Raw genomic sequence first — 57671 nt, forward strand, 5'->3', positions numbered from 1 at the left:
GCCCTTGATTGTGCCCAAAAGGTATCTGAGTTGAAAGAAGAGCAAGCGCAAGAACAAGCGTATCTTGATCAGTTCCAACAATCAGAAAAGCAATTGGCACAGAATATCCAGCAAGCAAAAGCAAACTTACGCCGTTTAGAGCAGCAAGTGGATATGGTGAAAGCCACTGAAAGTGTACAAAAGGCTCAAGTTGCTGTTTCGTCTCGCCACATGGGCGCGAACAGCAAGATGAAAACTGCAACGGAATCGCTTTCACGCATTCAAGATAAGCAGAAGATGCGCAACGCTGAACTTCAAGCGGCGGAAGAACTTGCCACTGAAGAGTCGAGCAGCGATTTAGAAAAGCGCCTTTCTGAAGCCGGTATAAAAGGGGGAAAAACCTCCGCCGATGATGAACTTGCTCGTATTTTAGGCAAATAAATTAATATTTAACGGGAGCTTAGGCTCCCGTTTCGTCTTTTATAGACATATTCCTCGCTTAAAGGCACAGTTAAAGAAAGACAAACAAAGGTTGTTTCTCGCTATGTCGCAATGGATACAGCTGCGCAAAATCATGCTGCAGTATTTCGCCGAATCTCGTTGGTACACGATTTTAGGCGCTACCGCCTTCTATGGTGTGAGTAGTTATTGGCTACTCTATGCCGCCAACGAAAATGCATTAATTGCACAAGCCGATTTTATCTACTGGTTAGCTGTTACCGCATCGACGGTGGGTTATGGCGATTTATCACCCACGACCTCCGCCGGCAAGCTCATCGTAGCACTTTACGTTATTCCCTTAGGACTAAGTATTTTTGCCATGGTAATTGGCCGAATTGCAGCCTGGGTATCTGAACAATGGAAAAAAGGGGTAATGGGCATGACAAGCCTAAATGTTAGTAAACATATATTGGTGATTGGTTGGAATGAGCAACGCACTATGTTGTTGTTAAATTTGTTATTGCAAGAACGCGAAGCCATGACCGAACGGCCCGACATTGTTCTGTGTGTAAAAGCGGATATCACCAACCCCATGCCAGGTATTATAGAATTCGTTAAAGTAGACTCGTTTAACAAAGACGACGATATGGATCGGGCGTGTATTGACGCGGCTCAAACAATTCTCATCGACAATCCACAAGATGATGTCACTATGACCACTGCGCTGTATTGTTCGAAACGAAATCCGCAAGCCCATCAAGTTGCTTATTTCAATGATGATAGCCTAGTAGGCTTGCTACAAGAACACTGCCCAAAAGTGGAATGTACACCTAGTGTTGCCGTTGAAATGCTGGCGAAAGCGGCATTCGATCCCGGTTCCAGTATGCTGCACCACGACTTATTAAGCATTGGCGAAGGGCAAGCGCAGTTCTCAGTGAAAATACCTAAAGACAGTCCTTCTATTTCCGTTGCCAAACTATTTATGAACTTAAAGCGCCGACACGATGCCATATTTATTGGTTATGCCCCACACGGCCAAGTGAAAGACATGGTGGTGAACCCGCCGTTAGACTCAACCCTAGCACCAGGCGATACCTTATTTTACATTGCCGACAGGCGCATTAATGCTATCAATTGGCCATCGTTAGACGCCGAATAGCACAGGAGTGTATTGTGTTTAGTAAATTATTTAAGAAAAAAGCGCCAGAAAAACCCAAAGCGCCTGAAGTGATGGGCTTGTATTTAGGTGGTTCATTCGAGCTAGATAATTTAAAGCTGTCGTTATTAGAGCCTTCCCTTACCATCGAGGGAGCCGCTCGCTCTCAGCTGATTCAAGCCGTGGGTGAAGCACCACTTGATACTGGCGGTACTTTGCTGCGCTTTTACACAGACGATGATGGTTTTTTACAAGTAGTACTTGATGGCGGGCTTACAGAGAATCATATTACCGACGTTAAACTTTGGCATTTTTACAGTACTGAAACCATTGGCAGTGAACAGCAATGGAAATCGTGCGTAAATACCCTGATTAGCCAACCTACTTATACTCTTGATGGCAAAGTATTTAAGCGAGTCTGGGAGGCCGTAGGGGCAGAATCACCGCCCGTAGCAGTGACAGAAACCACCTACGAAGAAGATGAAGATATCAGCACTACCGATCAGTTTATGATGCTCTACGAACGAGAGATAGAAAATGATAGAGTGGAGTCATTACTGGTGGCGGGCGAAGAAAAGATAGTGGGTAGCAATTTCGACCGCTGCCTAGTTATTTCCACGGGGTTTGACGTAGAGCCCGCAGACATTACGATAAACGGTTAATCGACATATAAAGGTAAGGACGTTCTATGAACACTATTATGGACTCATTGGCAGGATTAGATAACTTTGCGGTGTATTTCGGCCTCTCAATTGTTTTCTTATTCGTCTTCAAACTGGTGTATGCCCTAGTGACCCCACATGATGAGTGGAAACTAGTTAAAGAAGAGAAAAACGTAGCAGCTGCAATTGGTTTTGGCGGCGCGATTGTTGGTTTTGCTATTGCACTTGCTAGCGCAGCGACACACTCAGTCGCTATTGTCGATTTCATTATTTGGGCTGTTGTCGCTATTATTGCGCAATCGTTAGCCTTTGCGTTATTACGTTTTACCTTTATGCCTAAAATTGCTCAGCGTATTAACGAAAATGAAGTTTCTGCAGGCGTGATGCTAGCCAGTATGTCTATTGCAGTGGGTTTATTAAATGCGGCATGCATGACCTATTAAGGGGGACCCATGACAAACTCTAATAAATCACACGCAGCACAAGATGCTATGACAGATAATCAGTCAAGTGGTTCTGCCACCAGCCGAAAACGTAGCTCAGGTATTAACCTTTCTCGTATGCGCAAAAGCTACGCGTTAAAGCCTCTCGCTATTGGTATTGCCAGCGTTTTCCTAAGTGCTTGTGGTGAAGAGAAACAAGACGCACAAATTTACACTTCACTGGAAGACTGCAAGCGAGATTTCCCTGATGCAGTAGAGCGCTGTGATGCAGCTTATAAAACCGCGACAGAAGAAGCCATGCGTACTAGCCCTCGCTTTAATAGCGAATACGATTGTGAGTACGAATTTGGTGCCAACCAATGCCGCACGGTGAATACCAATTCAGGCAGTGTATTTATGCCCTTTATGGCAGGCTTCATGGTAAGTCAGTTGTTATCGCCAAATCGCTATTACTCACAGCCTCTCTATACCTCATATTCACCCTACTCTTCATATCGCTCTCGTTGGGTTACGGCTGATGGAAATGTGTTTAGCGGTGATATTCGCAAGCGCAATTACAAAGTGGGCTCAGATACACTGAAACCCAAACCTACGGTAAATCGCACAATGAAGCGCGGCGGTTTTGGTAGCAGTGTAAGGGCAAAATCATCGTGGGGAAGTAGCTCACGCAAGGGCAGTTGGGGCGGATAAGCCATGTTTAGAATGCCATGCCAGCCTCGCAAAGGTTGGCAGCAATTGGCCGGCGAATTTGGGTTTCATTTTCATACCATGTATGGCGAACCCTATTGGGATGAGCGCGCCTATTATCAATTTACGCTTGCTCAGATTGAAAAAGACATTGAAGACCCCACCGCTGAGCTTCATCAAATGTGCTTAGCTGTGGTAGATGATGTGGTTAATAGTGAGCAGTTACTCACCCGCTTTTCTATTCCCGAAGCCCACTGGGGATTAGTTAAAGACAGTTGGCGCAACCGCGACCCTAGTTTGTATTCCCGCTTAGATTTAGTTTATTCCGGCAAAGGCCCCGCAAAACTGCTTGAAAACAATGCAGATACGCCCACCAGCTTGTACGAATCAGGTTTTTGGCAATGGCTATGGTTAGAACAACAAGTGAATGCGGGTGTACTGGCGCGAAATGCTGATCAGTTTAATAGCTTGCAGGAAAAGCTGGTGTTTCGCTTCGGTGAAATAGCCCAGCATTATCAATTAAATCAAATGCACTTCTCTTGCTGCAAAGATACCGAAGAAGACCGAGGGACGGTGCAATACCTTCAAGACTGCGCAAAAGAAGCTGGTATTCAAAGCGACTTCGTTTTTATTGAAGACATTGGTTTGGCAGATACAGGGGTATTTACCGACCTGGCTGATGCCCCCATTACCGATTGTTTCAAGTTATATCCTTGGGAGTTTATCCTGCGCGAAGAGTTTGGTGACTCACTCGCTGATGCAAAGGTAAATTGGTTAGAACCTGCGTGGAAGTCTATTATTTCAAACAAAGCACTACTGCCTTTGTTATGGCAGAAATTTAAAGGCCACCCTAATTTACTCCCTGCCTATTTCGCCGACGATATTCCTCATAATATCCATCATAAAACCCCTCATAATGCCACGCACGGCGGCAAGTGGGTCAAAAAGCCATTATTTTCAAGAGAAGGTGCGAATATTTCATTAATTGAAAATGGAAAGGAATCGGAATTAAGCCCAGGTCCGTATGGAGATGAAGGGTTTATTGTACAAGCTTTTCACCCCCTTCCTGTGTTTGATGGAAACCATACACTCATTGGTAGCTGGTTGGTAGATGACATGCCAGCAGGCATTTCGGTGCGTGAAGACAGCAATGCGATTACGCAAGACTTGTCTCGATATTTACCCCACATCATCTTGTAGTTGATTGTAGCTGAACAACAAAACGCTGTTGTTTAATGAGCATAGCCGCCCAGCAATACTTCCATACTAGGCAAGTGTTATAACGAAGGAATAAAAATTGTTTATGAAGCCACTGTCTTTTCAACTTCGCGTGTTACTTACCTTGGCTGCATTTCTTATCGTCATTGAGATAGTGAACCTGGTAACGGGAAATAGCTTGAATCAGTTTGGCGTATATCCACGCTCCTTGTCTCATTTGCCCTATATCTTCACAGCCCCATTTTTACACGGTACGCCGTCCCACTTAATGGCTAACTTTATCCCCTTATTGCTGTTTATGTGGCTTACTATGCAGTGGGGAAAGCGCACCTTTCTCATCGCCACCGCAAGTACGTTGATTATTGGCGGACTGGGGGTGTGGATTTTTGGTCGTAGTGCTATGCATATTGGCGCAAGTGGTATGGTTTACGGCTACTTCGGCTTCCTAGTATTAGCTGGTTTTAAGAGTAAGAAAGTGAAATACCTGCTTATTTCTATCATTGTTGCCATCCTTTACGGCGGAATGCTGGTAGGTATATTGCCAACCTCTAGATTTATTTCATTTGAATATCATCTATTTGGCTTTTTAGGTGGGTTATTTGCCGCTTGGCACTGGGCACGATGAATGGATGCCGTATAATTGTGCTCAATTAAACAGTGCGGCAAATAAGAGAAAGATAAAGGCGTTATGGCAGAAGTACAATCGCAGCAAAAAAATCAGGGCTTTTTCGGCAACCTTGCTTTCAATATTATTATACCCGTGGTGCTAATGAGCTATGCAAGCTCTGAAGATTATTTAGGCCCCGAATGGAGTATTGTCGCCGCACTCGCTTTCCCCATAGGTTATGGGCTATGGGATTTGAAAGCATCAGGCAAAGTAAACGGGTTTTCTGTTTTAGGTATTATCAGCGTATTGCTAACGGGTGGTTTTAGTTTGTTAAAACTGCCTGCCGAGTATATCGCCATTAAAGAGGCAGCTATTCCTGCGGCTATTGGTTTGGCGGTATTGATAACCCAATATACTGAAAAGCCGCTGGTCAAAATGCTGATCTTAAACGACCAAATTATAAACTGGCCTCACTTGAACCGCGTACTCGATGAACAAAACAAACAGGCTTTGTTTAAACGTAAAGTCGCAGTAAGTTCATACATTGTGGCAAGCTCGTTCTTTTTATCTTCTGCCTTAAACTACATTTTAGCCAAGGTGATTTTGGTTAGCGAGCCAGGCACTACGGCTTATACCGAAGAACTAGGCCGAATGACAGCCTTAAGCTACCCCGTCATTGTCATACCCAGCATGATATTGCTTATTACCGCACTATGGTATTTATTCAGCCAGATTAAGAAGATAACTGGCGAAGAGTTAGATGATTTTATTAATCAGTAGACCGACCAATTAATGCGCTTGCTCAATGACGTAAGCGCAGCTACACCTAAATGAGAGTTCCCCACCGCGTTTAGCGCAGGTGAAAACACACAAATAGAAAAGCGACCAGGTACTACGGCTATTACTCCCCCGCCAACCCCGCTTTTCCCTGGTAAGCCAACCTTAAAAGCAAAACTCCCCGCTTCGTCGTACATACCGCTTGTAGCTAACAACGCATTTACTTGACGATTTTGGTCTGGGCTTAGTACCTGTTCGTCGGCACATTTAGAGTAACCTCTATTTGCTAAGAAGTTTGTGGCTCGCGCTAAATCAACACAACTCATTTCCAAGGCACAGTTGTTAAAATAGCTATGCAATACATCTTCAACTTCGTTCTCGAAGTTATTGTAAGCTTTCATTAAATACGCCATAGCGGCATTTCTAGCCCGATGTTCAAACTCTGAATCGGCAACCACTTTATTAGCAAAGATTTGCTCATTACACGCTAAGCGCCTGACGAAGTCTCGCATACCAATATGAGGCGAGGCGAAACGAGACTGTGTCATGTCACTCACCACTAATGCCCCCGCATTAATAAACGGGTTCCGTGGTATACCGTCTTCGTATTCCAACTGTACTAGCGAGTTAAATGGCAGACCCGACGGTTCGCAACCTACCCGTTCCCACATGCCCTCGCCATAGTGATTCATGGCAAGCACTAAGTTGAAGACTTTAGATATACTTTGAATAGAAAAAGGCACATCAGCGTCACCAATTGACGTAATGTGCCCTTCAATATCACAGATAGCGATGCCAAATTGATGAGGATCGACACTGGCAAGCGCAGGAATATAGTCTGCGACTTTACCCTCCCCTAGCATAGGTTTTACTTCATCAAAAATGGCTTCTAACAATTCCAGCATTAGCGCAGTATTCCTATACGTTTAGTTACAACGCCAATTTTCTTTAAAGTCGCAGCTTGCGTTGGTACCGTCTTTTTTATCCGTTGCTTTTATCAACTCAACGTTTGTTGAAATACCTTGGGTAGTGGTATTGCGATTATCAATGAAGTTAAAAATCTTCTTAGCGATATCCGTATTATCAATTTGGCCCATAAAATCGTCGTGACCAGCGCCAAATGCGAATACTTCTACGTCTACACCAGTATGGCCCGATGTTGTCCAGCCTGTGTTGGTTTTGTTGTCTAAAAATACCTTCAGGGCATTAAAGCGCGCTTTAACATCTTGCTGTGCAATACTATCGAGCGTGGCGATTTCTTCATCGGTAACATCAAAACCAAAAGTCGTGGCAACATAGTCACCAGGATTATCGTGTTCAACCATATTCTTCGCTATGGTACCCAGTGACGCTTTCAGGTTATGTAAATACTCTGGGCTCCAGCTATAGTCACCTCGAGCACCTATGGTTAAACCGCCAGTGCTGTGATCGGCCGTTAGAATAACCAAGGTATCTGGGTGCGCTTGCACGTAGGTCTTTAAGAATTCTATGGTGTAGGCAAGGTCTTGCATTTCAGCCATCGCCGACGCGATATCATTGGCATGCCCCGCCCAGTCTACTTGGCTGGCTTCAACCAGTAAGAAATACCCGTTGTCGTTTTCTAAGTGCTTAATAGCATGTTCTGTTAGGTATTTAAGGCGATTATCACGGCTGTCGTCTAGCATGGCAGGTAAGGCTACAGGTGCAAATAAACCCAGTACGTTGCTGCCTTTAGGCACTGTCGCTAAACGGTTGTAAGTGTCGGTATATTCATAATCGGCATCAATAAATTCACCAATGATGTTACGATCTTCCCGCTCAAAAAAATCAGTACCACCGCCTAACATCACATCGGCGACAAGCTCACCATTTACGCGAACATCGAAAAAATCGTCGGCGATAGCATTGTAGTTCTGGCGACTTTCGTTGTGAGCTATATAAGCCGCTGGCGTAGCGTGAACAATTTGTGAGGTGACCGCTAGGCCTGTTCGCATACCTTTTAATTTGGCGTAATGCATGACAGATTTAACAGGTTGCTTATCTACATCAACCCCAATAGCACCGTTATAAGATTTCACACCAGACGCCAGTGCAGTAGCTGCGGCAGCTGAATCAGTTACGTAACCAGAAACTGGTGCTGGATAAGTAGATGCATTCCCCATCAAAATATCATCGAATACGACCGCATCAACTTCAGGGGTGTTTTTATCATCAACATAATTACGGTACGCCGTAGTGAAAGCAGGCCCCATTCCATCAGCTACTACCATGATAATATTGTTAGGTGCTGAGTTTTGCGCAACAGTCTTTTGCGCACTTTCATTTGAGGTAGAGCCACACCCAGACAGTGCTAAAAGCGAGCCGCATAGCGTAAAGGTGGTTAATAGTTTGCGTTTACTATAAATCATGAAACTTCCCTGAGAACTGAAAAAGCGCCATATCAAAAAAACGTGGGCGCGGACGACCCTCATCCTAAATGGGTCGCATTTAAGAATTGTGTCATTTCACACATTGCACAAAATATTCACCAGATGACGGCGAGAATGTTGAACATGCTTATTATTGAAGGCGTTAGTGTAAGGCAGACCTACCCATTTCTCAAAGCATTAAGGGTAAATAGCATCGTCAGAAGGGTTAGTGACAAGGAAAATTGCTAACTTTCTGAGAGGTACTGTCGAAGTCGCTGTTGAGCAACCTCTACAAGCATGTCGGGTTGGAATTTGGAAATAAAACGGTCGCATCCCACTTTTTCGACCATAGCATCATTGAAACTACCACTTAAAGACGTGTTTAATGTAATGAAGAGGTCGAGCATTCTAGGGTCATTTCGTACTTCTGAAGTCAGCATATAACCGTCCATTTCCGGCATTTCAGCATCGGTAAACATCATCAATATCTCATCGCTGGCTCGCTTTCCAGCATCCGCCCACTCCTTGAGTAACGCTAATGCCTCAGCCCCATTTTTTCTCTCAATGATGGTTATTCCTAATTGCTCTAGCGTGTCTCTGACTTGTTTTCTTGCAGTGCTTGAATCATCGACAATTAATACTTTTTTATCTTTGAAGTGATTAACGATATCTGCATCAAGTACTTCCTCAGATATAGAGATGTCGTAGTCTATGATTTCGGCAAGTACTTTTTCCACATCGATAATTTCAACAATTTCGCTTTTACCTTGCACATCAACTTGCGTAATGGCAGTAAGGTAATTTGTCTTCCCCATTCCACTAGGTGGCGGTTGAATGGTATCCCACGATGTGTTCACGATATTCATTACTTTACCAATAATGAACCCTTGGACGCTTCGGTTATATTCCGTAATGATAACGTTATGCGCATCGCTACCTATTGAGCCGCCTCGCATTTTAATCGCTTGGCGTATATCAATGATAGGAATAGCGCTGCCTCGATAATTCATTACGCCTTTAAGGTTCTGGTGAGAACCAGGCATGCTATTGAATTTAGGAATGTTGATAACTTCTTTAATTTTGAAGACATTCATGGCAAAGATATGACGAGAACCCAACTGAAACATCAGCAATTCAAGCCTGTTTTCACCCACTAGCTTAGTGCGCTGATCAACTGAGGAAAGGACGCCGTTACTCATCGTTACTCACTTTAATTCTCAAAATCAATTACTCGGAAAACCTACTGCCAATTACTGAATTGCAGCGAAGTGTCAAAAGAATTTACACGTCATGCAATCAGAAACCCATTAGCAATTATGCTAATAACCCGCCTAATTTTTACTCTCTTAGGTAAAAGCTAGCCTACAAATCACTTTCTTACGAATATTGATGGAAACTACTACCAGTTTAATCCCTCCTTATTTATTCACATCATGAATGATGGCAATCAAAAATATACGCTTTTATTATTACGACTGCCACACTAGGATGAAATGGAAGCTTAAGAGAACGCACCAATGCGAAATCTCAAAACAACATTGAAACTAATTATAGTAGGGAGAAACGCTCATGTCGCAGTATCAACAAGATATTGATAACTTCGCCACGTTAAAAGCAGCACAAAAAGGTGCTTGGGAAGGCATTAGCCCTGAGTACGCTGCTAGAATGAAAATCCAAAACCGGTTCAAGACTGGTTTAGACATTGCGCGCTACACTGCTGCAATCATGCGAAAAGACATGGCAGATTATGATGCTGACACAGCGCAATACACTCAGTCTTTAGGTTGCTGGCACGGATTTGTCGGTCAGCAAAAAATGTTGGCAGTGAAGAAACACCAAGGTACTACCGATAAAAGCTACTTATACCTTTCAGGCTGGATGGTAGCCGCGCTTCGCTCAGAATTCGGGCCACTTCCAGACCAATCAATGCATGAAAAGACAACCGTTTCTTCACTCATTGAAGAGCTATACACTTTCTTGCGCCAAGCGGACGCTCGTGAATTAGGCGATTTGTTCCATCAGCTAGACGACGCGAAAGCTAAAGGCGGCGACACTGCAGCTATTCAAAGCCGAATTGATAACTACGAAACCCACGTAGTACCTATCATTGCAGATATCGACGCTGGTTTTGGTAACGAAGAAGCGACCTACTTATTAGCTAAGCAAATGATTGAAGCCGGTGCATGTTGTATCCAGATTGAAAACCAAGTTTCTGATGCAAAGCAATGTGGTCACCAAGATGGAAAAGTAACGGTTCCGCATGAAGATTTCCTAGCTAAAATTAATGCGGTTCGTTATGCATTCTTAGAGCTTGGCGTAGATGACGGCGTTATTGTTGCTCGTACCGATTCACTAGGTGCCGGCCTAACACAGAAAATCCCTGTATCAACCTCTGAAAGCGACCTGGCTGCTCAGTACAATGCATACTTAAAAACAACACCTGTTAACGGTGCTGACGATTTATCTGAAGGCGACCTTGTATTGAAGCAAGGTGGACAACTAGTGAAGCCTGAGCGCTTACCAAATGGCTTATTCCGCTTTAAGGATAATTCTGGTTTCGACCGCGTAGTACTAGATTGTATAACATCACTTAAACACGGCGCAGACTTGTTGTGGATTGAAACTGAAAAACCTCACGTTGGTCAGATTGCTGAAATGGTTAACGCCATTCGTAAAGAAGTACCAAACGCGAAGTTAGTTTATAACAACTCTCCATCTTTCAACTGGACACTGAACTTCCGCCAGCAAGTATTTGATACTTGGACTGAAGAAGGCAAAGATGTTTCTGCATACGACCGCGCTAAATTGATGAGCGAAGAGTACGATGCGACTGAGTTAGCCACTACCGCTGATGAAAAAATTAAGAGCTTCCAAGCAGACGCTGCTCGCGAAGCGGGTATTTTCCATCACCTTATTACACTACCCACTTACCATACTACGGCATTGTCTACTGACAACTTGGCCAAAGGGTACTTTGGTGAAGAAGGTATGCTGGCTTATGTTCGCGGTGTTCAGCGCCAAGAAATTCGCCAAGGCCTAGCATGTGTTAAACACCAAGCTATGGCAGGTTCAGATTTAGGTGATACCCACAAAGAGTACTTCTCTGGTGAAGGTGCACTTAAAGCTTCTGGTGATGATAACACCATGAACCAGTTCGACGTTTAAACACAAAGTATCCCAACTTTGTTCAAAGGCACCTTAGGGTGCCTTTTTTTATTATTCAGGGAATTTATCTGAATTTGCTCCATATCCAAATTAACAAATCAATGTGATTATCAGCAATAGAAAACAAATATCCATATTTTTCAGATACTTGAAATTTTCATTCTTTTTAAGAGTAAGACCAAAAGCGTATCTGACAGCGGATAAAAAAGGCTTTATAATAGCCCTGTCTAATTGAGTTTATTAAGAGCATTACAATAATGAATATAGCGAAGGTCGACTTAAATTTACTGGTATATTTAGATGTTTTACTGCGAGAAGGCAGTGTAACAAAAGCGGCCAATCAGCTTAGCATCACGCAACCTGCGATGAGCAATGGGTTAAAACGCCTGCGTGACTTATTTAAAGATCCTTTATTGGTGCGCACCAGCGACGGAATGACGCCTACAAAACGGGCACTTGAACTTCAACCCACTATTCGTGATGTGCTCAGCCGACTTGAAAGTTCAATTCAACCAGAGACCGATTTTGATCCGCTAACCAGCGAACGCACTTTTCGCATCATGACAAGTGACTATGCAGAAAGCACGCTATTACTTGAACTAGTAGGCAGGCTAACTGATCTAGCACCAAACATTACGCTAGATTTAATTACCCCTAGTGACGTTACCTTCCACGATGTAGAGCAAGGCAAGGTCGACATGGCCGTTAACCGCTTTGAAGAACTGCCGCTGTCTTTTCATCAAAAAGTGATTTGGTACGATACCTTTAGTTGTGTAATGAGTTCAGATCACCCGCTTGTTGCTAAGTGTGACTTAGACAGCTACTTAAGCGCTCAACATATTTGGGTGAGTAAAACTGGCTTTGGTGTTGGCGTGGGTATCGACCCAACAGAAGTACAGAAACTTGGTTGGGTAGACGCAGAGCTAACTAAAATAGGCAAGCAACGGGCTATTCGCGTATTTACACGACATTACCACGCGGCATTACAGATAGCTAAAACGCAAAAGCTTATCGCCACCTTGCCAAGCAAAGCGGCAAAGTTATTTAAAGACGACCCAAGCGTTGTAGTGAAAGAACCACCGTTCGATATTCCCCCAATTGCGTTAAAAATGGCATGGAGTGCACTATTGCACCATGATGCGGGGCATATCTGGTTACGTCGCTTAATTAGCGATGTAGCGAACGAAATGAGTGATAGCTAAAGCATCCTGTTGCGTCTCGCCATTAAGATTTCACATATGAATACTGAATGCACACAAACATTCACTGAGAAAATGGCAAAGATAGGAACCATAAATTAAAAAACTGCCTCTATACTCTCTACACTAGAGCTACAGAAAACGTATAGAGGTAGTTATGCAAAATTATATTACACGAGGCCGTTTACAGGTTGCTGAGCAACTCGATGATTTCATCAACCAACAGGCAATGCCAGGCACTGGTGTTCAATCAGACGCTTTTTGGCAAGGTGCAGAAGCCCTCTTTTCAGAATTCGTTCCTCAAAATCGTGCCCTGCTAGAAAAAAGAGAACAACTCCAACTCGCTATCGATGACTATCATAAAGCGGGAAACCCCGCTTTCGGTGAGCAATATATAACTTTCCTAAAAGAAATTGGTTACTTAGTAGAGCAGCCTGAAAAGGTACAAGCCGATACCACAAACGTGGATGCAGAAATTGCTACCATGGCTGGCCCTCAATTAGTTGTACCAATTAACAACGCCCGTTATGCACTGAATGCTGTTAATGCACGCTGGGGGAGTTTGTATGATGCGTTATACGGCACTGATGTTATTAGCAATGAGAACGGAGCAGAACCCGGCAAAAGCTATAACCCTATCCGTGGCGAGAAAGTGGTAGCGAAAGCGAAAAGCTATTTAGATAGTATGCTTCCACTTGCAAAAGGAAGTCACGCAGATGTTGTCGGTTATAAAATAGAAACAGGCAAATTGGCGATTTCCTTAACTGATGGCGACATCACTACACTTGCGAACACCGAGCAATGGCAAGGTTACCAAGGTGATATAAAAGCTCCTACTGCGCTGTTATTCGTTCACAACGGCCTGCATTTTGAAATTCAGATAGATGCCACCAACCCTATCGGTAAAACTGACGCCGCTGGCGTTAAAGATGTGCTGATTGAGGCTGCATTGACTACCATCATGGATTGCGAAGACTCAGTCGCCGCTGTTGATGCCGAAGATAAAACCTTGGTTTATAGCAACTGGTTAGGGCTAATGAAAGGCTCGCTAAGCATTGAAATGAGTAAAGGTGGCAAAACTATCGTTCGGGCTATGCATGAAGATAGAGTGTATTCGCCTTCAAAACATGTAACGAATCAAGAGCAACTATCTTTATCTGCGCGCAGCCTTATGTTTGTACGTAACGTAGGTCATTTAATGACAAACGACGCCATGCTATTCGATGGTGAGCCAGTACCAGAAGGTATTATGGACGGTTTAGTGACTTCGCTTATCGCCAAGCATGACTTACTGAATAACAGTCCATTCCAAAACTCTCGTCATGGCAGCATTTATATTGTTAAACCCAAAATGCATGGCCCTGAAGAAGTGGCTTTTTCTGATGCGCTATTTGCCAAAATAGAAACCGTCATCAATGTGCCTAAAAACACGTTGAAAATGGGTATTATGGATGAAGAACGCCGCACCAGCGTGAATTTAGACGCCTGCATCAATGCTGCGAAGTCTCGCGTTGTATTTATTAATACAGGCTTTTTAGACAGAACAGGCGATGAAATTCATACGTCTATGCTTGCAGGCCCTTTCGCCGAAAAAGCGACCCTTAAGACGATGCCGTGGATTAAAGCCTATGAAACCGCAAATGTAGCCGTCGGCCTTCGATGTGGCCTGTCAGGTAAGGCGCAAATTGGCAAGGGCATGTGGCCAATTCCCGATGAAATGCAAAATATGATGGATGCCAAAATTGGACATCCAAAGTCTGGTGCAAATACCGCATGGGTACCCTCACCTACCGCTGCCACTTTGCATGCGCTGCATTATCATGATGTTAATGTCTTCGACATTCAGAAGGGGCTAGACGAGGGTTTCTCAGGCCTTAACGATATTTTGACTATTCCACTACTAGAAAGTAGACATTCACTATCAGCCGATACGATACAGCGCGAAATAGATAATAATGTACAAGGTATCTTAGGTTACGTGGTTCGTTGGGTACATCAGGGTGTAGGCTGTTCTAAAGTACCTGATATTAATAATGTTGGGCTGATGGAAGACAGAGCGACTTTGCGTATTTCATCGCAGCACATCGCTAACTGGCTTGAGCACGGCATTGTAAGTGCCGCGCAAGTTGATGAATCCCTTCGCAGAATGGCAAAGTTAGTTGATGAGCAAAATGCTGGCGACGCAGAATATATCCCTATGATGCCTGATTTAGATAGCTCAATTGGTTTCTTAGCCGCTAGCGATCTTATCTTTAAAGGGAAAGAACAGCCAAGTGGTTATACCGAGCCTTTATTACACGCCAGACGCCGCGAAATGAAAGGGAAGTTAGCCTCTGTAAAATAGCCCGCCGAGATTAACCTGGCTAAATCAACGGCGTATTCGTTGTTGCTATTTCTATGGCTACGCCAGTCAATAAACGCCATGCCGAGCTTATCTAACTTAGTATTACTAATTAGATAAGTTCGGCATTTTTGCTTCTTTAGCACTGCCAACACTCGTACTTAGTTAATTAATAAGTCACCTACCAGCACGCCAATAAAGTGGCAGGCTCGGCTAACTCTACTACGCTTTTACTATAATCACTGGAGTTAAAAATATGCAGGTAACTTCATCGGTACCCGTTGCTAAGGTACCCGCTACTATCGTGCCTATTTTGTCGGGCGGGGGCACTCGGCTTAGTGCGCATATTGGTATTTTAAAAGCACTTAAAGATTTAAATGTGGAAATTAAAACCCTTGTGGGGGTATCTGGAGGTTCAATCATTGCGGCGATGCACGCCAAAGGCCATAGTATTGAAGATATGCGAAAGTTAGTAATTGCCACCGACTTTAAACAATTTACCGCTTTTTCCGTGTGGCGATTATTGCGAGAAGGCGGGTTGTCGTCGGGAGATCATTTCGAACGCTGGATTGATGATAAGCTTGAAGGAATTACTTTTGCCGAGCTTCCCATCGCACTCACTATATTAGCCACAGATGTAAACGGTGGCGGCCCTGTATTGTTTGGTAAAGACAATACGCCAGGCATGAAGGTTTCAGAAGCTGTACGTTATTCTATGTCTATCCCTCTACTCTTTTCCTTTAAACCTTTCAAAGAGCACTTGTTGGTAGACGGCGCAATATTATCTGAAGATGCCTTGTTTGAAGATTGGCAACATGATGGCACGCCGACGGTATGCTTTCGACTTCAAAGTGCCATTCAAAAACGTAAGGTAATCAAGAAAGGTGGGCTTTTACTGCCGCAGTATCTATCGATGTTAATACGTACCTTTATGACAGCCATATCAAGAGAGTATATTAATGCGAAATACTGGCATAACACTGTAGTTATTGATACGGGGGAAATTTCAGCGGTAGACTTTGCGTTAACCGCTGAAATGAAGAACCATTTATTTGAACTTGGTTACGAAACCACGAAAGAATTTCTTCCTAAAAAATGCGCCGCTTTTCAATCTTTCAAAGTGGCGTCTACTGGCTAGGAGTTCTTTTAGTCTGGCTTTCTAGATGTTGTAAAAGTCTTTGTACCAATCTACAAAATTCTTAACACCAACATCGATAGACGTAGAAGGCTTGTAGCCTGTGTCATTAACCAATGATGATACATCTGCATAGGTATCTGGAACATCACCAGGCTGTAATGGTAAAAGCTCTTTTTTCGCTTCAACACCCAGTGACGCTTCTAAGGTTTCGATAAATTTAAGCAAATGCACTGGTGTTTGTGCACCAATGTTATAAACCTTGTAAGGCGCTTTACTAGAGCTAGGGTCTGGCGCGCTTGCATCCCAGCTTTCGTTTGGCTTCGCCACGTTATCTAATGAGCGAATTACGCCTTCAACGATATCATCAATGTACGTGAAGTCTCGTCTATGGTTACCGAAGTTGTATACCTGAATGGTTTTGCCTTCCAGTATGGCTTTAGTAAATTTAAATAGCGCCATATCAGGGCGACCCCAAGGGCCATAAACCGTAAAGAAACGTAATCCAGTAGTAGGTAAGCTGTATAGATGGCTGTACGTATGCGCCATCAACTCGTTCGCTTTCTTCGACGCTGCGTATAAGCTTACTTGGTGATCGACATTATGCTGTTCTGAGAACGGCATTGTTTCATTGGCACCATAAACAGAACTTGATGATGCATAAACCAAATGACCTACTTTATTATGGCGACATCCCTCAAGGATGTTCATGAAGCCAACTAAGTTAGCATCTACATAAGCATTTGGGTTTTCAATTGAATACCGTACCCCAGCCTGCGCGGCTAAATGCACCACCTTGTCGAACTTTTGGTCTTCGAATAAGGCTGCCATTTCAGGGCGTTCTTCAACACCCATCTTAATAAATGTAAAGCGTTCACCTGCCGCTGAATTTTGAACTTGCTCAAGCCTGGCATGTTTAAGCGCGATATCGTAATAATCGTTAATGTTGTCAATCCCAACAACATCGTCACCGCGATTAATTAAATATTGAGAAACGGCTGCACCAATAAAGCCTGCAGCGCCGGTAACCAGAATTTTCATAAAAGTCCTATTTTCTATTTTTCCATTTCACGCTTTAACAGTGCATGAACGTGCTCAATTGGAATGGCATAAGAAATGCCTGAAGGATGCGATAACGCACTTTCTTTACTGTCTCTAACGTAAACTTTATTAATGACCGCAAACACCTCCCCTGTTTCAACGTTAACAACTGGGCTACCTGAATTACCTGGATAAGCGGTCACATCTAACTGATAAATTAAATCTGGATTCTTGAGTCTATCAAGACTTTTCGCGGTAAGCGATCTCGCATTATTAGAAGGCATATAATCAGGAGTAATGGTAGCAACTATGCCTTTATGTACAGCAGGGAACAACCCTAAAGCTCCCCCTAATGGATAACCAAAAATGGCTAGCTCCGTGCCTGCATCAACCAATGTGTTGCTGGCTAATTTAAACGAGGGGAAAGGATTATTCACCTTTAGCAACGCTAAATCATGCTTGTCATCAATGGCCAGGATTTCTACTTTATCGAAGCGTACTTGTTTGCCATCTGGCAACATTACAACGAAATGTTCGACTATAGTAGGGTCTAGCTCTTCGTCAACAACGTGATAGTTTGTCACAACGTGTTTACCATCGCCGACAATAAAACCTGTCCCTTTAATTTGAGGTGTTGTGTGTTTCAAAGGGCTATGGAGTGCAATAGCCACTGTAGATTTTACCGAGCTTTTCGTCAGCTCAACGAGGTTTTTTGCTAGCGCTTGTGTCGATAAAATACAAGCAATTGTGAGTACGCATAGCATTAAGCCTCTACTTTTCGAGTCTGTTTTCACGATGCACCTTTGGGTTAATCGATATCAATGTAGACATCGGGAAAGATATAACTAACAGTTTCACTTATATTTACTAATAAATACAACTACAAAAATAATACGTTCATAATATTAGGAATACAATCTATACTGCTTAGATGTTGCACTGCTTAGGTTGCAGATACCTTTATAGCCTTTCTGGATGTATGGTCTTTATAAATAGGTACGAATAAACATGCAAAAAAGGAAATTACTTTCTACGATCCAAACTATCTTTGGGAAAAAAAGTAGAATATCAAAAGCATTAAGTGGATATCAAAAATTACAAGAGGTCAGAGAAATTTCTTCGCACTTTTCTGCGTATTTGACACCACTTGTTGCAAACAATAAGGATTTAAAGGAACACTCTTACGGCATTAGACATCAAGTTTACTGCGTAGAAGAAGGCTTTGAACCGGAAAGAGAATCAAAACTAGAAATTGATGAGTTTGATGCTTACTCTACGGCTTGCATGATTGAACATAAAAAGACACATCGTTTTGCTGGTACGGTTCGACTCGTTCGTCCGCAAAAAGAAGATGAGTTATTACCTATTGAAAAATATTGTCCCTCTTCGATAACTCACCCTGAGCTTAACCCAGCAAATTTTAAGCGCCACGAAATTTGTGAAGTATCTAGATTAGCGGTACCGGAAGAATTTCGCCGTCGTAAAAGCGATAAGTTTGATGGTGCATCTACAGGTGTAATCAATACCTCGACGTACTCGGAAACTGAACTTCGATGCTTCCCCTTTATTGCTATCGGGTTGTATTTGGCAGCTGCATCTATTTCAATCAATTCGGGGATTAAGCATACCTACGTAATGATGGAGCCGCGACTAGCTCGTTCAATGCGTTTCATTGGGATAAAATTCGAACAAATTGGTCCAGTAGTTGATTATCATGGAAAGCGTGCCGCTTATTATATAACACCAGAGATGTTACATAAGAACCTACCTAAAGGCTTTGCGGCTATGTTTAAGCATATTCAAGCCTCACTTGGACATGATGTTGCGAATAATGACCTATCGGCTAGGAACACAGATAGAATTGTCGAGTTTATTTACAGATCTTTTTCGACAAAACTTATTACCCAACAAAATCAACAGCTTAAATAGTGGCATGCTAACTGCTTTGTAGAAATGCAATATTTAGATCGCTGCATACTTACGGAGAGCAGAAATGAAAAAGTTACTACTTACAACGATTACAGCTGCGGGTTTAGTGCTTAGTGGACAAGCCGCAGCTACCCCTTTTTATATTGACCTTACTGACGATGGTTTAATCAATCCTTTAGGGGCGATTGACCAATTAGACCTTTCTTATACTTCTAATACCGAAGTAAATGAAGTGACGGGCGAACTCGTTACCCGCGCTGGTTTGAGCCTAATCGGCTATACATTTGGTGGAACCCCTGCTGCGTACACCGATCTTGAAGATCTTGTGACTGAAAGTGGTGGTGAAACAAATACATTCACCTCGACGCCAAACTTCCCTACTGCCGGTTTGGACATAAGTGGACCTTCATTCACTAAGCTTACCTTTGACTTATATTTGGAAGGCACGTTAACCCCAACAGTGGGTGTTAATTATACCTCAGGTTACTTAGATATTTATTCATACGATGCTTTTGACTTTGCTGCTGGTGCGACTCAATTAATGACGACTCAACTTTCTTCTGGCGGTATATTTCCTGGAGAGCAGGTTGTTCAGAGCTTAGTTACCAACACAAGTATAACCCCCGCTGGACAAGACATTTTCTTTTTCGGTGATGGCGTAACGTTCCAATCGTTCGAAGATTATATCACTGCTACCTTAATGGATATTGTTTTGGAAGCGTCTCAAACGGTAAGTGTTGCTGAACTTGAAGCGAATATTGCTGCTTCAACAATTTCCGAAGGCGATACCGTGTTAGTATCGGATGATCACAATGCTGGTGTTGAGTTCCAAGTTCCTGCTCCTGCATCGATTGCTTTGTTTGGTTTAGGTCTTCTTGGGCTTGCTGGTGCAACACGTAAGCGCCGTAGCTAATTAAGCTAAGTGTGTTATTTAAGCCCTGATTTATATCGGGGCTTTTTTGTATGTGCTTTGCTGTAAAGTATTTTATCTGATGGCATTCTTATCTTGTAAATAGGTGCAGTTACGATATTTTAGATGGTAGTGTGAATAAAAGGACATTATTGTGACTTCGACTAAATTAAGCATCTTCGTTTTTAGTGCCATTTTACTTTCCGCCTGTGGCGAAAAAAGTAGTGAAGAATATATTAATATGGCATCCCAGCACGAAAGTGATGGAAATTATCAAGCAGCGTCAATTGCATTAAAAAATGCGATAAAACAAGACAGCAACAACGCTGAAGCGCGAGAAATGTTGGGCATCATTTACCTTCAGCAAGGCCTGTACTCAGCTGCAGAGAAAGAGCTATCCAGAGCGACTTCTAACTCATCGAAAATAGGACTTGCAGAAGCACTTTTATGGCAAGAGAAATATGCTGAAATTCGCGAATTAACTATCTCTGAGTCACCAGAAAAATCAGCATCATCGGATGAATTGGAGATTTACAAAGCTATCGCCTTGTTTCGAGAAGGCAATAGACTTAAGGCGCTTGAAAAATTCGCTTATTTAGCGGATAACGCTGAACAACCTGAAGTTTCACACTTAGCCCAAGCGTATTTAGCAGGATTGAACAACAATATAGAAAGAGCATCAGGGGCAGTAAACAAAAGCTTAGCATCTCGAACTAACTACGTACCTGCCTTGCAATTAAAATCCAAAATAGAAATACAACAACACCTTTGGACAGATGCTATTAGTACGCTTAATTCTTTACTGACACTCAGAGAAGCTGATTATAAAGTTAAACTTCAGTTAGCTGATACGTATATCAATAATGGTGATTACCTTCAAGCAGAGCCTCTAGTAAACCAACTACTAAAAATATCTCAAGAACAGCCATATTTTAATCAACTAAAAGGGACTATCGAATTTTCAAAAGCGAATTTTCAGCAAGCGCTAGTGCATTTAGATAAAGCGATAAAAAATGGCAGATCAAATACATCAACACGTTTATTAGCAGCATTAACAAACTATAACTTAGGGCAAATAGAGCAAGCGTATCAAAACCTTTCTGTTGTTATCGATGACGTCCCAAAAAAACATTTTGTTTACAAGCTTTTCACCGTTATCCAACTTCAGTTAGGTTACGCTGGTGAAGCGTCTGAGACTCTAGGGTCAATATCAGATTTAAGTAAAAGCGATGCCAACTTTATTATTCAAGCATCAGATAGTCTGTTAAAAAGTGGGGATTCCACTTCTGCTAAATTACTTCTTAACCAAATTGACTCTACACAGGTAGAAAATAGTAAGGCGTTAAGAGCGTTAGGCTCTCTAAAAATATTAGCTGATGATCAAAGCGGCGTGGCTGATTTAGAAAGAAGCTATTCAATAGAACCAGATTCCAGTGAAGCGTTATTTATACTTGCATCTGCTTATTTAGACGCTGAAGACTTTGAAAAAACACTTGAACTCACTAATGAATGGCTAAAGAAAAAACCTAATGATGTAAAGGTGATGAACTTAAAAGCTCGCACCTATACTTACATGCAAGAACCGATAATGGCAGAGGAAATTTACAAGCAGTCCTTGGCATTAGATAAAGCCAACCCCGCAGCGCTTCTTTTTCTCATAGAACAAAATATCAAGCGCGATAATATTGATGATGCTCTTCAATATCTCGAAAAACTCGTAACCGAAAACCCTTTAAACATTAATGCACTAGTAAAGTATTTCCAGGTTCATGAGTTACTAGGCCATCACGAAAACGCTTTAGTTCCAATGGAAAACGCTGTCAATGCTTCTGACGATATACTCTACGACTTAATTTATGTAGGGTCTTTGGCTTCTCAGCAAAAGATTGATGAGCAAATAACCCATTTACTCTCCATAGAGAGTATAGGGAAAAACGAACCCAAATATTGGATGCTTTTAGGTGACGCCTATTGGGCGAAAGGAGAAACCAAAAAAGGCGCCGAAGCTTATTCTAATTGGCTGAACATTGAAAAGAGTTTTAACGCATACGTAAAAAATATTCGGGTTGCAGAAATAACTGGCGATTTACCTCAAGCAAAATTACTTGTTGAACAAGCTATCAGTGCCTTTCCTCATCAGCGAGAACTAGATTTAATACTGGTACATATCTTGTTAATGAATAAGAATTTCGACCGCGCACAGCGAGCACTTAGCGCTACGCCCGCCGAAATTAAAACAACAGCTTCAGGACTCTCCCTGCAAGGTAGACTCTGGTTAGTTAAAAAAGAGTACAAAAAAGCTGAAGAGACTTTATATCAGTCCTACAATATGTCACCGAACACCCACACCGCTCGTTTTTTACATACTGCATTGATTAAGCAAGATGATTTTGATAACGGGGTCAAATTTGCTGAGAACCACCTCAAGGAAAACCCTGACGATACCGTTATAAGATTAATGCTGGCTAATCAATTACTAGAGCGTCAACTGCCTAGTGCCATTGAACACTTCGAATATCTTGCATTAAATACATTCCCCTCTAGCCCGCTGGTACTTAATAACCTGGCTTGGCTACTGGTCGAAAACAATCGAGAAAAAGAAGCCATACCCTATGTAAAAGAAGCACTAGAGATACTCCCAGATAACCCTACAATTTTAGCCACTGCAGGAAACACTTACACCAGTTTGGGAGAGTATGACCAAGCCATCGTGATGTTAAAATCGGCATTCGATAAAGCTCCCTCCTCATTCGAAATAGGACTAGACTATGTAAAAGCTTTGCATAAGTCAGGTAACAATGATTATGCCAAAATTATATTCGAAAAATTAGCGCCAACAACAAGTGACCAACAGCAAGACGCTAGTGCACTATATAAACAACTAGAAGAATAATGGCGTTGGTATAAGGTGAAATTCTATGTTCAATTATAACGAAGCGTTCTCGAGAAATATCGGCTGGGTAACAGAAGCTGAGCAGGAAAAGATTAAGAATACAAAAGTAGCCATCGGCGGACTAGGTGGTGTTGGAGGCGATCACGCCATTGTATGTGCTCGAATGGGCATTTCAAACTTTCACATTTCTGATTTAGACGAATATGATTACGCCAACTTCAATCGTCAGGCCGGTGCTTTTGTATCTACAATTGGTGAAGAAAAATCAGTTGTGATGGAAAAAACGTTACGAGACATTAATCCCGACGCTCATATTAAGAATTTTGATAGAGGGATTTCGCCCGAAAACCTTGAGGCCTTCCTAGATGGTGTTGATGTATACATAGACAGTTTGGATATCTTCGCTTTAGAAATAAGAAGGCAAGTCTTCCGCCGCTGCTATGAATTAGGAATACCAACCATTACTGCCGCCCCAATGGGGATGGGGACCGCAATGTTATGTTTCAAACCCGGCGGTATGTCGTTTGACGAATACTTTGCCATGGTTGACGCCCCCCATGATGCTGACGAAACGACTAAGGAAAACTACTTCGAAGATAACATCGTTCGTTTTGTAATAGGCGTTTCTCCATCAGTACAGCAAAGGCATTATCTCGTTCAAAATTCATCCGTGAACTTTATGAAAAAGAAGGTGCCTTCAACGTGTATGGGTATTTCGTTAGCTGCTGGGGTTTTGTGTACCAATGTACTGAAACTACTATTAGATAGAGGTGAGGTTGTCTGCGCTCCACGAGGTCTTCACTTTGATGCATACCGAAATAACTTGATAAAGACATGGAGACCTTGGGGAAACAGAAACCCTCTGCAAAAGTACATGTTTAAGAAAGTAAAACAGATCTTAGAAGAAAGTAAAGACACGTAATCATGCCATCTACATTGCAACTCATAAAATCCGACTTAAAAAGAAAACAGGAAATTTTTCATCAAGATGGCGCTGAAATTTCATTATTTAGGACGTGTCTTACTGATGGAACTAGTGCTAATATCCTTTTCCGCTTGGCTGCAAGGTGCGCACAGACGAAATTTTTGGCACCTGTCGCGTTGATAATTCAACATATAAATAGAGTTTATAATGGCTGTGTTATCGGCGTAAATGCAGATTTCGGCGAAGGTTTTGTCATTATGCATCCTATCGGCGTAGTCATAAATTCTAAAGTAAAGGGTGGTATCAATATTACTTTAGAAAGCGGTGTAGTAATGGGTGATGAAAAAGGAAAGTCTCCCACTCTTGGAAGCCATATATTTATTGGTGCTGGCGCTAAAGTTTTTGGCCCAATCACTGTGGGTAATAATGTAAAAGTAGGCGCTAATGCAGTAGTAGTAAAAGACGTAGAGTCTAACAAGACTGCACTTGGCATTCCCGCGAAATCAAAGTAAGCATAAATGAAGTATATTGAAATTTTATTCTGGGTTGTCTCTTTGGCTATTATCTATAGCTATGTTATCTATCCTTTTATATTAATTTTGGTCAGCGCCTTGGTTCAATGTGTTAGAGACACACGCTACACGCTGATTAAAAAAGAACGCCGTATTGACGTATCTGACAACTCTTCAGTTACCATCGTTATATCTGCATTCAATGAAGAATTATGTATAAAAGAACGAGTAGAAAACTTACTCTCACTGGATTACCCAGCAGAAAAAATCAATATATTCATTGCATCTGACGGAAGTACGGACAATACCAATTCCATATTGGCATCTTTTGACGATCCACGGCTGAGTACTTTTTTCTTCGATGAGAACAGAGGCAAAATTAACGTATTAAATGATTTGATGGAACGGGTTACATCAGAAGTAACTATTTTTTCAGATGCGAATACCGCCTTTGAAAAAGACGCGGTAACTCAACTTGTTATGTCTATAAACCAAAGAGGGGTTGGTGCGGTGTGTGGAGAGTTGGTACTCGTTGATGCACATTCAGGAGACAATAAAGATAATCTTTATTGGAAGTATGAACAAGTGCTTAAATTCCATGAATCAAGATTAGATGCTCTACTGGGAGCGAATGGCGGTATCTATGCCATCAAAACTAAATTTTATATTCCACTGCCAAGTAACACGATTATCGATGACTTTTGTATTGTTATGAATGTCGCACGCCAAAACCAATCCGTGGTTTACACGCCAGAAGCAAAAGCGATAGAAGAGATAGCCCCGAGCATGCAGGAAGAAGCGAATCGTCGTATACGTATTGGTGCAGGCAATTACCAAGCTTTTGCCAGACTTACTTGGTTACTCAACCCTAAATATAAATGGCGATGGTTTTCTTATATAAGCCATAAAGTCATGCGTTGGTTTGTACCGCACTTTATGATCATCTCTTTATCTACAAATTTCGCTTTGCTTTGGCATAGCCATTCGATTTACACTTACCTTTTTAGCGCCCAGGTTGCATTCTATTGCCTATGGCTACTTGGAAGCCTTAAGCTTTTAAAAAACATACCTATTGTTAGTGGTTTAGTATCATTAATAACGTTTTTTGTATCCATGAATATTTCGCTATTTCGCGGCTACATTAGATATCTAACAAGCAATTTATCTGCTACTTGGCAAAGGACATCTCGATGATTGCAGTTGTTGCAATAATTTTACTCACACTCTTCATAGCCGCTTTTATTTTCATTGTTAGAAAGAAAAAAATGCAAAGTTGGCTATGGAACTATACCAAGAGCCAATTTTCGACAGCCCCAGAACATTCTGGTACGAAGCATATCATGTTTTGCTTCGTGGACCATTATGAACCTCAATGGCTTAACAAAGATAATATTGAATTAGAGAGAAAACGTGTCGACCGTTGGATGTCAGATTATCCATTAATGGCGACGAAGTTTACTGATTCAGATGGCTGTCATCCCAAACATAGTTTTTTCTACCCAGAAGAAGAATATAGAAAAGAGCATCTCGACAAAATTTCAGACCTTTGTGCTAAGGGGTTCGGCGAAATTGAAATTCACTTACACCATGAGAATGATACCAGTGACAATTTAAGGAAAACCCTATCGGGATTTGCGCAATGCCTTCATGAAGAACACAACGCATTAAGTATTGATCCCCAAACAGGAAAACCCACCTACGCATTCATCCACGGTAACTGGGTACTGGACAACTCACACCCTGAAGGTCATTGGTGTGGTGTCAATGACGAACTAATTGTACTAAATGAAACAGGTTGCTACGCGGATTTTACTTTCCCTTCTCCCGATACATCTCAGCCTGCCATGCTCAATACTATTTATTACGCAAAAGATGACCCTGAAAAACCGAAATCGTACGAAACCGGCAAGCCAATTGAAAAAGGCGGACGAGCGTGGGGCGACCTACTTCTTATCCAAGGCATTTTAGGACTGAATTGGAAGGTTAGAAAAAAAGGGATTTTCCCACAAATTGAAAATTCTGATGTCAGACATACCTTCCCCCCGACCCCGAACCGCGTCGATTTGTGGGTTGACGAAGGTATACATGTAAAAGGGAAGCCTGAGTGGGTATTTATAAAAATTCACACTCACGGTGCGCAAGATGGGGATATGGATACGCTGTTAGGGAAGCCTGTCGAGGCAATGCATCGTCACCTTAATGAGAAATACAATGATGGCGAAAACTACTTACTTCATTATGTTTCGGCTCGAGAAATGTACAATATAATCAAAGCTGCAGAAGCAGGCGAAGAGGGGACCCCCAATGCTTATAGAGATTATATTTTACCCTCCCCATCATTTAAGCGGCTTTAAGTTTGACGATGTCTCGTATTAAGAAAAAATTCGGAAACTTGTTAGGGCTGAACAAGTATTTTTGGTCATCTAGACCAAATGGCTTATACAGTGTTAATTTCCATCGAATTGGAGACAGTGCAGATACGCAATTCGACCCTTGTGTTTACTCTTGTTCCACGAAGGAGTTAGAGCAGCATCTCGCATTTTTTAAGAAACACTTTAGAATAATTAGTTTGAGCGCCCTTCGCGAGTACCTTCGTATCAACGAAACCATCAATGAAAGAGTGATGTGCATTACGTTTGACGATGGTTATGTAGATAATTACAGCAATGCTCTCCCAATTCTCAAAAGCCTTAATGTCACTGCTAGCTTTTTCATAGCAACAGGATTAATAGGAAATACCGTTGCTCCTTGGTGGGACAAAGCTGCGTATTTACTTAAAACCTATGACCCAAAAGCAATCAAACTCTCTGGGTGGTCTGAAAAGGTCATTAACCAGCATGATGGTGATCACTTTATCCGTGCTGTGTTGGCATCTATTAAGCACTGTAAAAGCACCGCGGAAGAACAAATCAAGGAATTAGAAGCATATCTCAACCATTCAGGTTTGTACCCTGCCGCTGAGTTTATGGACTGGAGTCACTTACAAGCACTTATAGATAATGGTATGGAACTAGGTGCTCACTCCCACAACCATGATATTCTTACCAAGCTAACCACTGATGAGCTATTTTACGAACTTAGTCATTCAAAAGCGCTTTTAGAATCCAATTTACAATGCAAGATTTCAGCGTTTTCATACCCCGTAGGAAACCGCTCTACGTATGATGATAATGTTGTAGACGGCCTTAAAAACAATGGTTATGAATTAGCTTTTAATTTTCAACCAGGCATAAATCAACTCCCTTCTTCTTCACCTTATGATTTACATCGTTTCCCAATTGCACCTGGAATGAGTGAAGCCGATTTGATGCAGATGTTCGGTTATGCCAGGAAATTTTAAAAATGAGAATTATCCATTGCGTAAGTAGTCTGCAAGTTGGCGGTGCTGAAAAATGCGTGAAAAATTTAGTGTCGAGACAAAAAGATAAAGGGCTAGACGTTTCAGTATTATCATTTGGAAACAAAGATGATGCATTCCAGCAAAGTATCGAATCGGAAAACGTTGATGTGATCAATGTGAATGGGAATATCATCCTACGTCTATTCAAACTGATAATCGTTTTATTAAAATACTCATCAATACATATACATTCACCTGCTGTTATTAAAGCATTCGCCCCCATTTTTCCCTTACTACTTTTTAAAAATACTATTTACACTATTCATGGGGAGGTCGAACCCCCTATAAGCTTTTTACGTGGTTCTCACAAAATTGCATCTATATATCTAGATAAAATATTTGCGGTTTCTGAGCCTATAAAGGCTGGGATTTTTCAACGCTACGGCTGGCACTCAAGCATTGTCGAGGTTGTTAAAAATGGTGTAGAAGTGGCAGAAGCCCCTCATAGGGTAGGACACGGTGAAAAACTTAATCTTTGTACTGTTTCTCGCCTAGTGCCATTAAAAAACATTGAACAACTTATCGTGAACTTTGCTGCCAAAAAAGCACACGAATTTAGCCACTTACATGTCTACGGAAATGGTCCAGAGCTTGAAAAGCTAACCACACTTACAGAGAGGTTGGCAATGTCGCCGTTTGTGACATTCCATGGCGCAGTCTTGGACGAAAAATCAATTTACGAAGATAAGGACTTATTGCTAATTAACTCCACTACAGAAGGTCTCCCCATGTCCTTACTCGAGGCAATGGCTAGAGGGATACCCGCGTTATCTACCGATGTAGGTGATATTGGTGCTGTTATTAATAGTGGAGAGAATGGATATATTTATGACAGGAATGATATGAACACCTGGCTTAAACATTTGAACAATTTAAATGGTGAACGAAAAGAACTGAAAGAAATGGGCGAAAAAGCTTACCGTTTTATCGCAAATAACTACTCGATTGACAGTGTATCTATGCTATATGAGAGCTACTACTCATGAGCAAAAAGAAACCTCTACTGTTCTTCACCAATTTGCACCCTCTCCCTTGGCAAGAGACAAGAGCAACTTACAACCTGGAAGAAACTAAACATCTAAGCGAGCATTACAACATAAAAAAACTCATTCCTGTACCTTGGTTTATATGGTTAAAGCAAGTATTGGTTAATGGATATCGCACTGATAAAAACACATGCTTATTCCCCTTTTTTTACGTTCCAAAGGTGATGACCTCGCTACACCCCCTCTTTCTTGGAATCTCCATAGTTATCTCTGTTAAGCCATTACTTTGGTTATTAAGTGCTAATCGAGTGATAGCAAGTTGGGCTTATGCCGAAGGTGTTTGTGCGGCTTTCTTTAAAGGCTTGGTAGGTAATAAACTTATCATTGAGAGTTTAGGGAGCGACATTAATGCGTTAATGACGAAACCGCTTCATAAACGTCAGATGAAATGGGCGTTTAAAAAAGCCACCTTTGTAACGGGTAAAAGCCAGGCTTTGGTCACCGCCATTCACAGCCATACATCGCGAGTAAACGCAGAAGTCGTCTACAATGGCGTCGATTTCGAGTCATTTACCTTAAGATCCTCTCCCGTCTTCACATCAGCTGAAATTAAACTCGTATTTATAGGTTCAGTCATAAAGACAAAAGGCATTTTTGAATTGATTGACGCCATCGCATTATTGAAAAAACAGAACTGCACCATAAATTTGAACTTATTGGGCGCCGGCGCACAGATGAAGGATCTTGAAGAAAGAATAAGCCAGTTAGGTGTTGCCGACAGCGTAAACCTAGTCGGTCCTATACCCCACGATAGCTTAATGAATTTCATTCATGATTCAGACGCTTTAATTCTGCCAAGCTACCGAGAAGGTGTCCCGAATGTCGTCATGGAGTCACTATCAACTGGAACGCCTGTGATTGTTACCAAGGTGGGAGGAATACCAGAGGTAGTACAAGAAAACACGAACGGAGTATTCATTAACGCCCTCAGTGGTGAAGGGGTTATGGAAGCCATCTTGAAGGCAAAGAATACCGAATGGCAGTGCAATGCAATACGCGCTTCCATTTCTCACCTTACTTGGGCGAACACAGCGCAACATATCCAATCTTTATTAGAAATTAAACAATGACAGTATACAACTCTTTGGTTCAAGTACCTTACTCTGACTTTGAATTTGCGGTTAACGAAGCTTTCGAAAGCAAGCAACCTTTCAGCTTTATTCGTCTCGGTGATGGAGAAGGTGCTTTATTAGATTTTGATGAGCAGTGCTCATTGGAAGATATGGAATATTTGTCAGAACACGTAGGCAAAAAGGCGACTATCAAACAGCTTTCCACATTGAAAAATAACTTGGAAAAAGCCATCGATAATACGAATATAGTTGGTATTAGAGATGATGTACTGGGCGTCTCATTTGACGAAGGTTTACTTAAACAAAACGATGAGCAGATTTTCTTAGCGGCGTTTAAACAAGCCTTTACGCTGCGCGCCACCGAGTTAAATATTTGCTATTCGGATGCTAGGCGTATTGCCAAACTTTATAAAGCTATTAAAAACAATAATGCTTATTCTCGGCAGAAGTTATGTACACAGTGGATCCCTTTTGACTATTTTCTTTCAGGAGCTCTGACCAATTTGCTTGAACGAGCAGGTGAGATTGGAGTGATTACTGCTCGTGTAAATATTCCTGACAAACTCAGAAAAGCATTAAACATCAACGTTATTGAACACATCACCCCCGATAAAACAGCTAGGCAAATAGGAACTCTCATTCCACATTACCCAGTTCACTTCAATAGAATAAAAAGTGAGATAAACGTAAAATATCCTGGAATGCCCTATCTAGTTGCAGCAGGTTTAATTGGAAAAAGTTATTGTGCCGAAATACAAAGGCAAGGTGGTATTGCTTTGGATATCGGCGCACTGATAGACTGCTGGGATGGCCTATATAGCAGACCCAAAGTCATAGAATCAAAATTCGATGTTAAAAAGAGCTTAATGGGCAAGAAAAAGCTGCCGGAAGAGCTCAAAATGACAATTGAAAATGCTAAACGGCTACGCGAACTATTTCGCAAGACCAGATGCTAATTCACACCGAACTGAATTTAAATCGATAGGTACTGATTACATTGAGTAAAAAACGTCTTCTTTCCTCTGGCTTATTTTCACTTATTGAAAAAATAGTCACTGTTTCCGCCATGCTAATACTGACCCCTAGTATTATCACCAGTATTGGCAGCGACGGCTATGGCTTATGGCTGTTAATACTTTCTTTAATGGCTTTTTTTAACATTATTGAACTTGGCTTTCCCGCAGCGGTTCAACGATTTGTTACGTTATACTTAGAGAAAGGTGACAAAGAAACGGCAAACGTCTTTCTTACCACGTCTTTGTTGCTGTTTCTCAGTTTGGGAACCGTATCAGCACTGTCGGCTATTTGTGTGTTTAATTACCCCCTTTTATTAGGGTTAGGTAATGACTATCAAGATACTTTGATGCAAGTCGCTTTAATTTTCGCGCTGAAGATTGTAATGGACTTTAGCATGAACCCAGTCCATGCGATCTATTCTGCACATTTAAGGGTGGATGCGGATGCGGCCCTGTCGACGCTAAATGTCATTGTGAAGTCATTGCTCATATTTTATATAGGAAGACAGCATGGTGTTGTAGCAATGGCTTATTGTGCCGTTTTAACGGATGTATCGATTAACCTTTTGAAGATTGGCGTGGCGAGAAAAATTTATCCTTATTGGAGTTTAAATGTTAGTAATATTAGCCTCAGTCGCGTATTAGAGCTCTTTAACTTTTCCAAATATATTATCATTATGGCTTTTGCTCGGATGGTAAATCAGCGCTCTGCCCCTATACTCATTAGCAATATTATGTCCGTTAAGGCCGTCGCCATATTTGGTGTCGCTCAAAACCTAATAAATCATGCTGATTCACTCAACAGTTCAATTTTTCAAGCCTTTTCGGCTTTTTTCACAAAATTGGTTGCTAGAGGTGATGACCTAAATGAATATGTAATTAAAACTGCTAGACTTTGCTTTTTGGTATGTTTAGTTTTAACTTTAAATTTAATTATCTTTAGCAAACCGTTTATTAGTATTTGGCTAGGAAAAGGATTCAATCAAGCCTCTGAAATTATTGTCATTCTATCATTCGCATTATTAAATCGACCTTATTCTGTAATTTTCAGAAACATATTAATCGCTCAAGCGAATCACAAAAATCTCATGTATGTTTCTATAATTGGCTCAATTAGCACGATATCTTTAACTTTATTATTGGGTAGAGCTTTTGGATTAATTGGTGTAGCGTTTGCCTTTACATTTATTTCATACATTACACAATTCTTGCTAAATCGTATGATCTTTGTGAGATTCAATAGAATTTCGCTTTTGAAAGCAGACGCGTTCTTTATTTTTTCCGTTACCATATGTATCTTGGCAAGCTTTTATTCAGAGCTTATTTCAAATCCAATTCAAAATTGGTCATCTTTAGTCTTATCAGCATTTTTATTCAACCTAATAGCAATACCTTCATTGAGCTTGCTATTACTTCCGCGAGAGTTTTTGAAATCATTAATTGTTAGAATCAAAGTATAGCAAATTATAATTTATGATATGGATAGCCAAAATGTTTAATGCAATTAGATATAATGAAGCGACATACCGCCTAATGAAATGGTGGTATGGTTTAGGAAACCGTTCAGTTAAAGCATATGTTTTTGTTTGTTCGACAGGAAGATGTGGTACGAATACGATATCTGATGTTTTCGCAAATTCAAATGAAGTTTCAAGTTTGCATGAACCCTACCCAACTATGTACTCGAACCATAGCGATTTGCCCCTTGTACAGCAGAGGCAGCTTAGCTTACTAAAGCGTAAGTATTTAAATATTTTAAAAGCTGCTAATTACAAACTGGCATATGTCGAAAGTAATCATATGTTTATTAAAACATTTTTTCAGATCGCTTCTGAATTTCTTCCCTCTGATAAAGTAAAGATTATTCATGTCAAAAGAGATCCTTTCAGTGTTGCATCATCGTTTTATGCGATCAATAGTATTCCTGGGAAACCTCCCACTGGTGATAGATTTCTACTTGACCCCTTCGCGGATGGGAATCTATTGGACCTCCGCCAAGAGCTTACAAGTGAGAATTTTAGACATGATTTTTATAAATGCCTCTGGTATTGGTATGAAACTGAGCAAAGAATTGCAAAAGCAAAACTGCTCACAGCCGATAAAATAGATTGGCTATTTTTAGAAACTAAAGATTTGAATTCTCCAACTAAAATACAAGAACTCATATCTTTCGTGGGTCTAACTGACGTCATGCCTAACATCCAAGATCTCGTGGGTATGCGCTCAAATCAAAAAAAAGTACAAAAATCACATTTTTCAAAAATCGACTTCAAAATATATGAGGAAAGATTTAATCAACTTTTGCTATCTAAAGGCTTTATGCCTCACACTGAGTGTTGAATAGATGTGTAACGATTCAAAAAAAAATAATCCGTTAGTATCGATTATAATTCCTGCATATAACTGCGAAAAATTCATTGAAGAAACTGTAAATTCGTGTTTAAAGCAAACCTATCAGAATATAGAAATTATTTGTATCGATGACTGCTCTTCTGATGATACATTTAATGTATTAAAGTCTCTCTCAATAAGCTGCCAAAAGCTTACCGTCGCTCAAATGCCGTTCAACTCGAAACCTGCAGCAGTTAGAAATTTAGCTATTAAGATGTCCAATGGTTCTTTTATTCTCCCTTTAGATGGTGATGACTTAATCTCGCCATCTTACATTGCGAGAGCGATAACCGTATTTATTGAAAACCCCTCCATTTCCGTTGTTTATTGTAAAGCAAATTACTTTGGTGAAAAAACAGGAGGGTGGCAACTACCTCCATTCGATGAACTAGAGATTATCGAAAAAAATATGGTTCACTGTTCAGCACTATACCGTAAAAACGATTGGCTAAAGCTTGGAGGCTATTGCGAAAATCTGATACACGGTCGAGAGGACTGGGATTTCTGGCTTCAATTTGTAAAACGAAAAATGTTTTTTTACCGCATACCAGAAGTTCTCTTCTTCTACCGACAACTACCTAAGTCAAGATCAAGTTTTCTTACTGACACAGAGAAAGTTAAAAATACATCTAAGTTAATCTACCGTAGGAATGTAATTCTACATATAAGAAAAATGAAGAGAGAAGGAAGTATCAATTCAATTAAAATGTGCAAAATGATACTTTCATCATTTTATTGGCGTTATTTTCCACCTAAGTGAGTTATCGTAATTGAAGGCGAGCCGTTGTTTCGACAGTACTTTATTCATCAATTTGGTTGAGTGATTTTGAGCGTAACTATTATGAACGCGTATTTTTCTTTGACTACTCCGCGAAAAATACAGTTATAGATTTGTTGCGCGGAAATACCTAGCTCTGCGGCTACTGATTGTTGGAGTTACCTTTTTTATCTGCTCTGCGAACAGCCTCCTTACGAAACTCTTCAGTGTATGCATGAACCTTCTTTTTACTAGCCATAAGCCACCTCTTATCTAACTATAGGTGATGTCCACTTTGTTTGGGTAAGTCCTTTATATAACGCCCAATAATCGCGTATTCAATCTAGACCTTTATAAGGGTCACCGAATCTTAACTTCTGGTAGAGCCAAACTATTTTTCTTCTATAGTGCTGGCTTACACTACTAACGTTTTCTAACCACCTCGAAAATAGCATGGTCTTATAATGTAAAAATAGCTCTTCAACTTCGCTACCATCAGATCTTACCCTTGATGCTCTTAAAGGAATAAAAGACACATCAAAAGCGGATGTGGAATATTTCACTAACCTTTCGCTGTGGATTGGACTATTAGTTTCCTCACAAAATTTAAGCATCTTATTAAATCGTTTCCCATAGGCAACTATGGCCTCTTCACCAGTGACCACAGCAAACCTGTCGTTATAACCACCACAATGCTGCCAATTAGGTAGGGCAAGAGAGTTTTTATGAATTCGTTTACTTGCTTGCTCGATGATGGTCCTGAAGTCATCGTGGTAATGCAAATCGGGACGTAAAAACAATACAATATCAGGCTGCCATTTAAGGCATTTATCAGTCACTGAGGCCATTGAATAAAGCTGATGGTATAGATTTTTAATAGACTTGTTCTCATCTTCCCAGAAGTCACCAAACTTTATTACATTCTTGTAAGTAGAATCAGCTAGAAATAGCTCTGGCGGCTCAAAGTATATATCATCAGGAGAAAGTAAATAAGCATCGTTAGGGTCGATAGTGCCCTTCTCTCCGCTTCTATTGTTTTCAACACGTGTTTGCTCAAAGAAGTGCGCAAACACTTTATGTTCAAAATTGAGCGCCGCTATAGAAGAATATATATTCGCTTCAATGTTTCTATATGTAGTAGAAACACCTCTAGTTATTCCAAAAAAACAAATTGCTACTTTTACTGTCATGACTATCTCAAATTCTAAAGTACGCGCTCAAAACATTTAATTAAAAGGGCATCTGGTCTCAAATTAGACTCATAGTAGCGGTGATTCTCTTTCATCATAGAAAACCTAGTGTCTGTACTTTCATCTAACCTAATAGCTTGGTCTACGCACTCTTGTGCTGTTGTAAACGCCAGGTAGTGACTTCCTTCAGCTAAATCAGGAACATAATTTAAGTTTTTTCTGTAACAATCGATTTAGACATAGCATTATACTCACCAAACTTCCATCCTATAAAGCCGTGAAGCCCCGTTGACGCAATATAAATATCATGAGACTTCACAGTGTTCTGTTAATTACTTTTTGTCGTTAGACCAGCGCTATCAACCACTAATTGAGGGTGTTGGTTGACTGCGAAATCAGTCGCAATTAACCCTCAGGGAAATCGACTCCCAAATTCATCTTTTAAAAGCTCAATACACTTAGCACGCTGGACATTGATTTCTTCTCTTTGCGTTTTTTGCTGGTCGCTAATTTGGAAATAACTATCGCTCTCAGTGTCCCAGAGGCGAGCTAAAAAAAGTACTTTAGCCTGTTCTCTTAAAACAGGGGTAGAACTAATATTAGAAACTGATGCTTTAAAATGTAGTTTCCCTAGAAAGTCTACTTGTTTTATTAACTCTTTTTTCCACTCTTTGGTGCTGTAAAAAAGCGCACAACGTTTAAAATAATGATCAGTCAGTGCGTACGCTTCAAGGTCAATTGCCGCACTATCAGACGTATCAAAGCACAACTTCTTACCCGCAAGCTCGATATGCAGGATGTTGGGCTGAACGCTGAACGGCACAGTACTTTTACGTGCTTCTTTCCCAACTCGCATGGATACCTTGAACCTACCCTAGCGATGCAGCATAGTTAAGCCCGTATAGATTTGCTGCAAATGATTTGAGTTATTATCAGCATAGACAGTACATTTCAGCTTATTCACTTTCGACTCCCTTCAATACTACAACCCCGAGAATTGGTAAATGGTCACTACCCATATCTTCTCCCACCTCGGAATGAATAGGCATGAATGCTTTATTTACAAGTAGGTGATCTATGCGCGGGCTTAACAATCTATTTTTACGCGTTAAGCCATATCCATTACCGCCAACGGCGAAAAGGTTGTATAGGTCACCCCAATACTGTTCATATTGGTAGTTTCTATCAGTGATGTTAAAGTCCCCAGCGATGATCACTGCGTCGTTATCGGTCCATTTATCTAATAAAGCGCGAGCTAGACCAAATTCAACAGCCTTTGTATCCTTAAACAAGGATACTTTTGATTCAAATCCTTTCAACGTGTTGAACCTATACCCAAAATTAGATATCGAGGCAAAATGAACATTGGCTAACAGGACTGAATCCCCCCTGATTTTTGCACTGTGCAATGAAACAAACCGACCCCATCCGCCCAAGGGTTTTCTATCCAGACTATCCAATTCCTCAAGTTCAAAGCGCGATAAGATACATAGGCGCTGAACGCAATTAGTATAAACGCTGTCATCTTCACCTACTTTGAACTGACCTAGGCGCGATGCCTCTTGGATAAACAGAATATCTAAATCTTGTTCTATGAACCAATTGTATAGTTCTGCTTTTTCGATACGTTGAGCGACATTGTAAGATGCGATTGAGAGCTGATTTTCATGCTCCGTCGCTGCGGTAACTTTTTTACTGAAAAAAGAGAGGTTAAAAGGTGAAGCAAAAAATATGGCAAGTAATGCTAAGGGGACCAAGTATCGTTTTGACTTTCCGAGAAATATTAACGCAGGAACACACAGTAGAAGCAAAACATAGTCTGGTAGAAAGTCGAGAAAATAAAAAATATCAAATAGCTCTATATTAAGGATAAAAGCTCCACTGACCACGAATACTATACAAAGTAGGAGTATGCTAACTACGCGACATAAAGCAAGAATCATTATTTTCGGTCCCGATATATTTTTAGTGGCTATTTTTAATGGTGTTTGGGCTTAATAGCTAGTCGCGTAACGACGCAGTACACGGGTCATTTTCCATGAATCTTTTTATATTCTTCGTGCTTAACGCCAAATAGCCCCATAAAGGTACCAACGCCAGAACACACCCTGAACAACCCATCAACAAGCGTACCTTTACTGCGCAAAAATAACGCTTTAACTATTAGCAAAACACCGCGTATCACGCGGACAATAGACAAAATACTGCTCTTTAACACAGCTTTTAAAAGCGATTCCTCAAAAATATGCGAACGTGTAAAGCCGATCCCCGAACGAAATCCGCGACGACAAAACCACTTTATATTTTTTCTGCTTGAAGGCATTTCTTCAACAACTGGGGCATCGGTGTAGATACACCTAAACCCAGCATGGGTACATTTAAGCGCAAAATGATAATCACTTGCCCCAGTCATCGCGAAACGTTCATCAAAACAGGGTGACATCTTAGCCAGTACGTGTTTACTCAACAGTAAGTTATTGGTGTAGAAAACACTTAACTCCTGTCCTTCGCTTTGAACGGGTGCTGGGTAAAGAATTTCAGTAGCCCAGTTCTGTTTTCCAGCTTCGTCAACCGAGATAACATGGCTAGTGACGATATCTGCAGCGTACTTTTTGGCACTTAAAACCAAATCCGAAGCCCAAGTTTTCTCTTTAGGCCATTCGTCGTCGTCAATGAATATTAAATAATCGCTATTCATGGATGTTGTAATAGAAACGCATTTATTACGGGCGTATACAATGCCCGCCTGTCCTTCAACGTCATAATGGATTGGTATACGGCCAGAACGACGCTTATCTACAATGTCCTTTGTTTCTTTATCACATGCGTTATCGACAACTAAAATAGAAAGCGTTAGATCTTCTGAAAATACCTGCTCCTGTAGAGCGTCGAGTAACCGAGCTAACCAAATAGGCCTTTTACAAGTGATAATAGCAATAGTGACTTTTTCCATGGCTGGCTTTCTCAATATTTGGTTCTTAAAAACGATTCAATTCTTTTGAGCGGCCAACTTAGCTTCCACCAAATAGATTCATAGGCATCTAAAAAGTGACGTTTGAAATAAACCTCTTCTGTTTTGACCGCATTCAAATGCTCGGAAAGCACACCCGACAAAGACGCTAAATAAACTTTATATTCATTAACTGACTCGGCTAGGCGGGCTTCATCCACCACGTCACTACTGAGTATTTCAAAGACTTCCATTGCAAGGTGAACAAGAGGCTCATTAGGTACCTCTACTGCCTTTTGATTCTTTAACTTTTTATCTATAAAACTTTGCTTTGGGGTATTTTTCCCAGTAGATATTTCGAAATGTTCAAATATTTTTCTTGCTGAATCATCTGGAGTATTTAACAAATCTTGATACTTCAGGATGAAAGGGTTCAGCCCTTTAGCTCCGATGTAACCAGAAAGCGTATAATTTAGCCAAAGGTGCATCGATTTATTAATAGAAAATCCATCTCGCTTTTTAAGCGAACCATGAACTTCCATTGGTGAACGTAACATCAAAACAAAATTAATTTTGATTCCTTTACTGTCGAGTACCTCTCTCCAGAAAGGCAATAGCAAGGTAGTTCTTGGGTCTTTCATACCCCAAAGGTTTTTTTTTGCATAATCTTTATCTAAAAGATGTTGAGCTTGAGCTTTATAACCTGCCAAAGAATCCGCGACTTCAGGGGTGATGCAAAGCGCTAACGGGTGATCCCAAGATAATAATTGCTCGTCCAAAAGCCTGTCATTAAGATCCACAAGTAAGGAGTTTTCGAAGAAGCCTTTTTCGTTGACCCCTTTTTGGGGTGCAAACAAAGAACTTCCCATAAAAACACCCAGTTCGGAAAGAAGACCCGAAACGGCAGAAGTCCCGCTTCTGTGCATACCGACCACTACAATCGCATTTGGCTTCATGCCACCTCCCCTTTGATTCTTTTTCTCATTTTCTTAATAGACACCAATAATGAGCGAGGCGTCACTTTTAGAATCAAGGATGTGATTAATAAATCTATTCGGTATCTTTTGAGCATCCATGCATTTGAATAGCAAGAGGAACATTCTTTAAGCTCATTGATATAGAAAAAGTTGCTCGCATAGTGACGATAAACCCGGTACTTAGCTTCTTTACACCATGCTCTTTCTTGTTCAGTTAAACCGCTAATTGAGGATATTTTACTTATGCAAATTAAATCTGCTGTAAGCATTTTTGCCTCATTGAGTGAGTAGTTGGCACCATGGATTACGTAAGTTGCCAAGGGTTCACTCACTACGCCGAAGCGCGTAATTCTTGCTAACCGAAGCCACACATGCCGATCGTCAACACCATGCAATTCTCGACTTTCGTCGAAGCCTCCTATTTCTAGAAGTAAATTTCGCCTCGCCATTCCAGTACAACATGAAATAAAATTTTGCATTAATAAGGCTTTAAAACATTCACCCTCAAAGCGCGGCTTACTAATACTAAAATCACCGTTTCTATCAACTTCAATCCAACTGTAAACAACGCCAACATCAGGGTGCTGCTCAAACGCTTCCATTTGCTTTTCAAGCTTGTTTGGCTTCCACAAATCGTCTTGATCACAAAAGCCAACGATATCCCCTTCCGCGTACTCAATGCCTACATTTCTCGCGGCTGCTACTCCGCCATTCTCTTTGAAGACATATCGAACTTTAGGGCTATCAAGGTATTTTTCTACAACATGTTTGGATGAGTCTGTGGAGCCATCGTCCACTATAATAATTTCATAGTTTTCATAGGCTTGAGCTAAGATACTGTTAAGCGTCTTTTCTACCGTTGCCTCACCGTTGTACATAGCAACAATGATACTAGCTTTTAGTTGATTCAATTGATTGTTCTCATCTATGTTTACAGTGATAGTAATATTCTTATGGCAAAGTAAAGCGCCCCTAAACTTAGGACTGCTAACCCACCAATTTTTCTTATTATGCCGCCGTTAAGTGAAAGTGGCGTAATTTTTCCGACTCGGTAATACATCGCCGCTACCATTGCGACAAAAATGTACACGACCATTATATAACTGCGGCTGATGAAAAATGCAGTAACAGCGTACCCAATTAAAGCAACCAACAAGTACTGGCTTAAGACCTGCTCTTTTTTAAGCGCCTCTTCATGTCCAGGGCTAACATCATTGCATTTCATAACACTCAAAAGCATATAAAGGGCTGTAATCATAAACATAGCCCACATGACATATCCGAATATTCCAAGCTCCGCCATTACCGTGACATAGGTATTATGTGCAACCTTCGAATGATATTCTAAAAAGCGTTCTTTACCGAAGCCAAATAAGGGTCGATGTTTAAGCATTTGTATACCTTCGTACCATGCGGTTAAACGTTGACTTGCGCTCTCGTCATCCTTACTGATTTTCCGAAAAGTCCCCATCGCAACGAGTACACCTGGAATACTTATTGACGCTAAAATTATGGCTTTAACTTTACCGAATTTTATGTAAAACAAACAAAAGAAAACACTCAAGAGCCCTAGAAGTGAGCCCCTACTGCCACTCCAATATACTCCCATACATAGCATTAAGACTGAGGCCAGCGCCCCCACTTTAGTCACCACGCCTTTGCCAGTTAAGAGGAAGTACACAGCGACAGGCATATTCATGACAAGAAACATTCCCATATCATTGGGGTCGTTAAAAGTACCAACAAACCGGGCCTGAACCGACTCCCCACCACCATCATAACGGTAAACCACTGACTCAGCCCATCCTTGGCCTGTCGGGCTTTGTATTTGGCTGTAGGCGTGCTGAACCATAATTAATGACGAGCTTAAAAATATGAAAAAAATCACATTCTGGCGTTTGACCGTGCTCAGTAAACTGAAGTAGAGAATAAACGGAATAATGTTGGCGTTAACCCATTCTATTAACTTACTCAGGTCGCTAAAATAGCGAAAAGCACGAATTTCTGATAGCAACATAGAGAAAAGCAGTAGAATTAATAACGTACATTGGACATTCCAAATCTTCGGCCTGAAGCTCACTAAATAGGAGAAAAACGTCAGTATCAGAAACGTTCTCAATAATGGAAATTCAATATCAAATATCGGCCATTCGTGAGGACGAGCGAGCAGTAAAAAAGTATAAATCGCAAGTAGGAAGAACCCGAAAGAGGCATGATTGGCAGAATTACTATTCATTTGCATACTTTTGTTATTTACCATGACACTCTCCCTAAGATTCGAACTCTTAGGTAACTTAATGCTTTCATAATAGCGGTTCGCCAACACTCGAAGAAAAATGTAGTGCTGTACTTATGAAAAGTGAAGCTGTAAATGGGTTGTTTATATTCCGTAATGTCTTCTTTGTAGCTAGGAGGCATTGATAGTAAAAAGTCATAATTATTTAGGTTTAATATGCGGGCCTGTCGAAGTTGAGCGCAATGCAGAAGCATACCTGGAGAAATATTGGGTTTAAAAGAGGTGTCTACTCCACTTTGGTAAAACACTAGGTCATCACCGGATATCATTGAATAATTAACCGCTATCGTTTGTTCATTTTTTTTTATAGCGATTAAAGACAACTTTTCAACTGCTAAAAGCTTTTGCAAAACACTATTGTGAAAGGCGTCAAATAACGGGTGGTCAAAAATAGAAGGGTGTCCAGGTCGACGCCATTTTGTATTGTGAAGACGCTTCAATTCATCAAAGGCAAGCTCTAAATCCGAAACATTTTCTACAACATGATAGGTAATACCACGCTTTTCAGCAGCCTTAAGATAGCGGAAAGTTCTTTTTTCGAGCTTGGTTTTACTATCTCCGGTATTAATAAAATACCGATTCCCTTTGAACTCCTTAAGGTTTTTATACCCTAAATATTCAAACATCATGCTAACTTGATTTTTTTCTGTTGAGTTTGAAACAACTAATTTCTTAAGGCCAATAGTGTCAATCGCCTTTTTGAGTAGTTGGTTAATCTCGGTACTAATTAACCGAGCTGACAGCATATCCAGGCCTTCACTACATACTTCTGCAGCTTCTGGTTCTCCGCTACCTACAAACCAGAATACGCCAGCGCGGTCCCCTGCTCGTTTATAAAGAGGCAATAAGCATACTAGCTCATCAAGATCCCAGACTGTCACTACCGCCAATACCGACACACAGTTTTTAAATACACTTATCCATGTCGTTATCCATTCATAACTAAGAAAAACATTGCTGTTACTTGCACTAGCATAAAGCTTCTGCCAAGACTCCTTGCTCTCTACTATTTGTTGTTCTGAGTCTAAAATGCGCACTTCCATCACTTAAAAACCGGCATGTGGGGAGTTCTTTGAGGATGTAGCGCTCGATGAAGAGCAATCATCGGGGCATTTAGTCACGGTCACCACCAAACGATGAGTATTAACCCCTTTCAATGCGCTTTTAATTCGAGCAAGTTTAAAATTCCGTACAGAAGAAAACGTTTGGCCGTCAATGATATAAACATACTTAATAAGCCAAAAATCCCCCACCTTGTCACGACTTACTACCTGATTTTCCCCGTCAGAAATCACTTTCGATATTGACGTGTGGTCGCTAGGTATAATGGTATTTAAGTAGAATGATGCTTTGTTATCTAATTCTTCGGCATTGAAATAAAAGACACGCTTTTGCTCGTTATTAACATCACTGGCAACGCTGCAGACAAAAGAGTAATTGAGTACGTCTAAATTGATATGATTTCGGGTATCAAACTCAGCCTCACAATTTTCAGGTAGGACGGTACTATTTTGAATAGACATTTGCGCTGCATATGATGAAAAACAGAGAATCATTACTGTTGCTATTACTACTGTTGCCGTTAGTGGCGAATTTTTTTCTGCTGCTTCAGGTGATACCTCGGTGACGGGATTGATTACACGCATTCTTTCGTCTGCCTGTTCTAATTTTCCCCCCAGATAAAACTGAATTAGTGCCACGGGAACATAGATATACCAACCAAAGTTGTTGTGGTCAGTCATTAGAGAGCTTTCCATATTGGTATAATCTCCAATAAGAATAAGGAAAACTATTCTTAGCCAGTTAGTTACTAATGCGCCTACGATTGCAAACAATATGAAGATAAAAGCGCTTTTAAATGTTCTAAGGTAAAGAAATACGTAAAGTGAACTTATCGCAAGCGATACGATGATATACCGCAAACCACTACACCCCCTTGCGATTTCAAATACACCTGCTGGAATAGTAACAAATTCATTTTCTACAAAAACGGGAATATCCGTAAATGACATGATAAATGTCACCATAAATACAGAAAGTTCTTGAAAAAAGCCGGCGAATGCCCCCCAAAAGGGATAGATGAAAATTAAGTACGAGAGGGGAAATATGAGCGACCAACTCAATCTAAAAATTTGTAAACTCAAAAGAATAAGCAGCGAAAGGGACAATGACCAATACAGAAGGCTAATTTGAGACCAGACACTTATCCAAAATAAACCACCAATAACAATGCCTGCAGCTAACCATCCATAACTAATTTTTGTTCTAAAAATCAGTTTTTGCTGTTCAGCTGCAGTGTATATCAGATATAAAATAATAACGGGTATTAAGTAAGCGTGAGAGTACGTGCCGTCGTCAAAGCCGTTATCCCACAATGTCTTCATAACGGGAAAGTTTAATAACGCCCAACCCAATATGACCGTAGCCATTGTAACAAACGCAATTAGGCCATTCCTTGCTAGCATACTCTTAATCCCTATTTGAATATTTGAAGGCTATCTGCCTTTTCCAAATAACACCACTTCAACAGTTCTGATAAGTATAAGAATATCTAGTAGAAGACTTTGATGCTTAACGTAATAAAGGTCGAACTTAAGCTTTTCCATGGAGTCTTCCACACTTGCCCCATAGGGGTAATTGAGTTGCGCCCAACCAGCCAACCCGGGTTTAACATTATGGCGCTGGTTATAATAAGGTACTTCTTTTACTAACTGCTCAACAAACTGAGGCCTTTCAGGGCGAGGACCAATGAAAGACATTTCACCTTTAAACACATTAAGTAATTGAGGTAGTTCGTCGATACGATACTTTCTAATGAAATGCCCAATTCGCGTTACTCGATCGTCATTTTTACTTGCCCATTTAGCACCGTCTTTTTCGGCATCAGGTCGCATGCTTCGAAACTTCAGTATTTTGAACAGCTGCCCATTTAAACCAACTCGCTCTTGAGCATAAAACACCGATACCCCGGTGCGTCGACCGTCATCAAGATAGATGATGAGTGCAGTAGTGAGCATGATTGGCCATACAAATATAAACACAAAAAGTGCCAGTAAAGCGTTAAGGCTGTAGTCAAGCGCATCTCTGAGGTAATTTTGGCTCTGGAAACCATTTGAGTAGATAACCCAACTTGGATACATCAAGTTTACTACAATTTGCCCCGTCTCCCTTTCCATGAAGTCGAGTAATTCGGTAACCTCAATACCACGCAGGCGACATTCAAAAAGGACTTCAACGGGCAAGGTGCCACGACGTTGATCACACGCAATGACAATTTCTTCAATATCATTGTCGTTTATAAACTGCTGAAAGTTCTCATCCACCTTTATGTGAACGATTTTTTCTCTGCGAATACCGTCTTCTCGGTTATCACCAGGGATAGGCACAAACCCAACCATTTCGAATCCGATTCTATCCACATCGCGACGCATCCGCTTTTCAATAATTGATGCTCTTTCACCCGCCCCTAGCACCACTATACGAACTTTACCTAAACCTAAAAGCCCTAAGCGGTTCGTAAAGTAGCGAAAAATGACCAGTGTGATGATAATCGAAAATACGGCAGCCGGCAGGAAATAGGCATCCATCACCAGATTATCGAACAACGCCCTACTGACGATTTCAACAAGGAAGTAACTTAGCCCCACACTGACAAAAATCCGTCTTATAATGCCGCGAAAAGTTTCCCTAAGTTTTGCTTCATACAGACCCACAGACAGTGAGCAAAGAAGAATCGATACAGTAAGTAAACCTACGTTAATGATCAGCTTTTCCGGTGGAACTTTCGAAACAAGCCCAACCTGTGTGAGGATAAAGTACGTAATGTATCCCATATAAGCTATAAGTAGCGCTTCTGTTACTACAAGAATATTAGAGCGCTTATTTTGATTTCGCTTATTTACTGCCACCCCTGGCCCCTTAATACTACGAACTAATCCCCATCATAGAGGGATTTATTCTAATAGACTAGAATTGTTATTGGCATTATAGTGAGATTTGCCGTAGGGTAAACACCGAAAGCTACAATTTAACCATAATGAGTGTAGGATGATCTCTTATGTTTCGTTTAAAAAACATGCATTTAAGCTTTGCATTTTTACTAGTTTCAATACTTGTTGGGTGCTCGAATACTTCAACTCTCCCCCAAGCTACCACCAGAGCATCATTAACAACCGATGTAAATGAATATCAATACCTAATCGGCCCTGGCGACTCGCTAACCATTTTCGTTTGGCGAAACCCTGAAGTATCCGGTCAGTTTATTGTTAGACCTGATGGGAAAGTAACCACGTCATTGGTCGAAGATATCGATGTGGCAGGACGCACGCCCTCTATGCTGGCTCGCGAAATTGAAGAACAGTTATCAATTTATATTAATAACCCTCGCGTTACCGTGAGTGTTAATAACTTTTCTGGCCCGTTAAGTGAGCAAGTAAGAGTTATTGGGGAAGCCACTAACCCAAGCGCGGTCAGTTATACTGAACACATGACATTACTCGATTTAATGATAGCTGTTGGCGGATTAACTGAGTTTGCCGACGGTAATAACGCAAAATTAGTACGCGTGATCAATGGTCAGCAATCCACATTTTCCTTAAGTATTGACGACTTAATTCGAAGCGGCGACATTCAACAAAATGTAGACATTCTCCCTGGCGATATAATTATTATTCCAGAAGCTTGGTTTTAGTTCTAAGTAGTAAACGGAACATTTAAATGCAGGATTTACAACAAACCTTACTCCAATTTTTAGATTTACTAAAAGGGATTTGGATTAAGAAACGTCATGTCATTATTATGTCATGGATGATTTGCCCGATTGGCTTCTTCATGGTTGCCAACTTGCCCGATCAATACACCTCTACAGCAAAGGTTTACGTTGATACCCGTTCGGTGCTCCAGCCACTTTTGAAAGGTCTTGCTATTCAGTCCAACCCCGATCAAGAAGTCAAAATGATGGCTAGGACGCTTTTAAGCAGAACCAATGTTGAAACGATTGCCAGAGAGAGTGATTTAGATATCACCACTAATTCAGAACGAGAGTTTGAAGACTTAGTAACCCAACTATCTTCATCAATTGTTTTGCGTTCAGCTGGCAGGGACAATATCTATAACATCTCATTTGCTAATGCTAACGCGATTACAGCTCAGCGGGTTGTGCAAGAAACGTTAGACCTTTTTGTAGAAGGCTCGTTAGGAAACAACCGCCGAGACACTGATACTGCGGGGCGTTTCTTAGAAGAACAAATAGCTGAATATGAAAGCCGACTAAGTGAAGCTGAACAGCGACTCGCCCAATTCAAACGGCAGTACAACAATATACTTCCCCTTTCTGGTACATATTATAGCAGTCTTCAAAGCCTCAATGCAGAACTTGAGCTTACTCGCTTGAATATAAAACAGACTAAGCAACAGGTAGATTCTCTTAGATCACAAATCAAGAAAACATCTGCAACGGATAGCTTTGCTGTATCTAACCAAGAAAATTCAGGCTTAAAAACACGGTATGATGACCGTATCCGAAAACTGGAGGAAGAATTAGACCGCCTTCAATTAAGATTTACTGAAAAACATCCCGATGTGGTTGAAGCTAACTTGCTTTTATCTAGTCTGGAAAAATCCCGCCAACGAGAAATTGATGCATTCCTTTCAAGTGTTGACGAAGAAGACCAATTACCCCTTAATGATCTAACTCAGGAAATCCGGCTTGAAATGAGTAAACTTCAAAGCGAGGTTGCTTCATTAGAGGTAAAAGAGACAGATTTACAAAATAAAATTGCTGAGCTTGAATCTAAAGTCGACTTAATCCCACAGATTGAAGCCGAGTCTTCAGCGCTAAATAGAGACTATGGAATAACGAAGAAGAAATACGAAGAATTATTGTCACGCCGAGAAGCCGCTGGGCTTTCAAGACGGGCAGAGGTTTCTGCTGAAGAACTCCAGTTTCGTATTATAGAGCCGCCTCTTGCCGCCAGTTCGCCGTCAGGCCCAAATAGACTCATCCTATACACCGCAGTATTACTTGCTGGTTTTGGCTCTGGTGTAGGCGTAGCGTTTCTAGTGAGTCAACTTTCCCCTATATTAATTAGACCTAAACAATTAAACAGCCTATCTGATTATCCAATTTGGGGAACGGTCAGCCATTTGAATATTGTGAACATTCAGAAAAAAAACAAATTTAGATTATTAATCTTCGCCTTGTCCTGCGGGATGATTCTGCTGCAATATGGTATATTAGTGGCCGCAGAGATGATGAATATTAATTTAATCGAGAGGTTTTTCTAATGTCTAATACAATTGAAAAAGCATTGTTAAAACAAAAACAGAAAAACGCTTTAGCAAATAACTCGAATGAGGAAAGCGCAAGTAATAACGTTCCCGAACCTCAACTTGAAGCCACTGACGCTGCTAAGCCAGAGACTACATCCCCCAAAAGTAGTTTTAAAATTAATCTCCAGAGGCTAAGCGGTAATGGTCACATCTCTCTTTCTGGTGAGCGTAGGCAAATTAACGAAGAGTACCGAGAAATTAAGCGAAAGTTACTCGCTAACGCTTTTGGCCCACTCGCTAAAACCCTTCATAACCCTAATATAATAATGGTTACAAGCAGTCGCCCTTCTGAAGGTAAAACATTCACTGCGACAAACCTCGCATTGAGTATTGCAGCAGAACAAGATAAAACCGTCCTGTTAGTTGACGCAGACGTTCTTAAACCTAATGTGCTAAACACATTAGGTTTGGAAAGGCGCAAAGGGTTAATGGAGTATCTTGTCGGTGAGGTCGACGATATTTCTGAGGTACTTTACTCTACCAATATCGACAAATTGAAAATTATTCCTGCTGGTCGCTCGCATCACCTTTCTACGGAGATGCTTGCTAGTCATAAAATGCATGAAACAGTTGATGAATTTGCTAACCGATACCCTGATCGAATCGTTATTTTCGACACGCCTCCTCTTATCGGTATTAATGAAAGCGCTATTTTAGCTAATTTCGCAGGTCAAGCAGTGGTTGTAGTAGAGGAAGGTAAAGCGAAACTTAGTGACGTTAAAATGTCTGTAGAACGATTGAACCCTGATATGGCAATTGGATTTGTAGTTAACAAATCAGTGCATTATGACACCGATGGAAGCGGATATTATGGATACTATTATTCTGAGCGGGAAGATTAGAGCACATTTGGCTATATCTCTTACAAGGAACCTTAAACCAATAGCCGCTATCTTTTCGGCACTTTTTAGCTGCTCACTTTACGCTAATGTTGAATTGAGCGGCTCTACAAATGCGGATTATATTCATCAAAACGTTAGCTCTGAGTCTCTGGGTAATTTTTCAATTGATACACTTAAAATAGTCCCAACATTAAACGCTACTTATCAGTCACCTACTCTTTCAGGAGCTTGGTCTAGTAAATTGACGTACTTACAGCGTAGTAATGACATATCGGATGGAGAGCAAAGCTATACGGAGTATTCCTATGGGGGACAATGGGCACCGCTAGAACGTTTACTTGTCATCTCGGCGTCAGGTGCTCTTGCTTATAGGAATACCAGCTCTGCAAACTATCTAGTATCTGATTTTCTAAGTAATTCTGATTCTCTTAGCAAAACACGCTCGAATAGAGTTTTAGCACAATTAAATATTCAACAAGGCGATTGGGTTGCATTAAACGGTGTGGCCAGCTACTCCGACGTGGCTTCAGAGCGCTCATCATTGGTCGATGGCCAGGCTTTGGATAATGATACGATAAGCCTCTCAGGAAGCGCATCAAATGGCGATAAAGTCAAAAGCGTAGTGTGGAATGTAGAAGGTGCCTACCAAAATACCGACCGTGCGCAGAATAGCTCTGGTAGTTTTATAACTCGCGAGGGTGACGCCTTTTTAGATGCACTTCTGTACAACGATTTTGGATTAAGATTTGCTGCCCAACATGAAGCAAACCAAATTTCTAATAGAGATGATACGTCTAGCACAGTCCGTGAGTATACAAGCTATGGTGCAGGCCTAGTCTATCGACAAAGTGAAACTCGATACATTGCCGTCACGTTTAATCGGAGTAACTCGAGCATAGAAGAAGACGATGAGGACTTTGTTGGTGCAGAATTTTCTTGGGCACTCAGCTCCAGAACTTCGATAGGCGCGACGTTCGGAAGACGATTTTACGGTGACTCAGCTTCTGCCAATATCGATTATAACTCTAAACACTTTAGATCATCATTTGCTTATTCAGAAGAAGTGACGAATACGTCACGTTTGCTTTCAGATCCGGAAAGTCTAGGCGTTTTTGTCTGTCCTATATCATCAGCGTCTATTTCAGAATGCTTTCAGCCTAACAGCTTGAGCTATAGTCCAACTGCGTCTGAACAGCTTGTAGAAATCACTTCCCAAAATTTGGAATTCGACGACAGCATAATTCTTCGCAAAGGGGCAAATGCTCAGGCTGGTTATAGCTTTTCTAGGCTAACGTTAGGATTGTCTTGGCGGTATGCTGAAGATGATTACCTTGACCAAGACAGATTAAGAAGAACATATTCATTTGGTACTAGCCTAGCTTATAGCCTTGGCAGCTACACAACATTAAGCACAAATATAACCTTTGCCAATATCGAACAACGTTCGGGAGATATAAGCGCCAGAGGAGAAACAGACAATTGGAACAGTAGTGTTAGCATACAAAGAGAGTTGGGGCGGCACCTAGTTACAAGCTTGCAAGTGACGGTTCTGGACCAATCAGGTGATTTGAACTCTGGCATTGCCCAGTTCGGAAATAACTATAAAGATAGAAGAATTACAGCATCTTTAACTTATACCTTCGACTAATCCTTATCGACAATGAGTGGAAACGCATTTTTCTAGCACCTCTACTCACTTTTATCAGTACTCTTCAGTCTTACGTACGTTTTAAACTTCTTCTTCATTAGTTTATCTACATACTGCGTCATTTTAACCTTATGCGATATTGCATCGTCTAACGCATCTACTAACTCCGCCAACATATCAAGATAGTACTTACTATCTCGTATGATATTCCCACCGGGAGTCATAATCGTTTTGTTTTCAGGGTGCTCTGCAAAGTCATGAGTTTGGGACGTTGAATGGCCCAACCCACTCTCAGGCTCAAACATTTCAGCTTTAACTTCATCTATTACCTCACTTACCGCCTCTTCATCAAAGCTTTTAAGCTCCTCTAAAAAGCCAAACAGCATGATACGATCCATCAGCGTGTTTATTTTGCGGGGCACACCGCGGGTAAACTGATAAATACGCTCATAGGCCCCTTCTGAAAATAAATCTTCGCCGTTCCAGCCAGCATGATGTAAGCGATATTCAATATACTCTTTGCACTCATCTAACGTGAGCGGCGCTAAATGGCATGAAGCCACTATACGCTGCCTGAACTGCTCCATATTGGGTGCTCGTAAAATAGGTTGCAGCTCTTCTTGCCCTAATAAAAAACTTTGTATCAATGGCTTACCATTAAGCTGAAAGTTAGACAGCATACGAAGCTCTTCAATAGACTCTAAGGGTAAGTTCTGCGCTTCATCAACAAGCAGTAATGCGCGGCGCCCTTGGGTGCTTAGGTCGTATAAGAACACCTCAAGCATCTTTAAAATTTCAGCTTTGCTTCTTCCGTCAGTGTTGATATCAAACTTTGACGCCACCATTTTTACCAACTCATCAGGCGACAGTTTCGGGGTGACTATTTGAGCCGCAAAAATATCGTCTTGAATTTCAGCCAGCAAACTATTTGCGACGGTGGTTTTCCCTGTACCAATATCACCTGTGATAACAATAAACCCTTCCGCCTGCGATAACCCATACTGAAGGTATGACATGGCGCGTTTGTGCCACTTACTGGCAAAAAAGAAGCCTGGGTCTGGTGTTAACTGAAAAGGTTTAGCGTTAAGTCCGTAGTAACTTTCGTACATGCTGGTATCCGTTTGAAAAAACTGCTCGCTTTGCTAGCCTACCGATTAACTCATAGGGCTAGCAAACGACTACATTTTACATTTACTGAAATAAAAATTGAGGTAACCACAAAAATGCTAGGTTAACTTGTTTCGTGTTATACGCTCAATGATTCCGGTGGTAGAAACGCCATCCTCAAACGTTAACACTTGCACCTCGCCGCCGTTGGCAATCACTTCTTTTCCACCAGCAATTTCTTCAATTTGATAATCACCACCTTTCACCAATATATCTGGTAATAACGAGGCAATTAATCGCTGTGGTGTATCTTCAGTGAAGGGCACAACCCAATCAACCGCACTTAAGCCAGCTAGTACTGCCATACGGCGATTAGTGTTGTTCACAGGCCTTCCAGGGCCTTTAAGCTTCGTCACCGATGCATCGGTGTTTACTGCTACAATAAGCCGGTCACCTAACTGCGCGGCTTCTTCTAAATAAGCCACATGCCCAGAATGTAGAATATCGAAACAGCCGTTCGTCATTACAATACGTTCGCCTCGCGCTTTCGCAGCAGCCATTGCCATTTCTAGTTGCTCTTCGGTCATCACGCCGCCGTCGAGATGCACAGATTGTTCACCTAAAGCTAGCGCTAATTCGGTATTGGTAACGGTAGACGTACCTAATTTCCCAACCACCACACTGGCCGCTAAGTTGGCCAATACACAAGCAGCTTGCAGAGGTAGTTTGCTTGCTAGCGCCACGGCTAGCGTTGATACCACAGTATCGCCGGCACCAGTAACGTCATAAACTTCTTTGGCTTTTGCAGGTAAATGAAACTCTGCATTGTTTCCTTCGAACAAGGTCATCCCCTGTTCAGAACGCGTTAGCAGTAACGCATCCAAATTAAGGTCAGTTTTAACCTGCTGCGCATTTGCTACTAATGATTTCTCAGAAGTAGACTCACCTACCACATGGTTTAGCTCTTCCATGTTAGGTGTAATAAGCATAGCGTTAGCGTACTTTTTAAAGTCACTGCCTTTAGGGTCGACAATAACGCGCTTACCTTTTGCTTTAGCTGCTTGAATTAGTGCTTGGGGGTGGCTTAAGCATCCTTTGGCGTAGTCAGATAATATAACAATATCAACATCATCAAGGGCGCTATCGAACGCGCTTTCTAGTTCAAATTTATCTGAATCAGCAAAGCTCTTTTCAAAATCTAACCGAAGCAATTGCTGATTACGGCTCATCACCCGAAGCTTGGTTATTGTGTCTTGACCTTCGACGGCGAAAAACTGGCAATCAATATCAAACGACTCTAAGCGCTCACGCAGTAGTCTGGCATTTTCATCGTTACCGCACATGCCTAGTAAGCTGACTTTAGCCCCAAGAGTAGCCACGTTCACGGCCACATTTGCAGCGCCGCCTGGGCGATCTTCAGATGACTGAACATTCACTACAGGTACAGGGGCTTCAGGGGAAATACGACCTGTTCCACCGCTCCAATAGCGGTCTAGCATTAGGTCACCTACAATAAGCACTTTTGCTTTACTAAAATCTGGTAAAATCATTGATGAGACAACTTTATCGATGTATTTCAAATTGCCAATGAGTATAACAGCCAACAACGTGAATACCCACCAGCAGCCTTCAACTTGGTACCTTTATCTTATCGAAAATAAACTGGGTCAATTGTACACGGGTATCACTACCTCCCCTGAACGCAGAATTTCCCAGCACAGAGGAGATATTGCAGGTGGAGCGCGGGCATTAAAGGGAAAAGGCCCACTTCAATTTAGGGCCATTTTCTTAATTGGAGATAGGTCGACAGCCTCGCAAATTGAATACAAGGTAAAGCAACTTTCAAAAGAGAAAAAACGGGCTATCGTTAAACAGAAGGTTTTGCCTGAAAACCTATGCAAAAACAGCCAGTATATTTCTCCTTCCGATTATCAGTAATATTAATTGTGATCGCAGCTTTCTACGTTACGCCATGCGTACTTGCGGCTACAGAGCAAACGCCTCAAGGTTTTAAACAATATACTTGTCTGCTTACAAGCTACTTTAACCACCGAGTACGCCATTAATCACCATGGCAGTACCTATGCTTAACGTAAAGCCTAGTGAAGCTACACCAACGTTGTGTTGTTGATCGACTTCTTGCCTAAAGTTCATACCAAACAGAATCACTTTTTTATTGATAAGCACTAATATATGCAGTGCGATAGCTAACGCTACACTTACCACCAACCAGCCGGTTACGTTACTTACATAACCTGACGGGTTATAGATAAGTAGGTTTTTCGCCGCCGAAACAATCATAGCGGTGCCCAGTAAATTACCCGAATGTTCTATGGCTAACGCTAACTGACCTTTTCGAAGCGCCCCCTGAAATGAGTCGTTTTGGTTATCTTTTGCATAGCGCACTTCTAAAATACGGGTCATCACCAATAACATGGTGAGCACGACAGAGAATCCTGTCACGATAGCAATAATGGCATTCATATCACTGCCATTCACCCACACCATAATATTTCTCAACACGATGGCACTTGCCACTAAGCTTGCAGCATCTACCAGTGCAATACTTACACTGCGCTCTGAAATCATGGCGTGAGTATCTACGCGATTGAGTACCAGCTTGTCATGGGCGAATCGACCAAACTTCACCAACAGAATACCGACAATACCGAACGTCACCATGCCAGTAGCCGCTTCACTGTAGCCCTGCCCGATATGACGACCTACCACCGAACTCAGCACGATACAAAGCGACAACATGCCACCGGCTATACTAATACCAAAAGCAAAATTGTCTTTAATACCAAGCTCTTCGGTCACTGAGTTCTTTCTCATCAGCCCAGTCAACCACTTCATAACCACCAACAGTGCTAGGGCGATACTTACATCGATAGCAAGGTAAATCCATAAGTCAGAACCTAGCGGCACGAGTTTTATTAAAGCATCCACGTATTGTTACTCCTTTTACCTAAACACAACCTTAGGGTGGTTACGCCCCAAAAACTGTGACAGACTCTTTTTATCTCAACGTTTTGAAATATTTATTATTGTCGAAGCCAGTATTATGCCAACAGACAACACAATTACCATGAGCAATGCACCACAAGCCAACGAAACCTGGGAAAAACTTTCAGATAGTGATCGCGTTAATAGTGATTTAGCGCATCATCGAAATGATCTCACTACCCTATTCGGCCAATCGCTATTTTTTGCAGAGACTTGCCTTCAGCACCCTGAGTGGGTTGGCGCTATGCTGGTTGAATCGATTCCTGACGAGCCCCAAAGCTTTTACAATCATGCTGTTACGCAAAAGCTGGAAAATGTTAAATCCGAAGACGAGCTGCTTAGCGCACTTCGCCAATCCCGCCATTTTCATATGGCTGCTATCACCGCGCGTGACGGACTTAACAAACAGACTATTACACAATCGTTAACGCAGGTTTCGGCGTTAGCCGATGTGTTAATTACATCCGCTTACCAATGGCTTTACACTATGCTGAGTGACAAACATGGTGTGCCTTGTGGTGAAAATGGCTCTATTCACATGTACATTTTGGGCATGGGGAAATTAGGCGGCCGCGAACTTAACTTTTCATCAGATATCGATTTGATTTTTGCCTACCCCGAAAAAGGCATGACAAATGGTGAAAAGAAACCTATTGAAAATCAGCAATTTTTTACCCGCTTAGCGCAAAAATTGATACAAGCGCTCAACAAGGTTACTCCGGATGGTCAAGTCTATCGTGTAGACATGAGACTGCGGCCATTCGGTGAGTCGGGGCCTTTGGTGATGCACTTCGACGCCATGGAAGATTATTATCAAGAGCAAGGTCGTCACTGGGAACGTTTTGCAATGGTGAAAGCGCGGGTGATTAATAATGATGATTCTACTGATGTAGCTTCGCTAAACGGTATACTTAAGCCCTTTACCTTCAGGCGCTACCTAGACTTCACCACTATTGATGCCCTTAGAGGCATGAAGCACCTTATTGCTACGGAAATTAGACGTAGGCGTTTGAGCAATAATATTAAGCTTGGTGCTGGTGGCATTCGTGAGGTTGAATTTTTCGCACAAAGCTTTCAGCTTATTCATGGTGGTAGAGAGCCTGAGTTACAAAGTAAGTCACTACTTACTACCCTGGATAATCTTGCTGAATTTGAAATGGTTGAAACCGATGTGACTGAACAATTACGGACAGACTATTTATTCCTTCGTAAAATTGAGCATACGCTTCAGCAATGCCAAGACCGACAAACCCAAACACTGCCAGATAGTGAGTGGGAGAAAAATGCACTTATTTCGGTTTTAGGGTTCTCGTCATACCACGCATTTACGCTAGCACTGCATGAAACCATGTCTAGAATACATGGGCATTTCAATGAATTAGTTGAAGAAGCACAAGATACTCACAACAGCGAAGATACCTTATTTGAAGCATGCCGTGATGCCTGGCAACTTTCCCTTGATAAAGAAGAGTTTAGCACCACACTAACCCCTTTTATTAGTTTAGAGGAAGCGCAAGGGATTTGTACCCAGCTACAAGAATTTAAAACGAATCAGCGCGGGTATCGAATGGGTCAAAAAGGCGAGGATACGCTTAATAAACTGATCCCGGAAATACTGTATGTACTGATTAAATTCGACCCCAGTAAAGCAAACAATGTACTAAAACGAATCTTCGGCGTGATAGATGCGATTACCGGCAGAACAACCTATTTAGATTTATTGCTGGAAAACCCCAATGTTCTGCAACAGTTGGTAAAGCTGTGTGACAGGAGTGAGTGGATAGCGAATGAAATTAAGCGCTTCCCGCTGCTGTTAGATGAACTGCTTACCCCGCTCTATTTGCAGCAGCAAAATTCAGATATCACCACTAGTAAATATGAATACGCGCAAGAGTTGCGACAAACCATGCTGCGCGTTGAACACGACGATGTTGAGCTTGCTATGGACACATGGCGACAGTTTAAGCTTTGTCAGCAGCTGCGCATTGCAGCCAGCGATATTAGTGGCTCGCTACCCATAGCGAATGTAAGCGATAAACTTACCGTATTAGCGGAAGTCTTGCTCGAGCACGTTATTGAAGCAGCGTGGCACCAAGTTTCAGCTCGCTTTGGCGTGCCGAGTCATTTGAACGATGGCGAGCTCGGGTTTGCAGTTATTGGCTATGGCAAGCTTGGTGGCTACGAGCTCGGTTATGGCTCTGATCTTGACCTTGTGTTTTTGCACAACGCGCCTCGCCAGTCAGCTACCAATGGGGCTAAGTCTATTGAAGCCCAGCAGTTTTACATCAAACTTGCTCAGCGTATTATGCACTTACTGAATACCAAAACCTTGTTTGGTCAGTTGTATGAAACCGACTTACGCTTGCGGCCATCTGGTAACGCGGGCTTGCTTTGTTGCCATATAGACGGATTTGAGCGCTATCAACAAGAAGAGGCGTGGACATGGGAACATCAAGCGCTAGTGAGAGCCCGCGGTATCTGTGGTGATATATCGCTGCTAAGTGCGTTTAATACTGTGCGTCACAACATTCTATCTATTCAGAGAGACCAGGCTACACTATCTACTGAAGTGAGCGAAATGCGCGTAAAAATGCGCAAACATTTGCTCTCTACGAGTAATCAAAAAGTCGATTTGAAACAATGTGTGGGAGGCATAGCAGATATTGAATTTATGACTCAATATTGGGTATTAGCACATGCGAATAAGATTGAGAGCTTGACTGAATTTTCAGATAATTTGCGTTTACTAGATGCAACCCGTAACGCAGGCATTATTGATGAAAAACAATCTCACGCGCTACAACAAGCTTATCTTGCGCTAAGAGAACAATATCATCACCTGACCCTTGCAGACACGAAATATGCAGAACAAACCGAGCATTTGAGCCAAATGAGAGAAACGGTAAGTGAATATTGGCAGGCGTTATTTGATAGTACTGCTGGTCATGCTGCCGATAGTAGTACCGACATTGATGGCAGTAGTATTAATGATAACGAAGGTGAGCAGTAGCTCACCTTTGCTTTAACTGATGATCAACGAACGAGGGTACATCGGGTAGATAAAAACTCGGTCTCTTCAGCAGTCACTACCAGAGAGCGTTGCTCGGGGCATAGATAGGCGTTTACCCGCCCTTCAAAGCTACTGTCGATAGCGCTGGCAATTTTAGCCAATGAACCGGCTACCGTATTATCTAACTGAAACTGATGTTTGATAATGAAGTCTTGCTCTAAATTC

The 57671-nt window shown here is 41.4% G+C and carries 51 protein-coding genes (2 of these 51 cut by a window edge); 32 read left to right on the plus strand and 19 right to left on the minus strand.

Going from position 1 to position 57671, the window contains the following annotated elements:
• The 8 genes from AAC006_RS07070 to AAC006_RS07105 all read left to right on the plus strand — a co-directional run.
• Nucleotides 1–420 carry the 3' portion of a PspA/IM30 family protein gene (locus tag AAC006_RS07070; protein ID WP_013783248.1) on the plus strand. Its footprint begins 261 nt before the window's first position, so only the last 420 of its 681 coding nucleotides appear in the window; its start codon lies beyond the left edge, outside the window; its stop codon occupies nt 418–420.
• Between the two features lie 103 nt (nt 421–523).
• Nucleotides 524–1579, plus strand: coding sequence for a potassium channel family protein (locus AAC006_RS07075; RefSeq protein WP_185864127.1), 1056 nt, complete (start codon nt 524–526; stop codon nt 1577–1579).
• A 14-nt stretch (nt 1580–1593) separates the two neighbouring features.
• A complete protein-coding gene (locus AAC006_RS07080; protein ID WP_013783246.1) occupies nt 1594–2238 on the plus strand; it encodes a YjfK family protein in 645 nt (214 codons plus the stop codon).
• 26 nt (nt 2239–2264) lie between these two features.
• Nucleotides 2265–2681, plus strand: coding sequence for a DUF350 domain-containing protein (locus AAC006_RS07085; protein ID WP_126871688.1), 417 nt, complete (start codon nt 2265–2267; stop codon nt 2679–2681).
• Between the two features lie 48 nt (nt 2682–2729).
• A complete protein-coding gene (locus tag AAC006_RS07090; RefSeq protein WP_041452750.1) occupies nt 2730–3371 on the plus strand; it encodes a DUF1190 family protein in 642 nt (213 codons plus the stop codon).
• A gap of 3 nt (nt 3372–3374) precedes the next feature.
• Entirely contained in the window at nt 3375–4568 is a 1194-nt protein-coding gene (locus AAC006_RS07095; protein ID WP_126871687.1) for a glutathionylspermidine synthase family protein, read from the plus strand.
• A 103-nt stretch (nt 4569–4671) separates the two neighbouring features.
• The gene (locus AAC006_RS07100; protein WP_126871686.1) at nt 4672–5211 is read left to right on the plus strand and encodes a rhomboid family intramembrane serine protease; all 540 of its coding nucleotides are present in this window, start codon (nt 4672–4674) and stop codon (nt 5209–5211) included.
• Nucleotides 5212–5274: 63 nt separating this feature from the next.
• Nucleotides 5275–5973, plus strand: coding sequence for a VC0807 family protein (locus AAC006_RS07105; protein ID WP_126871685.1), 699 nt, complete (start codon nt 5275–5277; stop codon nt 5971–5973).
• Here AAC006_RS07105 and glsB read toward each other — a convergent pair.
• The 3 genes from glsB to AAC006_RS07120 form a co-directional block, all read right to left on the minus strand.
• Nucleotides 5967–6875: a glutaminase B gene (glsB, locus tag AAC006_RS07110; RefSeq protein ID WP_126871684.1), complete on the minus strand. Its 909-nt coding sequence runs from the start codon at nt 6873–6875 to the stop codon at nt 5967–5969. The two genes, AAC006_RS07105 and glsB, sit on opposite strands and share 7 nt — an antisense overlap.
• Nucleotides 6876–6896: 21 nt before the next feature.
• A complete protein-coding gene (locus AAC006_RS07115) occupies nt 6897–8357 on the minus strand; it encodes an alkaline phosphatase (RefSeq protein WP_339890997.1) in 1461 nt (486 codons plus the stop codon).
• 245 nt (nt 8358–8602) lie between these two features.
• Nucleotides 8603–9556, minus strand: coding sequence for a chemotaxis protein CheV (locus tag AAC006_RS07120; RefSeq protein ID WP_208805689.1), 954 nt, complete (start codon nt 9554–9556; stop codon nt 8603–8605).
• Between the two features lie 370 nt (nt 9557–9926).
• Between AAC006_RS07120 and AAC006_RS07125 the strand changes: the two genes are divergently transcribed.
• The 4 genes from AAC006_RS07125 (at nt 9927) to AAC006_RS07140 (ending at nt 16200) form a co-directional block, all read left to right on the plus strand.
• Nucleotides 9927–11522: an isocitrate lyase gene (locus tag AAC006_RS07125; RefSeq protein ID WP_208805690.1), complete on the plus strand. Its 1596-nt coding sequence runs from the start codon at nt 9927–9929 to the stop codon at nt 11520–11522.
• Nucleotides 11523–11779: 257 nt separating this feature from the next.
• The gene (locus AAC006_RS07130; protein WP_208805691.1) at nt 11780–12724 is read left to right on the plus strand and encodes a LysR family transcriptional regulator; all 945 of its coding nucleotides are present in this window, start codon (nt 11780–11782) and stop codon (nt 12722–12724) included.
• Between the two features lie 154 nt (nt 12725–12878).
• Nucleotides 12879–15065 carry a malate synthase G gene (locus AAC006_RS07135; protein ID WP_208805692.1) on the plus strand — a complete coding sequence of 729 codons (2187 nt, stop codon included), beginning with the start codon at nt 12879–12881 and terminating at the stop codon, nt 15063–15065.
• A 253-nt stretch (nt 15066–15318) separates the two neighbouring features.
• Nucleotides 15319–16200, plus strand: coding sequence for a patatin-like phospholipase family protein (locus AAC006_RS07140; RefSeq protein WP_339891000.1), 882 nt, complete (start codon nt 15319–15321; stop codon nt 16198–16200).
• 21 nt (nt 16201–16221) lie between these two features.
• On the opposite strand, the gene AAC006_RS07145 is transcribed toward AAC006_RS07140, so the two are convergent.
• A complete protein-coding gene (locus AAC006_RS07145; protein ID WP_208805694.1) occupies nt 16222–17238 on the minus strand; it encodes an NAD-dependent epimerase in 1017 nt (338 codons plus the stop codon).
• Between the two features lie 14 nt (nt 17239–17252).
• On the minus strand, nt 17253–18032 hold the full coding sequence (locus AAC006_RS07150) for a serine protease (protein WP_339891002.1): 780 nt from the start codon (nt 18030–18032) through the stop codon (nt 17253–17255).
• 214 nt (nt 18033–18246) lie between these two features.
• Between AAC006_RS07150 and AAC006_RS07155 the strand changes: the two genes are divergently transcribed.
• From AAC006_RS07155 to AAC006_RS07220, 14 genes are all read left to right on the plus strand, one after another.
• A complete protein-coding gene (locus AAC006_RS07155; protein ID WP_218395986.1) occupies nt 18247–19167 on the plus strand; it encodes a PEP-CTERM/exosortase system-associated acyltransferase in 921 nt (306 codons plus the stop codon).
• A 64-nt stretch (nt 19168–19231) separates the two neighbouring features.
• Nucleotides 19232–20080 carry a PEP-CTERM sorting domain-containing protein gene (locus AAC006_RS07160; protein WP_339891004.1) on the plus strand — a complete coding sequence of 283 codons (849 nt, stop codon included), beginning with the start codon at nt 19232–19234 and terminating at the stop codon, nt 20078–20080.
• A gap of 151 nt (nt 20081–20231) precedes the next feature.
• Nucleotides 20232–22970 (plus strand): XrtA/PEP-CTERM system TPR-repeat protein PrsT, encoded by a 2739-nt coding sequence (gene prsT, locus AAC006_RS07165; protein ID WP_339891006.1) that lies wholly within the window; start codon nt 20232–20234, stop codon nt 22968–22970.
• 25 nt (nt 22971–22995) lie between these two features.
• Nucleotides 22996–23892 carry a ThiF family adenylyltransferase gene (locus AAC006_RS07170; RefSeq protein ID WP_218395984.1) on the plus strand — a complete coding sequence of 299 codons (897 nt, stop codon included), beginning with the start codon at nt 22996–22998 and terminating at the stop codon, nt 23890–23892.
• Nucleotides 23893–23894: 2 nt separating this feature from the next.
• The gene (locus AAC006_RS07175) at nt 23895–24407 is read left to right on the plus strand and encodes a serine acetyltransferase (protein WP_159532237.1); all 513 of its coding nucleotides are present in this window, start codon (nt 23895–23897) and stop codon (nt 24405–24407) included.
• A gap of 6 nt (nt 24408–24413) precedes the next feature.
• On the plus strand, nt 24414–25601 hold the full coding sequence (locus tag AAC006_RS07180; RefSeq protein ID WP_339891008.1) for a glycosyltransferase family 2 protein: 1188 nt from the start codon (nt 24414–24416) through the stop codon (nt 25599–25601).
• Nucleotides 25598–26761 (plus strand): hypothetical protein, encoded by a 1164-nt coding sequence (locus AAC006_RS07185; RefSeq protein WP_339891009.1) that lies wholly within the window; start codon nt 25598–25600, stop codon nt 26759–26761. The genes AAC006_RS07180 and AAC006_RS07185 overlap by 4 nt, the downstream gene beginning before the upstream one ends.
• An 8-nt stretch (nt 26762–26769) precedes the next feature.
• Nucleotides 26770–27747, plus strand: a complete 978-nt coding sequence (locus tag AAC006_RS07190; protein ID WP_339891011.1) for a polysaccharide deacetylase family protein — start codon at nt 26770–26772, stop codon at nt 27745–27747.
• 2 nt (nt 27748–27749) lie between these two features.
• Nucleotides 27750–28793 carry a glycosyltransferase family 4 protein gene (locus AAC006_RS07195; protein WP_126871671.1) on the plus strand — a complete coding sequence of 348 codons (1044 nt, stop codon included), beginning with the start codon at nt 27750–27752 and terminating at the stop codon, nt 28791–28793.
• The gene (locus AAC006_RS07200) at nt 28790–29923 is read left to right on the plus strand and encodes a glycosyltransferase (RefSeq protein WP_126871670.1); all 1134 of its coding nucleotides are present in this window, start codon (nt 28790–28792) and stop codon (nt 29921–29923) included. Before AAC006_RS07195 ends, AAC006_RS07200 begins: the two co-directional genes overlap by 4 nt.
• Complete coding sequence (locus AAC006_RS07205) at nt 29920–30882, plus strand: hypothetical protein (protein WP_339891014.1); 963 nt, start codon at nt 29920–29922, stop codon at nt 30880–30882. The genes AAC006_RS07200 and AAC006_RS07205 overlap by 4 nt, the downstream gene beginning before the upstream one ends.
• Nucleotides 30883–30923: 41 nt before the next feature.
• Entirely contained in the window at nt 30924–32402 is a 1479-nt protein-coding gene (locus AAC006_RS07210) for an oligosaccharide flippase family protein (protein WP_126871668.1), read from the plus strand.
• Between the two features lie 31 nt (nt 32403–32433).
• Nucleotides 32434–33282 (plus strand): sulfotransferase domain-containing protein, encoded by an 849-nt coding sequence (locus tag AAC006_RS07215; protein ID WP_185864125.1) that lies wholly within the window; start codon nt 32434–32436, stop codon nt 33280–33282.
• 4 nt (nt 33283–33286) lie between these two features.
• Nucleotides 33287–34093, plus strand: coding sequence for a glycosyltransferase family A protein (locus tag AAC006_RS07220; protein ID WP_126871666.1), 807 nt, complete (start codon nt 33287–33289; stop codon nt 34091–34093).
• A gap of 335 nt (nt 34094–34428) precedes the next feature.
• Here the strand turns inward: AAC006_RS07220 and AAC006_RS07225 are convergent, their stop codons facing one another.
• The 10 genes from AAC006_RS07225 to AAC006_RS07270 form a co-directional block, all read right to left on the minus strand.
• Entirely contained in the window at nt 34429–35280 is an 852-nt protein-coding gene (locus AAC006_RS07225; RefSeq protein ID WP_126871665.1) for a hypothetical protein, read from the minus strand.
• 412 nt (nt 35281–35692) lie between these two features.
• Nucleotides 35693–36136 carry a hypothetical protein gene (locus AAC006_RS07230; RefSeq protein WP_126871664.1) on the minus strand — a complete coding sequence of 148 codons (444 nt, stop codon included), beginning with the start codon at nt 36134–36136 and terminating at the stop codon, nt 35693–35695.
• A gap of 100 nt (nt 36137–36236) precedes the next feature.
• Entirely contained in the window at nt 36237–37223 is a 987-nt protein-coding gene (locus AAC006_RS07235; RefSeq protein WP_126871663.1) for an endonuclease/exonuclease/phosphatase family protein, read from the minus strand.
• A gap of 86 nt (nt 37224–37309) precedes the next feature.
• Entirely contained in the window at nt 37310–38248 is a 939-nt protein-coding gene (locus AAC006_RS07240; RefSeq protein WP_232370652.1) for a glycosyltransferase, read from the minus strand.
• Nucleotides 38245–39186: a hypothetical protein gene (locus AAC006_RS07245; protein WP_126871662.1), complete on the minus strand. Its 942-nt coding sequence runs from the start codon at nt 39184–39186 to the stop codon at nt 38245–38247. Before AAC006_RS07245 ends, AAC006_RS07240 begins: the two co-directional genes overlap by 4 nt.
• A complete protein-coding gene (locus tag AAC006_RS07250; protein WP_126871661.1) occupies nt 39183–40118 on the minus strand; it encodes a glycosyltransferase family A protein in 936 nt (311 codons plus the stop codon). The genes AAC006_RS07245 and AAC006_RS07250 overlap by 4 nt, the downstream gene beginning before the upstream one ends.
• 20 nt (nt 40119–40138) lie before the next feature.
• Entirely contained in the window at nt 40139–41467 is a 1329-nt protein-coding gene (locus AAC006_RS07255) for an O-antigen ligase family protein (RefSeq protein ID WP_126871660.1), read from the minus strand.
• Nucleotides 41461–42546, minus strand: coding sequence for a GNAT family N-acetyltransferase (locus AAC006_RS07260; RefSeq protein ID WP_126871659.1), 1086 nt, complete (start codon nt 42544–42546; stop codon nt 41461–41463). The genes AAC006_RS07255 and AAC006_RS07260 overlap by 7 nt, the downstream gene beginning before the upstream one ends.
• A gap of 3 nt (nt 42547–42549) precedes the next feature.
• Entirely contained in the window at nt 42550–43917 is a 1368-nt protein-coding gene (gene xrt / locus AAC006_RS07265) for an exosortase (protein ID WP_185864124.1), read from the minus strand.
• 81 nt (nt 43918–43998) lie between these two features.
• Nucleotides 43999–45411, minus strand: coding sequence for a TIGR03013 family XrtA/PEP-CTERM system glycosyltransferase (locus tag AAC006_RS07270; protein ID WP_126871657.1), 1413 nt, complete (start codon nt 45409–45411; stop codon nt 43999–44001).
• A 149-nt stretch (nt 45412–45560) separates the two neighbouring features.
• On the opposite strand from AAC006_RS07270, the gene AAC006_RS07275 reads away from it, so the two are divergent.
• The 4 genes from AAC006_RS07275 (at nt 45561) to AAC006_RS07290 (ending at nt 50323) form a co-directional block, all read left to right on the plus strand.
• On the plus strand, nt 45561–46193 hold the full coding sequence (locus AAC006_RS07275) for an XrtA/PEP-CTERM system exopolysaccharide export protein (RefSeq protein ID WP_185864123.1): 633 nt from the start codon (nt 45561–45563) through the stop codon (nt 46191–46193).
• Between the two features lie 26 nt (nt 46194–46219).
• Nucleotides 46220–47788 (plus strand): XrtA system polysaccharide chain length determinant, encoded by a 1569-nt coding sequence (locus tag AAC006_RS07280; protein WP_126871656.1) that lies wholly within the window; start codon nt 46220–46222, stop codon nt 47786–47788.
• On the plus strand, nt 47788–48675 hold the full coding sequence (locus AAC006_RS07285; protein ID WP_159532267.1) for an XrtA-associated tyrosine autokinase: 888 nt from the start codon (nt 47788–47790) through the stop codon (nt 48673–48675). The genes AAC006_RS07280 and AAC006_RS07285 overlap by 1 nt, the downstream gene beginning before the upstream one ends.
• Nucleotides 48676–48916: 241 nt before the next feature.
• A complete protein-coding gene (locus AAC006_RS07290; RefSeq protein ID WP_232370653.1) occupies nt 48917–50323 on the plus strand; it encodes a TIGR03016 family PEP-CTERM system-associated outer membrane protein in 1407 nt (468 codons plus the stop codon).
• A gap of 41 nt (nt 50324–50364) precedes the next feature.
• On the opposite strand, the gene AAC006_RS07295 is transcribed toward AAC006_RS07290, so the two are convergent.
• Nucleotides 50365–51432, minus strand: a complete 1068-nt coding sequence (locus tag AAC006_RS07295) for an XrtA/PEP-CTERM system-associated ATPase (protein ID WP_126871653.1) — start codon at nt 51430–51432, stop codon at nt 50365–50367.
• Between the two features lie 117 nt (nt 51433–51549).
• Entirely contained in the window at nt 51550–52980 is a 1431-nt protein-coding gene (hldE, locus tag AAC006_RS07300) for a bifunctional D-glycero-beta-D-manno-heptose-7-phosphate kinase/D-glycero-beta-D-manno-heptose 1-phosphate adenylyltransferase HldE (RefSeq protein WP_339891021.1), read from the minus strand.
• Nucleotides 52981–53017: 37 nt separating this feature from the next.
• On the opposite strand from hldE, the gene AAC006_RS07305 reads away from it, so the two are divergent.
• A complete protein-coding gene (locus tag AAC006_RS07305; RefSeq protein WP_309475314.1) occupies nt 53018–53368 on the plus strand; it encodes a GIY-YIG nuclease family protein in 351 nt (116 codons plus the stop codon).
• A gap of 105 nt (nt 53369–53473) precedes the next feature.
• Here AAC006_RS07305 and AAC006_RS07310 read toward each other — a convergent pair whose 3' ends face one another.
• Nucleotides 53474–54379: a DUF350 domain-containing protein gene (locus tag AAC006_RS07310; RefSeq protein ID WP_159532273.1), complete on the minus strand. Its 906-nt coding sequence runs from the start codon at nt 54377–54379 to the stop codon at nt 53474–53476.
• 115 nt (nt 54380–54494) lie between these two features.
• On the opposite strand from AAC006_RS07310, the gene glnE reads away from it, so the two are divergent.
• Nucleotides 54495–57446, plus strand: a complete 2952-nt coding sequence (glnE, locus tag AAC006_RS07315) for a bifunctional [glutamate--ammonia ligase]-adenylyl-L-tyrosine phosphorylase/[glutamate--ammonia-ligase] adenylyltransferase (RefSeq protein WP_339891023.1) — start codon at nt 54495–54497, stop codon at nt 57444–57446.
• Nucleotides 57447–57469: 23 nt separating this feature from the next.
• Here glnE and AAC006_RS07320 read toward each other — a convergent pair whose 3' ends face one another.
• Nucleotides 57470–57671: the final stretch of a TcpQ domain-containing protein gene (locus AAC006_RS07320; RefSeq protein ID WP_159532275.1), read on the minus strand. It continues 413 nt past the right edge of the window; 202 of the gene's 615 nt are visible here — the last part of the coding sequence; its start codon lies off the right edge, out of view; its stop codon occupies nt 57470–57472.

The organism is uncultured Alteromonas sp. (assembly GCF_963976965.1).
Lineage (GTDB): Bacteria > Pseudomonadota > Gammaproteobacteria > Enterobacterales > Alteromonadaceae > Alteromonas > Alteromonas naphthalenivorans.

Coding starts and splice junctions, on each gene's coding strand:
- AAC006_RS07095 (WP_126871687.1), top strand. CDS start 3,375: ATGTTTAGAATGCCATGCCAGCCTCGCAAAGGTTGGCAGCAATTGGCC.
- AAC006_RS07185 (WP_339891009.1), top strand. CDS start 25,598: ATGATTGCAGTTGTTGCAATAATTTTACTCACACTCTTCATAGCCGCT.
- AAC006_RS07195 (WP_126871671.1), top strand. CDS start 27,750: ATGAGAATTATCCATTGCGTAAGTAGTCTGCAAGTTGGCGGTGCTGAA.
- AAC006_RS07085 (WP_126871688.1), top strand. CDS start 2,265: ATGAACACTATTATGGACTCATTGGCAGGATTAGATAACTTTGCGGTG.
- AAC006_RS07255 (WP_126871660.1), bottom strand. CDS start 41,467: ATGGTAAATAACAAAAGTATGCAAATGAATAGTAATTCTGCCAATCAT.
- AAC006_RS07215 (WP_185864125.1), top strand. CDS start 32,434: ATGTTTAATGCAATTAGATATAATGAAGCGACATACCGCCTAATGAAA.
- AAC006_RS07295 (WP_126871653.1), bottom strand. CDS start 51,432: ATGTACGAAAGTTACTACGGACTTAACGCTAAACCTTTTCAGTTAACA.
- AAC006_RS07180 (WP_339891008.1), top strand. CDS start 24,414: ATGAAGTATATTGAAATTTTATTCTGGGTTGTCTCTTTGGCTATTATC.
- AAC006_RS07220 (WP_126871666.1), top strand. CDS start 33,287: ATGTGTAACGATTCAAAAAAAAATAATCCGTTAGTATCGATTATAATT.
- AAC006_RS07115 (WP_339890997.1), bottom strand. CDS start 8,357: ATGATTTATAGTAAACGCAAACTATTAACCACCTTTACGCTATGCGGC.
- AAC006_RS07090 (WP_041452750.1), top strand. CDS start 2,730: ATGACAGATAATCAGTCAAGTGGTTCTGCCACCAGCCGAAAACGTAGC.
- AAC006_RS07245 (WP_126871662.1), bottom strand. CDS start 39,186: ATGAAGCCAAATGCGATTGTAGTGGTCGGTATGCACAGAAGCGGGACT.
- AAC006_RS07140 (WP_339891000.1), top strand. CDS start 15,319: ATGCAGGTAACTTCATCGGTACCCGTTGCTAAGGTACCCGCTACTATC.
- AAC006_RS07120 (WP_208805689.1), bottom strand. CDS start 9,556: ATGAGTAACGGCGTCCTTTCCTCAGTTGATCAGCGCACTAAGCTAGTG.
- AAC006_RS07130 (WP_208805691.1), top strand. CDS start 11,780: ATGAATATAGCGAAGGTCGACTTAAATTTACTGGTATATTTAGATGTT.
- AAC006_RS07190 (WP_339891011.1), top strand. CDS start 26,770: ATGTCTCGTATTAAGAAAAAATTCGGAAACTTGTTAGGGCTGAACAAG.
- AAC006_RS07230 (WP_126871664.1), bottom strand. CDS start 36,136: ATGCGAGTTGGGAAAGAAGCACGTAAAAGTACTGTGCCGTTCAGCGTT.
- AAC006_RS07175 (WP_159532237.1), top strand. CDS start 23,895: ATGCCATCTACATTGCAACTCATAAAATCCGACTTAAAAAGAAAACAG.
- AAC006_RS07075 (WP_185864127.1), top strand. CDS start 524: ATGTCGCAATGGATACAGCTGCGCAAAATCATGCTGCAGTATTTCGCC.
- AAC006_RS07145 (WP_208805694.1), bottom strand. CDS start 17,238: ATGAAAATTCTGGTTACCGGCGCTGCAGGCTTTATTGGTGCAGCCGTT.
- AAC006_RS07160 (WP_339891004.1), top strand. CDS start 19,232: ATGAAAAAGTTACTACTTACAACGATTACAGCTGCGGGTTTAGTGCTT.
- hldE (WP_339891021.1), bottom strand. CDS start 52,980: ATGATTTTACCAGATTTTAGTAAAGCAAAAGTGCTTATTGTAGGTGAC.
- AAC006_RS07260 (WP_126871659.1), bottom strand. CDS start 42,546: ATGGAAGTGCGCATTTTAGACTCAGAACAACAAATAGTAGAGAGCAAG.
- AAC006_RS07135 (WP_208805692.1), top strand. CDS start 12,879: ATGCAAAATTATATTACACGAGGCCGTTTACAGGTTGCTGAGCAACTC.
- AAC006_RS07200 (WP_126871670.1), top strand. CDS start 28,790: ATGAGCAAAAAGAAACCTCTACTGTTCTTCACCAATTTGCACCCTCTC.
- AAC006_RS07100 (WP_126871686.1), top strand. CDS start 4,672: ATGAAGCCACTGTCTTTTCAACTTCGCGTGTTACTTACCTTGGCTGCA.
- AAC006_RS07105 (WP_126871685.1), top strand. CDS start 5,275: ATGGCAGAAGTACAATCGCAGCAAAAAAATCAGGGCTTTTTCGGCAAC.
- AAC006_RS07280 (WP_126871656.1), top strand. CDS start 46,220: ATGCAGGATTTACAACAAACCTTACTCCAATTTTTAGATTTACTAAAA.
- glnE (WP_339891023.1), top strand. CDS start 54,495: ATGCCAACAGACAACACAATTACCATGAGCAATGCACCACAAGCCAAC.
- AAC006_RS07125 (WP_208805690.1), top strand. CDS start 9,927: ATGTCGCAGTATCAACAAGATATTGATAACTTCGCCACGTTAAAAGCA.
- AAC006_RS07285 (WP_159532267.1), top strand. CDS start 47,788: ATGTCTAATACAATTGAAAAAGCATTGTTAAAACAAAAACAGAAAAAC.
- AAC006_RS07155 (WP_218395986.1), top strand. CDS start 18,247: ATGCAAAAAAGGAAATTACTTTCTACGATCCAAACTATCTTTGGGAAA.
- AAC006_RS07305 (WP_309475314.1), top strand. CDS start 53,018: ATGAGTATAACAGCCAACAACGTGAATACCCACCAGCAGCCTTCAACT.
- AAC006_RS07235 (WP_126871663.1), bottom strand. CDS start 37,223: ATGATTCTTGCTTTATGTCGCGTAGTTAGCATACTCCTACTTTGTATA.
- AAC006_RS07225 (WP_126871665.1), bottom strand. CDS start 35,280: ATGACAGTAAAAGTAGCAATTTGTTTTTTTGGAATAACTAGAGGTGTT.
- AAC006_RS07205 (WP_339891014.1), top strand. CDS start 29,920: ATGACAGTATACAACTCTTTGGTTCAAGTACCTTACTCTGACTTTGAA.
- glsB (WP_126871684.1), bottom strand. CDS start 6,875: ATGCTGGAATTGTTAGAAGCCATTTTTGATGAAGTAAAACCTATGCTA.
- AAC006_RS07170 (WP_218395984.1), top strand. CDS start 22,996: ATGTTCAATTATAACGAAGCGTTCTCGAGAAATATCGGCTGGGTAACA.
- AAC006_RS07275 (WP_185864123.1), top strand. CDS start 45,561: ATGTTTCGTTTAAAAAACATGCATTTAAGCTTTGCATTTTTACTAGTT.